Below are 57,671 nucleotides of genomic sequence, written 5' to 3'. Positions count from 1 at the left end.
ACTCTTCGAAGATCACATCAAGTTTATCATTGGGGATTCCAATTCCTGTATCGGAAACGGCGAATTGGAGTGTCACCATTTGGTTGATACGACTCACATGATCGACCGATAGAGTTACGCCTCCCTGCGCCGTGAACTTGATTGCGTTGCCGATCAGGTTGACCAGAATTTGACGGAGCCGAACAAAGTCTGCGACGACAAAATCCGGAGTCGCTAGGTTGACTCGTGCCTCGAGTTTGATTGACTTTTCGTTGGCTTGGACCTTCATCAGCCGGATTGCGCCTTGCACACAATTAGACAAATCGCCTGGCACGGGATCGAGTTCGACGCGTCCCGATTCGATTCGCGAGAAATCGAGGATGTCATTGAGCAAACGGAGCAGACATTCCCCTGACTCCAAAATGGTTCTAGCCTGTTCCGTTCGTTGTTCGTCGAGGCCGCTATTCGCCAGCAGTTCTGCCATGCCGATGATTGCGTTCATGGGAGTGCGTATTTCGTGGCTCAAGTTGGCGACGAACTCACTCTTTGCTCTACTCGCAGCCTCGGCAACCTGCTTTGCACGTTCGAGTGCCTCGGCGGCGGCCTTGAGTTCCGAGATATCGCGCGAGATGCCGAACGTGCCGACGGTCTTGCCGCCTTCATCGCGAAGCGGTAGCTTGCTGGTTGCAACCCATGTTTCGCTTCCATCTGGCCAACACGCATGCTCCTCACGTCCAAGCACGTTCTGGCCCGATCGGATCAGTTGCAGCTCATCCATCCGAGCCGCGTCCGCGTACGGTTTGGTAAAGTAGTCACTGTCTTTCGAGCCAATCGCATCCGCAGGATTGGACAGGCCGAGTCGTGACGCGTGCGCACGGCTCACACGAAGGAAACGACTCTCAAGATCTTTGAAGTAGATAAAGTCGGGTAAGTGGTTCAAGAGTGATTGAAGCAGGAAACGCTCTTGCTCCAGATTCGCTTCGGCTTCCTGATGTGCGGTCACGTCCCAAAAGAGTACTTCGATCCCGATGATCTTGCCATCTCGGCAACGCAGAGGCGTCTTGCGGACTTTGACGATTCGGCTAGCCGGAACCGTGACGTTCTTCTCAATCTGCTCGATCGCCTGTCCGGACTGGATCACCATCCGGTCATCATCCCAGTACTTTTGGGCCAATTCATTAGGATACAGGTCGAAGTCTGTTTTGCCGACAATGGCTTCGGCAGGCAAACCAAACAGACGAGCCGTCTGCTTGTTGACGTACGTGAATTTCCCGTCCAAGTCTTTCAGGATCACGCAGAGCGGAAGCTCTTCGACAAATGAAACACGCAGCCATTCTGGAAATCCAGGTTGCAAAGGGACTTGCGATTCGTTCGATTGGTTTGGGCTTTTCATATCATGAACCATCTTGGCCTCTGGCTCTTATTTGGAATGAGAGAAAACACGGTTTGACTGGGCATTGCCTTATAGCCGTACACTTGTTTACCCAACGATTCGCTCGTTTGTTAGCTGAAGATGATTGTGTTGCGGTTCGTCGATCGAGGCAGGAGGGTTGTCGGTTGACCCCAACGCCTCCGATCGGAGTCGTAATGGGGCTGCCAAAAATCGCTGCTATGTATACTCTGTTTTCATCTTAGCCCATCGTCGTCCAATTCATAGTCGTCAGCAAAATTCTCGTTGAGAACGAGGCTGCCGGAAGGTAGCACGCTGGCTGGCACCGTGCACGCTGGCTGGCACCGTGTACGCTGGCTGGCACCGTGTACGCTGGCTGGCACCGTGTACGAGAACCATTTTTTCAATGGCGACTGCCGAGCGATGATGTGCCACTGGGGCAAAATTCCCCACCGGGTTATTTTGACTCACTGTATTTACCCACTCCCTTGCAACTTGTGCTGGGAATCCTCGCGTTTTACGGATTCCCAGGGCTTTGGCACAGCGAGTGCATTCGAAACCTACGCCGCCTGTGGTACGCGGCGACGAGAAGACATCCAAACAGAAGGCCCAAGCCATGCAGAACCACTCCGCCACTCGAGATCGTGTCAGCGAGCTGACTCATGAAATTCGTAACCAAAGCGAACCGTTTCGGCGGATCGTTGAGCAAGTCAACCACGTCCTAGTGGGCCAGGAAAAGCTCGTTCATCGGATGCTCATTGGGCTGCTTGCCAATGGTCACCTGCTGATAGAAGGCGTGCCAGGCCTAGCGAAAACGACTGCGGTGGCGAGTTTAGCCAAGGCGATCAACACAGGATTCCAGCGGTTGCAATTCACGCCCGACCTGTTGCCAGCCGATTTGATCGGTACACAGGTCTATCGTCCGCAAGATCAAACCTTTGTTGTTCAGAAAGGACCAATCTTTTCGAATCTGATTTTGGCAGACGAAATCAACCGTGCTCCGGCGAAGGTGCAAAGTGCATTGCTCGAAGCGATGCAAGAACGGCAGGTGACGATCGGTGGCGAGACCTTCACGTTGGACGATCCGTTCCTCGTGATGGCGACTCAAAACCCGGTCGAGCAAGAAGGCACTTACCAATTGCCGGAAGCACAAACGGACCGTTTTATGTTGAAGGTGATCGTTGACTATCCAAACCGTGATGAAGAACTCAGGATTTTGCAGCGGATGAGCAAGACGGCGGCGAAATTCGATATCCAAGCGGTGACTTCGCCTGCGGAGATTTTGTCCGCTCGCGAGTTGGTCGATGAGATCTACGTCGACTCGAAGGTGCAAAACTACGTTGTGGATTTAGTCATGGCGACTCGCCAACCGGAAGCTTACGGACTAAATTTGGGCGAATTGATCATGTTCGGTGGTTCGCCGCGTGCAACGATCAACTTGACGCTGGCTGCCAAAGCAAATGCATTCTTGGCGAGCCGTGGTTACGTGACGCCAGCGGACGTGAAAGAGATTGCGATGGATGTGCTCCGTCACCGCGTCATGGTGACCTATGAAGCGGAAGCCGAAAATCGCACCAGCGAATCGATCGTGTCAGAAATTTTGAATCACATTGCAACACCGTAATGAATTTGAATACTAATCGATGTGGCCAAAGTCGCCAGACTTTGGATTGACCGATATCAATTCCTTCCCGTCTCTGGCCAGATCGGCTACGAGGAGAACCCTATGATCCCGCGTGAAATGATCAAGAAGATCCGGCGAATTCAAATTCGTACGTCGCACAAGGTTGATGAGTTGCTAGCAGGCAACTGGCACTCGGCCTTCAAAGGTCGCGGGATCGAATTTGAAGAAGTGCGACCGTACCAGATCGGCGACGATGTTCGCACGATCGACTGGAACGTGACCGCTCGTAGCGATCAACCCTATGTCAAACTGTTCCGTGAAGAACGAGAACTATCCGTGCAATTACTGGTCGACCTCAGTGGTTCACAGAACCTCGGCACGACGTCCCAAACCAAACGCGAACTCGTCGCAGAGCTCGGGGCTTTGTTGGCCATGTCGGCAATCAAGAACAATGACAAAGTTGGACTGACGCTGTTCACCGACGGGATCGAAATCGCAATCCCCGCTCGCAAGGGTTCGAGACATGTCCTGAGGTTGATCCGTGAGCTGCTATATTGCCAACCGATTGGAACGGGGACGAATGTGAAACACGCTCTGGAACATCTCAATCGAGTTTGCAAGCGGCGCACGGTCGTGTTTTTGATCAGTGACTTTCAAGACAGTCAATACGAATCGGCATTGAAGGTGGCTCGTCGCAAACATGACATTATCCCGGTCGTGATCTATGACCAGCGTGAACAAAGGATGCCCAACGTGGGCTTGGTTCGGCTGCAAGACGAAGAGACGGGCGAGGTGGTGACGCTGGATACGGCTAGTCGCAAGAATCGCCAGCAGTACGCGGAGCTGTACCGCAAGCATTCCGAAGCGCGAGACAACCTGTTTCGACGGTTGCGGTTGACGCCGATTCATTTGGAAACGGGTTGCGACATTGTCGAACCGCTACACCGATACTTTCACCAGCGGGAGAGCCGAATATGAGTCATCCAAACGGTCACTTGCCGATTCCATCTCTGACACGATTGGCTACACCCCACGTAGCCGAAGTCGCCAGAACTTGGACGGAAACCATTCAAACTCGAAGCGGTTCCGGATACGAAAGAGGCGGTTCCCGCAAACTTTGGCGAGTTCGGCTTTTGGCGGTCGCTTGTATTCTGCTTGCCGGCCGAGCCTCGGCTGCGGAAGTGACAACGAAAACCTCCACCGAATCGGTTCAAGTGGCCGAACCGTTCGCGTTGGAGATTTCGGTGATAGCGTCCCCGGATGCGAAAGTTACCTTTCCCTCCGTCGCCGAGAAGCTCGGCGAGTTTGACATTCGAGGCTCGCAAGATGTATTTGACGTTCCGACCCCCGATGCAAGTGGCAGGCGTGTTTGGATGCGTCGAATGACGCTCGAAAGTATCGCGACGGGTAAGCTGACCATTCCGCCAATTGAGATCCGAGTGAATGAGAACGGAAACGACACACTTGTTCAATCGAGACCTATCGCTGTTCGTGTTGCCAGCGTGCTCGAAGATCGTAGCGACCCGACCGAATTCCGTGACATTCAGCCGGTGGTTGACGTCGATGTCCCCGTCGTTTCCTCCAACGAATGGGTAGGGTGGACAATCGGCGGTGTGGCGGTACTGACGCTCTGTGCGATCGTTGGACTTGTGTTGTCGCGGCGTGGCCGTTGGTTGACCCCGAATGCATGGGCGATGACGGAATTTGATGAACTCGAAGCGTCGATCGATGCGAATGCCATTGATAGTGAAATCGCCGCACAGCGGTTATCCGACATCGTCCTCAGCTATCTGTTGCTGCAATTTGGAATCGCCGACGCAGGGCGTACGCCGCACGAGTTGCTGAATGAACTGGCATTTAGCAAACGTGTTGCGGTTGCCCAATCCGACCAGCTGGAAAGTTTATTCACGCTGGCTGACAAAGCGAAGTTTGCTGGTTTGCAACTATCGACCATGGGACTCAAAAGTGCAATTGCCGACTCACGCGAACTGGTCCAACGGATTGCCGACGAATTTGAAAGTGGCCGAAGTCGCCAAACTTTGCATGACGCCGAAAAAGAGGGTCCTATCCATGGCGAGATCAGCTATGGGAAAGATTCAACCTCTGGCGAGTTCGGTGATGAGAAAACAAAGGACAATAACTAATGTTCTATTCCCCCTGGTACCTCCTCCTCTTGCTACTGCTACCCCTGTTGGCGTGGCGATTGTTTGCTCCGCAGCGACGTGGCGCCATCCGTTTCAGCAGTCTAAAACTCGCTCAGCAGATGCCGCGCACGCTACGTCAGCGTCTGCTGTGGCTTCCGGCCGCTCTGACAATCGCCGCCATGACGCTAATCATCATCGCTATCGCTCGGCCTCGCGAAGGACGCGAGCAAACAGTCGCTGAGAGCGAAGGGATCGCCATCGAAATGGTCGTCGACCGAAGTGGCAGTATGCAGGCGATGGATTTCCAAATCAACGGCGAGCATGTTGACCGACTCACCGCAATCAAAAAGGTCGCGGGCGAATTTGTGATAGGGGACGAGGAAAACAACCTCGAAGGCCGTTTTAGCGATCTCGTCGGCTTGATCACTTTCGCTGGATATGCCGATGGTGAAACACCACCAACGCTCGACCATGCGTTCCTCGTATCACAGCTAAACAACTCCCGCATCGTCACCAATCGTCGTGAAGACGGAACGGCGATCGGCGATGCGATTTCGCTGGCGGTAGAGAAACTAAACGCACTCGATGCTCGACAAAAACAAAAGGTACAAAGTAAAGTCGTCATCTTGCTGACCGATGGCGAGAACAATGCAGGTGAACTAGAACCGGTTCAAGCCGCTGAACTGGCTGCGACAATGGGGGTCAAAGTTTACACGATCGGCGTTGGAACCAAGGGCGAAGCCCCTATCCCAGTGACCGATCCGTTCGGCCGACGAACCCTTCGGTTGATGCCTGTGAATATTGACGAAGAGACACTGACGAAAGTGGCAGAACTGACAGGCGGAAAGTATTTCCGTGCGACCGACACCGATTCGCTAGCAAAGATCTATGCCGAGATCGACCAACTCGAAAAGACGAAAGTCGAAGCCAAGCATTTTGTGGATTACCGCGAATTGGCGATCCAGTCATACGCAGGCTACGTGACACTGCCGCCCCTTTTGCTAATCGCGTTCGTGCTGCTAGCAACACGATTGGTGCTGCAGGAAACTTGGCTACGAGAATTGACATAGTCAATAATGAACAAGACCATCGAAACTCTTGGCGAGTTTCGGTAACCAAGGAAACCCAACAATGGATATTCAATACGGAAACCCATCCGCATTCTATCTGCTGGCGATTGTCGCGGTCGGAATCGGTGTGACGGCTTGGGGGACGGTTGCGCGGCGCCGTGCTGCGATGCAGTTTGCGACCGACCGACAACGACGACGCTTGCTTCCCACCGAAAGATCCGCACGCCGCTGGACATCCGCAATCTTGGTCACGACGAGTCTCGCCTTGCTGGCCATTGCATTGAGTGACATTCGCTGGGGCAAGACGTGGCGTGAAGTACCTCAAAAGGGAATCGAAGTGATGTTTGTTCTCGACGTCTCACGATCGATGCTTGCTGAAGATGCATCGCCCAATCGTTTGGCACGGGCAAAGCAACAGATCAAAGACATGGTTGACGAGATGGCTGGTGACCGTGTGGGCTTGATCTCCTTCGCGGGTGAATCACGACAATCCGTGCCGCTGACCAGTCATTACGAGGATTTCAAACAAACGCTTGATTCGGTTGGCCCGCACACCGTCCGCAGCGGCGGTTCAAAACTGGGGAATGCAATCGCAGCAGCAGCCAATGGGTTCTTGAGCAAGACGAACCAGCACAAAGCGATCGTGATCTTCACGGACGGCGAAGACCAAGAGAGCGACCCGGTCGCGGTGGCCGAGAACTTGTACGCTGATCAAGGAATCCGCATCTTTACTGTCGGACTTGGCGACATGGATCAAGGTGCTCGTGTGCCGGAGTCCGAAGACGGCCGCGGCGGTTATGTTCAATACAAAGGTCAGCAGGTTTGGTCGAAGATGAACGGACAAGTTTTGCAGCAGATCGCAGAGAAAACAAACGGCGCCTACATCCCCGCTGGAACACGCCGGGTCAACATGGCCGACGTCTATCACGGCTATGTCGCTAACGTCGAACAAGGTGAGTTCGAGACTGCAAAGATCAATGCGTACATTGTCAGGTACCAATGGTTCGCCGTCCCAGCTTTGGCACTGTTGGTGCTCGAAGTACTGGTCTCGACGCAAGGTAGCGGAACTCGCCAAAGATTTGGTAAACGCCCCGTCGTTGAACGCGTCAAAAACTTGAACCCCGTACCCGAACACGCCAAAAGCTTGGACGAATCTAATCATGCAGCGTAGCAGAAAACGATCGCCAATGTCTGTCAACTTCGGCTGCGAATTCAACGAGAACCAACCATGAAATCCATCACTTCAAAACGACTCTTGATCGCCTTGCTCGCTTGGGCGATGACTTCACAACTGTTCGCGGATTCAGCAACCGAAATCAATGCGGCCAACGCACTGGTCCGACAAGGGAAAATCGACGAAGCGTTGGACAATTACCGCAGCATCGTACCCACAGCGGAAGTGAAAGAGGAACTAGACTACAACGTGGCGGTTGCCCAATACCGCAAGGGCGACATTGAATCAGCCAAGTCAATGTTTTCAAAAGCATCAACGTCTTCCAACGCCAAGCTCGCTGCGGCCGCAAGATACAATCTGGGCAACTGCTTCTATAACGATGCCGTCGCAGCGGCAGAGAGCGACAAGACTGCAGCGATCGAATCACTGAACCAAGCCATTGAACACTACCGCGGTTCCTTGGCTGGTAATCCCAATCAGGTTGACGCTCGCGCCAACATCGAACTGGCGGCTGAATTGATAAAAAGATTGAAGCAAGAGCAGAAGCAGCAAGAGAAGGAGCAGCAAGAGCAAGAGCAGCAAGAGCAAGAGCAACAAGAGCAGGAGCAGCAAGAGCAGGAGCAACAACAGCAGGAGCAACAACAGCAGGAGCAACAACAGCAGGAGCAACAAGAGCAGGAGCAGCAGGAGCAGGAGCAAGAGCAGCAAGATCAGCAAGATCAGCAATCGCAGTCGAACGACAAAGAGCCGAGCCAGCAAGATCAGCAGAGCCAAGGTTCTGAGTCAAAGGACAACAACTCGCAAGAAGAACAGTCCGAGCAGCAGCCATCATCTTCCGAAGAGCAGCAGACCAAAGAAGAGCATTCAAATGAACAAGATCGAAAAGATCCACAACGGGAGAATCAAGCTGCCAAAGACGAACAAACCAAATCGAATTCGTTGGACCAGCAAGACTCGCCGCACTCGCAAGATCAACAGCAGCAGTCTGGCGAGCCGAGCGAAAATCAGCAAGACGAAATGGACGATCAGCCCGTTCCCCGTGGCGAATTGAAAGCGGCAAGCGAGCAAGATGCTGATGACAAATCGAACGAGAATGCCGCCGTTGCTGATTCCACGGTCAAAGAGGGACTCCTGTCGAAAGAAGAGGCACTCAAGATGCTGCAAGCCGTTCGCGACCGCGACATGTTGCGTCGACTTCGCAAAGAACAACTCGAACGAAGCATGCGTGTTCCCACCGACCGCGACTGGTAGACGAAGTCGCCAAACTTTGGAATTCTCTACCTCTGTCCGTCCAATCTCTGGTGAGATCGGCTACGACGAATATGGAAATTGAACCTATGAAACAGCTAATCACAACCATTGCCTTCACCGCACTTTTGGTGACCGCCGCCTCAGCCGCCAACATTGAAACTCGGCTATCCACACGCGAAACCTACGTCGGATCGCCTATCGTATTGCAACTTTCCATCACCGACGCTGGCGATTACGACCAACCTGCGCCGCCGGTGATTGAAGGATGCGAAGTCCGATCCAATGGTGCACCGTCCCAAAGCACCAGGATTGCCTTTATCAATGGACGCCGCAGTGAGAGTCGAAGTGTCACGCTACAGTATTTGATCACGCCCCGACGCGAAGGCACTTTCACGATCCCAGCGATGACTTTCGAAGTCGACGGCAAAACCGTAGCGACGGAGCCACAAAGGTTTGTTGCGACCAAGAGCGAAACGGGCGACTTGATGTTTGTTGAAATCGAAGGTGGTAAAGACAAGGTCTTCGTTGGCGAACCGCTCGATCTCACATTGAAAGTCTGGATCAAACCATTCCGCGATCCCGAGACAGGTCAAACGCTCAGCGAAGGCAGTATGTGGAATCGGATTTCCGATTCCACTTCGTGGGGCGGTTTCGCAAATCGCATGAAAGAAATGTATGAAAATAACCAACGACCTGGTGGCCAGGAGGTGTTGCGTGACGACGGTCGCGGCAACGAGCGAGCCTACTACCAGTACGAAATCAATGCCACGGTCTATCCCAAGCGCGCCGGCAAGATCGATGCGGATGATGTGCAGATCGTCGTCAACTATCCCACCGCTCTGGGGAGGTCTCGGTCGCCTCTCGCCCGTTTTTTCGATGACGACATGTTCGGTGGCAGTTCGCCCTTTGGAAGCCGCATGGTCGTGACAAGTTCGCGTCCAATCGTCGGCGATGTCCGAGTGGATGCAACCGAGGTCCTGCCCGTTCCAACTGCCGGGCGTCCGGCGGACTATCGCGGCGCCGTGGGACGTTATCAAATCGCCACCCAAGCCTCACCAACGACGGTCGACGCAGGCGACCCGATCACGCTGAACATCGGAATTGCCGGCACGGGGCCGATGGAGTTGGTGCAGGCTCCACCACTTGACGAATTGTCGGAATTGACAGCCGATTTTAAGGTTGCGGATGAACCGTTGGCTGGTTTTGTCAGAGCCGATACGAAACTGTTTTCGACAACGATTCGACCGCGACGCGAAGGAATCAAACAGATTCCAGCGATTCGCTTTAGTTTTTTCGATCCCGAAACGGAATCGTTCCAAACCGTGAAAAGTGAGCCGATTAAGATTACTGTTAGCAAGTCCGAATCATTGGCATTGGACGCGATCGTCGGTCATGGACGGAGAGACGATTCCGATTCGGCAACGGAGGCCGTCGATCGCAGCCTACCCGACCTGACGAACCACTCCGACGCCAGTGTGCTGGTGTCGCAATCACCCCGTGGGCCGTCGAATTGGTGGTGGGCGTTTGTGATCGTACCGCCGATCGTTTGGTTGGCGACGGCCGCTGCGAAATACCGTGATGCGCTGATCCATTGGCTGCCCAGTTTGAAATCACCCAAGTCGAGATGCCTCGCAGCGATCGAACGAGCGAAGGATCAGGAAGCAATGAACGAAGCGGTTGTAGATTTCGTCCTTGCCCGTAACCGAACTCGCCAAAGTTTGGTTCATCCCCGTTCCAAAACCCCTGGGGGACTCACCTCCGAATCCAATCCCTCGGCTACACGCAGGGTGAGCAGGAGTGTTGAGGCGGTTGGATCGTTGCGAGTCGCTGGAATGTACCAAGTCGCAAACGAAGTCGAGTCGTTCCTAGCGAAATCGGCAACCGAGCAAGTCCAAATTCTGGCGAACTCCGCTGCGGAGCTTGTTGAAAGAATCGACGCCGAAATACGCGCCAATCGAAAGACACGAGTGAAAACGATGAAGCAAAAAGATCGTGCGATCAACTTGACGCGGCCGCTTGCGTTGTTGTTTGTTGCTCTCACCGTTTCTGCGTTCGGTACAAAACCAGCTGTCGCGGAAGGCGTTAAGACGCTCGATTCCACCGCGACGGTCGTCCAATTATCTCCCACTCAACAACAGACGTTGCTCTCGGAAGCAACGGATGCCTACACGAACGGAATTACCAAATCGCACGCTGACGCTGCGTCAGCGAAAGAACTCTTGGAAACCGCGACGGAGAAATACCAATTGCTGGTCGATAGTGGAATCCAGAATGCGGACCTATTCATTAATTTGGGGAATGCATATCTGCAAACCGGAAGGCTCGGGTATGCGATCGCCAACTACGAGAGAGCGTTGCAGTTGGATCCCGGCAATCCCCAAGCAATCAAGAACGTTGCCTATGCGGACAAAAAGACGGGTAGCCAAAGGCGCCAAGACATTGGACGCGAAATGGGAAACATCCCAACACTGGCGAGTTCGGTTCTACGTGTTCGATCTTGGAACAACGCTTTCACGAGTTTCGTCGGAGCACGGCCCGTCACCTGGCTATTGGCACTATCGTCGATCACCTTTTGGGGACTGCTGATATTGAGAATCGTATTCCGACCGTTTCCGCTATGGAAATACGCCGCAGTACCCTTGATGCTTTTACTCCTCTCACTCGGCTCCGTTTCGCTAACGCAAACCAACCCGCAGCCGACCTGGAATGCGGTGATCGTAGCAGATGACGTCAGCCTGCGTGCAGGCGATGGCGACCAATTCGATTCGGTCCTCAGCGCTGCGTCGTCGCAAGGTCAACGGGTAGAGATGCTAGCGACACGCGGTGATTGGACACAAATCAGAACGGACGATGGGCACGTTGGATGGGTTCATGTTGGCGATCTTGAAGTGGTAAAAAGTCAAAAAACATAGCTCGGTATGCGGAATCCAAAATGGCTGTCACACAATCGATAAGCAGGCTCGATCCGGTTTCGATCGGGCAAAGCATTTCATTCCGAGCAGCGCCGGTTCAGCGAGATTCTTCGTCGTAGGGGCGTCTAGCCCGGATTATTCATGGGCTAAGGCTTTGACACAACGAAGAGTGGGGGTAAGAATCTTTTGTGGCTGTGGCTGTGGCTTGCAGCTGCAGCTTCCGGGGGAGCAAGATGCCCCAGCCACGATTTTGCCAAGCCTAAAATCAAGCGATGACAAAGCACTCGACTGAAAAAGAAACGGGTGAAACCCTACGGTAAGGGTTCATCAGCAGGTACAATTTTACTTGAATGTCTCCAATGATCATTAGCTTACTTTGGATCGTCGGCGGGCTTGCCTTGCTGGTTATTGGTGGTGAGGCATTGGTACGAGGCGCTTCCTCGTTGGCCCGGATCGCTCACATCAGTCCATTGGTCATCGGATTAACCGTCGTTGCATTTGGAACGAGTGCCCCGGAACTGGCGACCAGCGTGGGGGCAGCGTTCTCGGGCAAAGGCGACATGGCGATCGGAAATGTGATCGGCAGCAATATCGCCAATGTTTTATTGATCCTCGGCATCGCCTCACTCATCAAGCCCCTGAAGGTTCAAAGTCAATTGGTGCGTTTGGATGTGCCGTTGATGGTGTTCGTTAGTGTCGGCCTGCTAATATTTGCTTGGAACGGAACGATCAGCCGAATCGAGGGGTGTGGCTTGTTCGCCGCCATCGTGATCTACACGATTTGGTTGCTTCTCCGCAGTCGGCGTGAGTCGGCGACGGTCCAACAGGAATTTGATGAAGCGATTCCGACGCAGCCGATCGGGAAGTACTCCGTCCTGATCCAATGCATTTTGGTTGTCGCTGCGCTGGCGATGCTGATCCTAGGCGCAAACATGCTTGTTGGCGGAGCGAGCGATTTGGCGCGGGTATTGGAAATTAGCGAGCTGGTGATCGGGTTGACCATCGTTGCGGTAGGAACGTCGCTTCCTGAATTGATTACTTCAGTGATGGCTGCGTTTCGAGGCGAGAGTGACATTGCGGTGGGAAACGTTGTAGGCAGCAACCTGTTCAATATTCTCTCGGTGCTCGGTGCGGCGGCAGCGGTTTCACCAAACGGGCTGCAAGTTCCCACATCCGCCCTTCGATTTGATATCCCCATGATGATCCTTGTCTCCATCGTTTGCTTGCCAATCTTTTTTACTGGCTACCGTATTTCCCGGTGGGAAGGAATGTTTTTCCTAAGCAGCTACATCGCGTTTGTGGCGTACCAGTTGATCTAGCCCGGATGATTCATGTGATGGCTCGTCATTTGAGTAACTCGTTTGAGCGAAAGAGTTTGTGTGAATCCTTAGAGAAACACTCTGCGAATTAGCCGGTTTGGCGTTAGCCGGCTGCTGATTTCGTCGCGATACCCATTGCCACTCTTACTCGACTCCCTCGATGCCTCGGAGCAAGAAGCGACGCAGATCGAGTATCACCTTGATGACCGCGAACGGTGTTTCGCCGAAATGACGGCGGCGACTGGACGTGATATTGGACTCCTCCTCCTTCTGCCTCTTTGCTCGGTGCCGACGACGGGCCGATTCGTGAACATCATCCATCACTTCTCGACCGCCGTCGCATTGTTTTCAGGCCAGTGGCCAACATATCGTTGCCGGTAGCGTAACGGGCTGTCGATTTAATCGTTTAACGCTTAGCCGAAGGCGTCAGCTTTTCTATAAGCGGTCGCCTATGGCTTGGCGTTAAACAATCAGTCGAGTCAAACCGATTAAATCGACAGGCCGGTAAGTCCAATGCCATCTTTTTTACCATTTTGGGGGAGACGCGTTACGAAAAACAGTCGCTTTGGTACGACGTTTACGACCCTTGGCTTCATGAATATTTGGCCGCACAAAGCAGGCGGGAAATCTGTGCAAAACTCGGAATAGGAGCCGATTAATGGGAACCCTACGATTGATTTGGTGTTAGAATTGAGTGGATAGCGCATCAACAAACACACTGTGAGAACGAGATGTTGAGATTATTCGCCTGTTGGCTCATCCTGAGCCTTTCGTTTTGTTCCGCTAGCTCCACAGCGCTCGCCGCCGACGGCCCGACTTCGCCGCAGCTCAATCAAAGACGGATTGGACAACCGGAGCGATTGAGGACAAAGGTGGCCAAGCGAAACATGAACAATCCGATTGCGCTGACCAACCGCAACGCCACTCCTGATGTCGAGGTTCGGATCGCTGCCGTGAATTCGAGCGCGGTCGACGAAGTGGTCGAATCCGCAGCGCAGGTCGATGCCCTCATCGAGATGGGATTGAAAAGTCACGGTGTCCAGCCAAACCCGGTGGCGAGCGACGAGCAATTTGTCCGCCGCGTCTACCTCGATATCTCGGGAACCATCCCTACGGCACAAGAAACAAAAACGTTCTTAACATCGGAAGATCCCAATAAACGCGCTCAGCTGATTGATGATCTTCTCAACAAGCCGGGATACGCCAGTCATCTGTTCAATTATTGGGCTGGCGTCTTGCGACTGAATGATCGTGGTCGGAACCTTTTGTATCTACGTCCCTTCGGTGACTGGTTGAAGCAGAGTTTTCAGGAGAACACTCCGTTCGACAAGATGGTTTACGAAATGCTGACGGCCGAGGGTAAGTCGTGGGAGAATCCCGCGGTCGGCTACAAGCTTCGCGATCGAGGGATGCCTCTCGATAACCTAAGCAACACGGTCCAGATTTTTTTGGGGACACGGATCGGTTGTGCCCAGTGTCATGATTCCCCATTTGACCAATGGACCCAAAAAGAATTCTACGAACTGGCTGCGTTTGAAAGCGGTGTCGAAACCCGCAGCCCTCGCAATGCCGCCAATGTGCCCGATTTGAAATTTGCTAGATCTCTCAAGGACGAAGTGGATGCGAAAGATGCACAGAGACTGAATCAGTATCTTCGGGCGAACTCGCACCAAGTTTACGAGAAGGAGCGAAGTTCGCTGAAGTACCCCGACGATTATGCCTACAGCAATGCCGAGCCAGGCGAAGTGGCCAAGTTAAACGTTTTGTTCGGCGACATGCCTGAAATCCTACCTGGACAATCGCGACGACAAGCCTATGCCCAGTGGATGACTTCGAAAGACAATCCCCGCTTCACGCTGACGATTGCCAATCGAATGTGGAAGCGAGCGATGGGGGTTGGTTTCGTTGAGCCCGTGGATGACGTGGCCGAAGAGGGCGAGCATATGAACCCCGAATTGGAGCAATACTTGGTTTCCGAAATGAAACGGCTCGACTTCAACTTGAAGGAATTCATGCGGATCATTTACAACACGCAGGCATACCAGAGGCAAGTCAGTTACACGGGGTACGAGCCAGGCAAACCGTATCTTTTTGAAGGTCCTGTGTTGCGGCGGATGACGGCCGAGCAAGTCTGGGATTCGCTGCTGACGCTCAGTATCAAATCGCCCGATTCGTATCTTCGTCCTGATGATTCGCAGTTCATTGAGGCGATCAACTTGGAGCGTGACGCGACCAAGGCAGAGATGATGGAGCTGATCGAGACGGTTCCGGAAGCCATGAATGCCATTCGACGCGAAGAGCGGGCGCCGCGATACAAGAATGTTACGCTTCGCCGAGCGGCTGAGTTGCCGCAGCCGTTACCGGACAACCATTTCCTGCGCCAATTCGGACAAAGTGATCGCGAGATCATTTCGTCGGGATCAAGCGAAGGGACGGTTCCTCAATTGTTGACATTGTTCAATGGTCCGGTCACTCACATGATGCTCGAAAGTGGCTCCGTGATCCGTATGGAAATCGAAGAGGCAGACAGTGCTGAGGAACGCATCGACATAATCTTCCTGAGCATTCTCGGCCGAATGCCAACGCTCGAGCAAAAGCGTTTGGCTTTAAACGAAGCCCGACAATCGGCTTTAGTGGGTTACGGAAACGTTGTTTGGTCTCTACTAAACACGCGTGAATTTTTGTTTGTTCAATAAGCGAAGCGACCATTTAGGAAAACCAAATGAATGAAGACTTTTCTCGCCGCTCGTTCGTGCAAGCGGTTGCAAAATCTTGCCTCGGAGTAAGTTTGTTGCCGGGTTTGGCCAGTATCGCTGCGGCAGCAAATCCTTCGGGGGGCAAAAAAAATAAGCGAATGATCTATTTGTTCATGTCGGGTGCGATGAGCCAAATCGATACATTTGACCCGAAACCGGGCCGCGATGGCCAGGGTCCGACGGGTGTCATCCGAACGAAACTGCCCGGTGTCCAATTTGGTGAGCATTTTCCGAAGTTAGCTGCGATGGCGGATAAGCTTGCGATCATTCGATCAATGAATTCGACCACCGGCGCCCATGGTCCAGGCCAATATCTGATGCGGACGAACTATACCGAGATCGCCTCGATCGTTCATCCCGGCTGGGGATCTTGGTTGCAGAAGACGCAAGGTCGCAGCCACCCGTCGCTTCCCGCCAGCGTCCAGGTCGGTGGTGGACAGGGCCCGGGATGGCTCGGAACCGCCTATGCGCCGGTTCCCGTAGGCGATCCTGATAAGGGACTTGAAAACACAAAGCCGCCCGCCTACATGACCGATCAATTATTCGATCATCGCATGGATTTGGCAGCTGAATTTGACAAACCGTTTCGCAAACGAACGATTGGAAATCTCGAAGTCGACGGCTATGACGAATTGTACCGCGACGCGATTGGCTTGCTCCGTAGCAAGGATTTGGCTGCGTTTGATATCCAGGCGGAACCGCAATCGATTCAAGAGAAGTACGGGCAATCGAAATTGGGCAGAGGCTGTCTGTTAGCACGCCGCTTGATTGAACATGGTGTGCAATTCGTTGAAGTCAATTACGGTGGCTGGGATCATCACAATGAGTTGGCCGAGAGTATGCCCGAACATGGCAGCACACTCGATCAAGCTTTAAGCACGCTGTTAGGCGACCTGGAAGATCGAGGGCTGCTCGAAGAAACACTTGTCGTTGTCGGAACCGAGTTCGGTCGAAAACCAAGCATCAATGCACGTGGTGGCCGCGATCATCACCCGGCCGCCTACTCCTGTTTGATGGCTGGTGGCGGGATCAACGTCGGGCAGGTTTACGGCTCAACCGACAAAGACGCCTTCTATGCTGACGATAATCCCGTTAGCGTCGAGGATTTTAATGCGACGATCGGTGCGGCATTGGGGCTGCCGATCGAACAAGAGTTTTTCTCGCCTCAAGGCCGCCCGTTCACAATTGCCCACGACGGAATTCCGATCGACGCGATCGTCTCTTAAGACCTTAACGCGGCGGTCGCCTTAATGCGGCGAACGCCGCAGGCGTCGCTCGGCTCTTGAAGCCGCGGCGGCCCGCTGATTGGCTTTGGGCAACTTGGCTTTGGGCAACGTTTGCACCCCATGCAAAGACGCTTTTCGGTCGGAGAGAGGAGCGGCAATCACCGCAACCGATCAACCCATCTCGTGTTCAATTTGCTCAAGCGAGCGCCCTTTGGTTTCAGGGACCATGATGACAACCCAAATCAGCTGCAGGACCATCATGAAACAGAAGAAACCAAACACGTAACTGGCCGGAAATCTGGTAACCACCGATGGAAAAAACGTCGTCAGCAAAGCTGCAAAGATCCAGTGAGTGAAACAGCCCAGGGATTGTCCTTGAGCCCGGTGCCGATTTGGAAAGATCTCGGAGATAAAGACCCAAATCACGGTGCCTTGGCCAACCGCGTGGGCGGCAATGAAGGCAAAAATGCACGTCGGTACGATCCAAAACGTTTCGGTCGCGAACGCCCAGGCACACAATCCAAGCGATGCGATATAGCCAAACGAGCCGATCGTCAATAACGTTCGGCGACCGAGTCGATCAATCAACCAAAGCCCAACGAAGGTAAAGACGAGATTGGTCAGTCCGATGCCGATCGATTGCAAACGAGCCGATTGTTCGCCCATGTTTGTTAGTTCAAAAATGCGCGGCGCGAAGTACAAAATCGCATTGATGCCAGACAGCTGATTGAAGAAAGCGATGAGAAAGGCCAGTGAAATCGGCGTCGCTAAGCGACGAGTCCAAAACGGTCCAGAGCTTGAACTTTCGTTTGCACTCTCCCTGATCGCTTTCATTTCCGACTCGATCTCATCCGTTGAAGCTTCGGGAGTTATCATGCGTAACACCGCGGCTCCACCCTCCGGATCCTGTTTTCGCCCGATCAACCAGCGTGGACTTTCGGGGAGCCGAAGGCAAAGGGCACTAAAAACCAATGCCGGAATCGCCTCGACCCCTAGCATCCACCGCCATGCATTGTCGCCAATACCGCCGAGCAGCGAATTGGAAACGAAGGCAACCAAAATCCCGAAAACAATGTTGAATTGGAACATCCCGGCCAACAGACCTCGATGTTTTGGGGGAGCGATCTCCGAAATGTAAAGCGGTGCGGCGACCGTCGAGATCCCGACGCCGAGGCCTCCTATAAATCGAGCGATCATAAACGAATAGACATCGGTCGCGAGTCCCGACCAAACGGCGGACACGAGATAGAATATGCCGATCCACAACAGCGTTCGCCTGCGTCCAAAGCGGTCGGTCGGAATACTGCCTAGCATCGAACCGATTACGGTTCCCCACAATGCCATCCCCATTGCCAAGCCGTGCAATCCATCACCGAGTCCCCATAGCGATTGAATTGCTTTTTCAGCACCCGATATGACAACGGTGTCGAAGCCGAAGAGAAAACCGGCGAGAGCGGCGGTCAAAGACCAGAAAAATAGGCGTAGATTCACGTTTGGATCATCCAAAGACGACAGTTTCGCAGGCAAGTCTCGGCGAGACTCGTATGTTCAGTAGGCGAGTCTCTTCGAGACTCGTAAATTTTAGCGTCTCGGAGAGACGCTGCTACTTTTTGTACGGTGTTCAGTAGGCGAGTCTCTCCGAGACTCGTAAATTTTAGCGTCTCGGAGAGACGCTGCTACTTTTTGCACGGTGTTCAGTAGGCGAGTCTCTCCGAGACTCGTAAATTTTAGCGTCTCGGAGAGACGCTGCTACTTTTTTCACGGTGTTCAGTAGGCGAGTCTCTCCGAGACTCGTAAATTTTAGCGTCTCGGAGAGACGCTGCTACTTTTTGCACGGTGTTCAGTAGGCGAGTCTCTCCGAGACTCGTAAATTTTAGCGTCTCGGAGAGACGCTGCTACTTTTTTCACGGTGTTCAGTAGGCGAGTCTCTCCGAGACTCGTAATTTTTAGCGTCTCGGAGAGACGCTGCTACTTTTTTCACGGTGTTCAGTAGGCGAGTCTCTCCGAGACTCGTAAATTTTAGCGTCTCGGAGAAACGCTGCTACTTTTTGTACGGTGTTCAGTAGGCGAGTCTCTTCGAGACTCGTAAATTTTAGCGTCTCGGAGAGACGCTGCTACTTTTGTATATTTTTTAGCTACTCTAGTCGGTAGAAGAGCTTAGCCGTTTTGCCAAAACAATGCAACGAAATGACCAAAGTGCGTTGTTTATCGCAAAAACGAAATTATGTAAAATTTTCGTAGGGGGCGTTCCTTCACGTTATTGACCTTACAGGACGCCCAACGGCAACGCAAGCCAAGTCTTGAGCATCATAATCGTAACATCCTCCCTTACCGCTGAGTTGCGGGAAAGACGGTGTTTTTTTACATTCAAGGGGTGAACTGACCGGATGCACGTCTTGCATTCGGCCCCCCTCTCCTACAAAGCTTCCCATGACTCATCCGGCGAACAGCCCCTCTAGCTCGAACGACGACAGCGACACCAATCCAAATTCAACGGAAAATGTTTGCAAGGACACTCCGTTGACCTTTCGCGATCTTGCACTCAGTGAGTCCGTTCAACAAGCCGTATCGAAATCAGGCTATGAGTCGCCTTCGTCGATCCAAGCTGCGGTGATTCCGTTTTTGCTCGATGGTCGCGACGTGATCGGGCAAGCGCAAACCGGGACGGGAAAGACAGCTGCTTTCGCTTTGCCAGCCCTATCACGCATCGATCCTAGTAAGTCAGCAGTTCAAGTTCTGGTTCTTGCCCCGACCCGTGAATTGGCCCTTCAGGTTTCTAAGTCATTCTCGACTTACGGATCGTGTATGAAAGGTCTTTCCGTTTTGCCGATTTATGGTGGTCAAGATTACGAACCTCAACTGCGCCAACTTCGTCGCGGTGTGCAGGTCGTCGTGGGAACTCCCGGACGAGTGATCGATCATATCAAGCGGGGAACGCTATCGGTCAAGTCACTCGATTGCTTGGTGCTCGACGAGGCGGACGAGATGCTCAATATGGGCTTCTTGGAAGATGTACAATTTGTGCTCGACCAAACGCCATCGGAGACACAGATTGCCTTGTTTTCGGCAACATTGCCCGAACCAATTCGGCGCATTGCCAAGAAGCACTTGAAGAATCCTGAGACGATTCAAATCAAGCAAAGGACGATGACGGCGGCTAGCATTCGCCAACGAGCACTGTATGTGACGCCGCGACAAAAACCAGAACTATTGATGCGATTGCTCGAAGCGGAACAAACCGACGGCGTCATCGTGTTTGCGAAAACAAAGGAATCGACGACCACACTGGCCGATGAGTTGACTCGATCTGGCTACGCTGCGGCAGCACTCAATGGCGACATGCCTCAAGGACTTCGCGAACGAACCGTCCAAAAGCTGAAGTCGGGTGACCTCAATATCTTGGTCGCAACGGACGTGGCTGCTCGCGGGTTGGATGTCTCTCGCATTAGCCATGTGATCAACTACGACGCTCCCCATGATAACGAATCTTACGTCCACCGAATTGGCCGAACGGGTCGTGCTGGCCGCAGCGGAGAAGCGATTCTGCTTCTGTCCAAAGGTCAAACCGGACGCTTGAAAGCAATCGAACGATTGACTCGACAATCGATTGAGATCGTGCATCCGCCTTCGACCGCTGAGATCAATAAAAAACGTGTCGATGGATTCAAGGAGCGGATTCGCGAAACCATTGCCGAGAAAGATGTGACGTTTTTCAAGCAAATGATCAACGAGTACGCTGAGACGTCGGGGCACAGCGTCGAGATGGTTGCTGCGGCATTGGCCGATATGGCACAAAATGGCCGTCCTCTGTTGCTGAAGGATGTGCCGAAGGCAAAGCGAGTGAAGGAGCGATCCGCGAAGCGTGATTTTGACAACTCCTACGAATCCGATCGACCGTCAAACCGTCGATCGTCGCGTGGTGCACCCGTTCGCGAGGGGATGCAACGTTTCCGGGTCGAGGTTGGTCATGTCGACGGGCTGAAGCCAGGGAACTTGGTCGGTGCGATTGCGAACGAAGCGGGGATCGAGGGGCGATGCATTGGCCCGATCAATATCGAGACGCACTACAGCACCGTCGATTTACCAGAAGGAATGCCGAACGATATTTTCCAAACCTTACGTCGTACTTGGGTGGTAGGAAAACAACTAGAAATTCGCGGTTTTGACGACCGGAAATCACACGACGGTGGATCAAGTCATAAAGGAAAGCGAAAACCATTTTCCAAGAATGGTGGCGCTAAACGCTTTGCCAAAGGAGCCGCAGGTGAAGCTGGTGCCAAATTCCGCAAGAAAAAGAAGAACAAAAAGAAGGCTGAAAAAGCGTTCGCAAAGTAGTTCAAACTCGCAGCGGAAATCGTCAAGGCTTTCGAGGATGAACGGCGAATATCGAAATTCATCACGCTTTCCCGCTTCTGCAATGTCGATTTATCGCGAGCACTTTGTCCCGATTTAACTTTTAGGGTGCGGTGTAACGTGTTTGGGGCTCCAGCCCCCGTTCTGCGGCTGGAAGTCTCAGCTACAAAAGAACGCAACCCTAAGGCTATGTTTTGCCGAAACGCTAGCGGACTTTGACATAGCCGGAAATGATGACGATGATCGCTGCCAAAAAAACCACCCAACCGAGCCACTTGGCTCGGTTTTTTCGTATTCCTTCAAACGCAGCACTATTGCCAACCAACGCGGACGCCAAAAAGAATATGCCCAGGGCAAGTAGCATTTTGGTCCCAATGAGAGCATGGTAGAGCCCGTCGCCATCATGTTTCGCAATGGCCCGATAGTAGTTATAGAATCCACTCAGCAAGAATAGTAAGATGCCGGCATGCACAAACCGTTTCCAACGCCCCATGACCAGCTTGGAAAGTTGTTGATGAGGTGCTTCTTCGAGTTGCTTTGCTGCGGGCATCAGCACAAACAACAGAAACGCCGATCCCCCCACGAGCGTGATGGCGGTTGCTACATGGACGATTCGTGAAACAACATCGAGGGTGAACATTCAATTCTGCTTGTGCGAAAGGGTGGGTTCGTTGGTATGCGAGCCGAATATGATGCTTCGTCTCTTTACGATTGAGTGAATGGAACCACATTGAGAAACGGGGCGGAATCGCGGCCCAGACGTTCAAAAATACCGAGTGTCTCGTTGAAGTCAACGTTGCTTGGAATGACGCAGTCAGCGTTTACCAACATCACCGACCCGATCCAAGTATCGGGAGCACCGGGTAGGTAGACGACGACCATACCGTTTTTGAGTCGATCGGCTTCGAAAGCCAAGCGATAACCATCGACACTTTTAACCATAATCGGTTTGAGCGACGGTCCAATACTTTCGTGCTTCAAATTGCCTGCCAGCAAGTCTTTGTAGATTGCATATTTGGGGAAAACCATCGTCAATTGCTTTTCGATTGTTTTCGAGAATCTCCGTCCGATCGCTCTTCGAGCTGCGATTCCAGCAGCAAAACAAAGCAAAACTAAGATTGCGACGGCTAATGAAAACAGAAATGCAATACCGCCGGGACTGTTCAAGTTGACCGGAAGCCACTTTGGCAATGCTTCGTGCAGCGGCACAATGACAGCAACAACGATATTGTAGACGTACCCAAGCAAGCCGACCAAAACCGCCAATGGCAGCAGGAAAAAAAGCCCACCAATCCCCGTGGCCCGCAAAAAGCTTGCCGTTTTTGTTAAGCTATCTCGCATCGAGTGATCCTGGTTTTAGTTCGGCGCAAAATGAAAAATTCATTTCGATGTTTTAGCAATTAGTTGTTTCGCGTACACTACCATAGCTTATTAGACTTTCCACCTGCTCAAGGATCGAGGGCGACATGTCACGCACTTTTATTTGGTTTCCCAACAGGCTTGCTACTGGGTTGGCCTCGCTGGCCATTTTAATTCCTGTCGCCTTATCGCCTGAATCCGTATCGGCTCAGCTCAATACGGTTATTGAACCTAACGTATTGTCTGTATCCGTTGAAGAGCAACTTGTGCAGGCATCGGCGTTGGTCCTCAGCGAGACGATGAATCGTCCGCTCAATCGGATTCCCGAATCGATGCTCTCCAACGCATCGGGTGTAGCGATCATTCCCAACGTCATGAAGGGCAGCTTCATCGTGGGGGCGCGTTATGGGCGTGGTTTGCTGTTCGTTCGTGAAGCGGACGGCATTTGGCACGCTCCGGTTTTCATCACGCTGACCGGCGGCAATATCGGTTGGCAAGTTGGGGTTCAATCATCCGATGTTGTTTTGGTTTTCAAAACGCCTCGTAGCGTTCAAGGGGTGCTCTCCGGAAAGCTAACCATCGGTGGTGATGCCGCCGCAGCCGCTGGGCCTGTCGGGCGACAAGCTGCCATCGCGACGGACGGTAATATGCAGGCCGAAATATACTCTTACTCGAGAAGCCGAGGCTTGTTCGCAGGTGTATCGATCGATGGATCCGTCGTCCAAGTCGACCCGCTTGCGACAGCGGCTTATTACCAAAGCCCGGCGCTAGGTCAACCCGTTGTCGTCCCCCCATCAGCATTGAATTTGACCTCGGCGATCGCAACGTATGCAAATAGCACGGTCGCTCCTCCAACCGCACAACAAAACAGTGGACAACCAGTCCCCTCCTATCATTACGAACTCGCCCAAGCGAATCGAGTTTCCGAGGCGGATGTTATTCGCAACCAGATCATACAACTCGCTCCGCAACTCTACAATCAATTGGATGACCAGTGGAAAAATTACTTGGCGTTGCCTGGAAAGATTCTAGCGGAACCGCAGCATCCGGATCCACAAGAAATCCAAAGTGTGATTACGAGGTTTGATACGGTTGCAGCCAATCCCGCCTATCAAGCTTTGGCATCGCGACCCGACTTTCAATCGCTCGTCGGTTTGCTCAAACATTACCACCAAACCTTGGTCGCCCAATTGACCGCAGGATCAAAAACAGAAATTCAATTGCCACCGCCTCCCATGTAGGTTTATCCCCTAAATGCTGTCCAAAGTCTGGCTACTTGGACGACGACCAACTCTACGTCTGATCGATGACAACCCACCAGACAGCGAACACCTGAGAAAGCAAAATGGCATCTTTATTTGTGGTCCGAGGACGCGACCAGGGTAAACATTTTTCGATCGGCGATAGCGTCGTTCGAATCGGACGAGATAAGTCGAATACCATCCAATTGCTTGACACCGAAGCTTCGCGGGTTCATGCCGAAATACAGCATGACTCCAATGGACGCTTTGAATTGATCGATCTCGATAGCAGTAACGGGACGCTTGTCAATGGCCGATCGATCGAACGACGACGTTTGGCGAGCGGTGACCGCATCGAGATCGGCAGCACGCTGTTGATCTTCACCGATACAGGCAAACCCAGTACGCTCGACTCCGCTCATGGAGTCGATATCGTTTTGCAAAGTCACTCTCATGACGCCAGTCGGATCGTGTCTTCGTTGGGCTCGTCCATCGAACCGTCCTCTGAATCGATACCGCTGGCCTCTCGTGCGGCATCCCAGCAGGGTAAGCAGACGGTAACAACTCGAACGAGAGCGTCGCAGACCGAAGCCGATCGCTCATTGGAAGTGATGTACCGAACCGCGATCGCCGTAGGCCGAACCGACGATTTGGAGGAACTGCTAAATCGCATCTTGCGGCTGGTTTTCGATTGGGTGGAAGCGGACCGCGGCTGTGTGATGCTTCGAGACCATCAATCGGGACATTTTCAACCAGCCGCCCGCTGTGATCGTGATAGCGAAAATGATCTGAAAACTGGCATTGATTTGGAACAAAAGAAACGTATTTCGATTAGTCGAACGATTCTCGATTTTGTCCTGGAAAAGAAAGAAGGGGTGCGAACCACGGACGCGGGCGATGATATTCGCTTCGATTCCGCAGCATCGATCGTCACTGCCGGTGTCCGAGAAGCGATTTGCGTACCGCTGCAGGGACGTTACGATATCGTTGGTGCGCTGTATGTCGACACCTACACCAACCCGAAACAAATGATCGCGCGTGACTATGCGCCGCGGTTTACGGACGATCAGTTGCGGTTGATGACGGCAATTGGACATCAAGCCGCATTGGCAATTGAAGATACGTTCTACTATTCTGCACTCCTGCAAGGGGAACGACTCGCGGCAATGGGCCAAACGATTGCAACGCTTTCTCACCACATCAAGAATATCTTGCAAGGTATTCGAGGGGGCGGCTATTTGATCGAAGCAGGACTTGACCGCGAAGATACCGACGCGGTGAGACGTGGGTGGCGGATGGTGGACCGGAACCAGGAACGGATTTCGAACCTCGTACTCGACATGTTAACCTTCTCTAAAGAGAGAACACCAGAGTGCGTGGATGCGGATCTGAACGAAACCGTTCGCGATATTCTCGAACTGATGCAAGCGCGTGCATCCGAGTTGCAGGTAACAATGCGGGCTGAATTATCGGACAAAATGCCCGATGCCTCGTTTGATCCCGATGCCATGCACCGTGCAATCTTGAATTTGATTACCAACGCGATCGATGCAGCGAGTGAACATGCGAGGCAATCGGAGCAGATCGCTACCGTCGAAGTGGTCACTCGGTTTGATGAGGTCGATGGTTGGATCATCGACGTGATCGATAATGGGCCCGGTGTTGCGGAGCAAGATCGCCAGAAGATCTTCTCGCTCTTCGAATCGGGAAAAGGATCGCGAGGTACAGGTTTAGGATTACCCGTCAGCGCAAAGATCATGCATGAACACGGCGGTGAAATCGCGGTGCTACTACCAAAGAATGGTATCGGAAGCTGCTTCCGATTGCGATTGCCAACCGATGCAAAAGGTACCGATGCAGGTCAAAACGAAACGATTGCGTATGAGCATGATACGCTGCGTGATTTCGACGAAAAGTAGCGCCTTTTTTAAACCAAGACAATCATCTTGTTTTGAGTTTGATGTAGGATTGGCAGTGGTGGATCTTTAACAAGAACCACCACGTGATGATTTCATGGTTGCAAGTCTTTAGGATTGCAGCTGAAGCACTACTTTCACACGCTTTCCGCCTGGTAGGCCTAAACTTACTTGTCGGCGGCTTCCGGTCGTGCTCAACTCCACACTTCCCTCAGTGCAACTTGCCGTCGACTCCACAATCGCCGCTGGTACGCTCAAGACAATCGTTTGTGCCTGTTTCGAGGTCAGCGTAAGCTCGACTTTGTTTGGTGCCCACTTCAACGTTTCGATTTCGATTGCGCCACGACAGAGCACTCCGTCGATTTGTCCTGTTGGCCACTGCTTCGGCAGCGCCGGCAGGAGTTGGATTTTGCCCGGCTCCGAAGCAACCAGCATCTTGATGATCACGGCAGGCATGCCACCACTAATGTCCATATTGAACAGCGAGCGGTGATTGTGCATCGACGCGAGATTGCTAAGCCAAAATCGATTCACCAAGTGTGTCAAACAATGGTAGGCCAATTCACTCTCACCAAGACTCGTCGACGCTTGGCCCAATTGGACCAGCCCAAACGACATGAATCCGGTCTGATTGTTTTTCCAATGTTTATCGAGTTTGTACTCAATGCTCTTTTTGAAGGCGGCCTGCAGTTCTGGGCTCTCAGCGATCTCTGGTGTCATGCCATCGTACAGCGGGTACAACTGAGACGAATGACGATGACTATCGTTGTTCTCCAAACGCGGCGTTAGCCATTCTTTGATGATTCCCTCATCGTTGATCATGTAAGCTGGCATTTTGTCAAGCATCGCCTGCCAAACGGGGATCTTCCCGGCGTTCTTATCAAGTGCCTTCGACGCCGCGATTAGATTGGTCAACAATTCCTTTGCAGCAGCGACATCCATCGTCGCATTAAAAGTGCCCTGTGAGTTGCTATTGCCGGGTGTGTTTTCAGGCGATTGGGTGGGCGAAAATACCAACTTCCCATCGTCTCCTTCGTACAAATAGTCTTCAAAGAAGAGTGCCGACTTTTCCATGAAGGGCAATGCATGGTTAGCCAGGAATTCTCGATCGCCCGTATAAAGGTAGTAGTCGTAGAAGAAGTGGGATGCCCAAGCGGCGCCAGCGACCCAAAAGCCACCTGCAAACGTGTCGACCAAGGCATTATTGAATCCATGGGTCGTTGACCTCGATGGCAGCACGACGCCGCGAGCACCAAACATATGTTTGGCATTGATTTCAAGCCAAGGTTCGATTGATTCGATGTACGACGTATAGGCGAGCATCAATTCAGGCATATTTCCCATCATGTTGGACGCGATCGCGGATGGTACGTTGCCGTTGTGCGTGAAATCACTTGCCCAACCCGGTGCGTAGGTCCCCCCCCACACGCCCTGCAACACCGGTGGTAGTTCTCCGGTGCAAGAAATGATGTTGTAGCGGCCCGCGTCAAATACCTTTTCAATCAACGCGCGGTTTAACTTTTCGTAGCTGGAATCGACCAGCAAGTCTTCCGTCGTCCTGCGATGATCCGCTTCCCCGCCAATGTCCAACCGCATCCGGTTAAATAGCTCGCCATGGATCTTTGCATGGCGACCCAATAGTTGTTGATAATCCTTAGGCAGACCGGCAAGCATCGCTTTTGTCTTGTCGATCGTGGAAGCATCGGGGTCGTAAAGCGGCTTCAGGTCAACCAAGACCAATACTTGGTCGGCGTCTTTGATTTCGAGACTCCCGTCTTCGTTAGGCGTTCGTGTTCCACCAATCGACTCGACGCGAGCGACTGCTTCGAGCGAATGGATGCTGCCAGGGTACGCTTTCGAAAATTGGTTGGTGAACGTCAATCCGGACTCGTCGGCCCCCGTGACGATATCCTTTACGCACTCGTTGAAAACGGTCTGCGACCGCTGCAGTGTTTTCGCGTCAAGTTTATCACTCGGCTTTCGCGGTTCGAGTGCCAATCGGCAATGGATCGATCCAGGCGCGGACGCATTGATTGCCAGAACAGCAACACCATCTTTTCGCGAGACAAACAAGCGGCGTTCGAAACGCCCACGATCATCTTGCCAATGCACGGTTGCTTCACCCGTTTGGAAGTCAACGGAACGAGCATAGCGGGATATCTCTCCAGCTTGTTCGGATACAATCGTTAAGTCAAAGGCAGGCACGAACGGATCGGGATACAAAAAGTCGGGTTGCCCCGACAAATCGAACGCCAACTGAGTTGCTTGACGATACAGCCCCCGATCGATCAAGCGGCGAATTTCGAACAATCGAGCCGACGTGTCGGGCGGCATCGTGGGTGGACCCTGCGGCAAAAACAATCGCTCGTGAGTGAAGATGATCCGTTCTTCGAGCGGACGGCTGAGCATATTGGCGCCGATGGTGCCATTGCCTGTGATCAAACCCGACTCCCAAGTTTCCGCTGGTTCGCGGCTAACAAAGCCACGTAGAGGAACAGGCAACGTTTCTGGAATTTGCGGAGCTGTCGCTGCTTGAGATATCGCTGCAAACAACAAGAGTGAAACGAACGGCAAGATTTTTCGGGGCATTACAATCTCGGAGTCGGGGCAATGATGGACGACAGGCATTCCGCCTGTCGGGAAACGAAGTCGCCGTTACAGCGGGCCGAAATTAGCGGGCCTATTTTCGCGTCTGGCCGTTAAGGCCTTAGCAAACCTCTACAACCGCAGGTCCAATCACATCCATCTTTGGCGTAATGCCTAGGCCTGCGGATTCACTCGCTTTCATGAAGCCATCCTCACGTACCGGGGCACCATCCGCATTGCTTACCGTAACGTAACTGTTGAAGTCGGTACTGGTGAAGCGAAACGGTTCCGGCGTACTGTGAGCTAAATGAGCAATTGCTGCCGTGGTTATATCGCCACCCCAACTATCCTCGAGTGTCATTGCAATGCCCATTGAGACGCATAGATCGCGTGCTTGCTTAGCCTTTGTCAATCCGCCAAGCTTGCTAATCTTCAAGTTAACAACGTCCATTGCCAAATCAGCCTTGGCACGTAGAAGTCGATCGAGCCCATCAATGTTCTCGTCCAATATAAACGGCGCTGTCGTGTTTCGGCGGACGGCCAAGCATTCCTCGTAAGTGACGCAAGGTTGTTCGATATAGACGTCCAAATCACTGACCGCTCGAACCACCCGCATCGCTTCATGCTGAGTCCAGCCCGTATTTGCATCGGCGACCAATCGATCGGTCGGTTTTAGCACCGCACGAGCGGCGCGGATACGTTCGATATCCGTATCGGGATCTCCGCCCACTTTCAATTGAAACCGCGTGTAACCTTGCTCGCTATACATGGCGACATTTGCCGCCATTTGATCCGGTTCGATCTGCGAAATCGCACGATACAAACGCACGCTTTCGCCGAACCGACCACCCATCAATACGCACACTGGTAAACCGGTCGACTTGCCTAGCAAATCCCAGCAAGCGATATCGATTCCTGTTTTTACATAAGGATGACCAAGTAGAGCAGCGTCCATGTGCTGATTCACAACATTCAATTCACGCGGATCCAACCCGATGAGATGGGGGCCAAGTTCCTTGATCCCCGCGCGAACGCCATCGGCATAGGCGGGCAAATAGAATGGCCCGAGCGGGCAGACTTCGCCATAACCAACGAGCCCTTCGTCGGTCTCAACGCCTATGATTGTGCTGTCGAAAACAGTCACTGATTTTCCGCCCGACCATCGGTAACTACCTTCAATGAGAGGCAATTTGACGCAGTGGGCTGTGATTCGTTTGATCTTCATATTTTTTTGCTCGCTCTTTTGTGTGAGTGAATATTCTCGCTTTGAATGGCTCGAGTCATTTGATCAATGGATAGGTGGGATTCCGTGGCGGAGTCAACGCCGAGACGATGCCCGCGAAGTCAAGTCGTGGGTCCCGTGTCTGTAAATGCGTTTCACCCAAAAGCAAACTTCGAGAGTACGGTTGTGAATTCGACATTCCAATCATGCTCAGCCAAGAACCACTTTGGATGGTCGTCCTGCAAGCGTCAAACATTCGCTGATGTCGACGTAGCAAAATCATCAACGGCTCTTTCGAGATGATTGTATTTTTATGCCTTGTGAATGCTGCGAGTCTACACCACTTTGGCGAGCGTTGCTACAACGGAATGCTCGAAAATGGAGCTTCCGAAGTGAACGGACAATAGCGTTCGATGATGCCATGCCGTGGTAGATATCGGTAACAACCTTGTAAACGCCACGACTTGTGCACAAACGATTGCGAAGGCGATTACTTCGGCACAAAAGCCTCGGAATAGTCACGCAAATGATCTCGGAATTCACGCAGCAAACGGCTTTGAAAACGATAAGGATTCCACACGGCTGCAATCGTCCGAGTCGGTACCGTGCCATGTAGCGACCGATAGACACGTCGCCGAGTGCGATCGAGTTGCTTCGCCATCTCGGGAATAAACGAGACACCATGCCCGAGCGAAACCAACTCTTGCACCATTACCAATTGGCTCGTCCGTTCCACGGCGACAGGTTGTATGGAGCGTTGTCGGCAATAAGACGTAATGCTGTCGGACAAGCAATGCGCTTCATCGAGCAGCACAAACGGATAATCCTCCACATCACCAATGCGTATTTGTTTTTTCTTTGCCAGTGGATGATTTCGCGGTAGCACAAGACTTAGCTCTTCTTCAAACAACTCCTCCACTTCCACGTATCGCGATGGAACGGGTAGGGCAACGATCGCGACGTCGAGTTCTCCTTGTTTGCATCGCCGCATTAAATTGTCCGTGGTGTGTTCCTGAACCATTAGATTGGCTTTCGGAAAAGCATCGGAAAACGTTCGTAGCAGATTGGGCAAAAAGAACGGAGCAATCGTTGGGATCGCCGCGATACGGATTCGCCCACTCTGTCCATCATCGCAAATTTCGGCCTTGCAGTCTTCCAGAATCAATAGGATTTGTTCGGCACGCGACTGAAATAGCCGGCCCGCATCGGTTAGGTCGACCGAGCGAGGCTTACGTTCAAACAGCGGCTGCCCCACTTCCTCCTCAAGCCGCTGGATCGAACGGCTTAAGGCTGGCTGTGAGATCGATAATCGATCAGCAGCATGTGTGAAATTCTTAAGATCCGCGACGCATTGGAAATGCGCTAATTGATCCATGTCCATAGGATAAAAACTCTCGCTTGCGTAATCGTTCCAATTCTTTCCGCCTGGAAACGGCGAAAATCCAACCATGCGTCATACGCATTGCTGTTATTCTAGTTATGCATTGGACGGTCGTGTTGATCATGCCAATAATTGTCTTCGTTGCGGTGGCTATCAGAAGAAGCCATTGAACATCTCGTTCAGGATTGCGCCACGAGGCCACACGAGCCTCATTCCCTCAAACCCAGGAAAGATCATGTCCTCGACCCTTTACTTCGCTCGCTTGATGTCGTGTATGGCACTAGGGTGCGCTACCGGCCACGCCATCGCCGAGGCCCCACAAACCACTTCTATCGATGCGGAAAATGCGTCCGAACCAAGCCAATGCCCGGTCATGGGGACCGTCCCCATGACCGGACGGCACACATCAGCCGGTTCCTACACGAATGGAGATTGGTGGCCAAACCAATTGAACCTTCAGATTTTGCATCAAAACTCAACCAAGAGTAATCCCATGGGCGTGGACTTTGATTACGCCACGGAGTTCAGTAAGCTCGATCTCCATGCATTGAAGAATGACATTACGGAGCTACTCACCACTTCACAAGACTGGTGGCCAGCCGACTATGGCAACTATGGTCCGTTGTTCATTCGAATGGCTTGGCACAGTGCGGGGACATATCGCGTTTCGGACGGACGCGGTGGCGCGGGCTACGGTACTCAACGCTTTGCCCCGTTGAACAGTTGGCCCGACAACGCAAACCTTGATAAAGCTCGGCGATTGCTTTGGCCAATCAAGCAGAAGTATGGCCAACGGATCTCATGGGCCGATCTGATGGTATTGACCGGCAACTGTGCACTCGAATCGATGGGGCTAGAAACCATTGGGTTCGCTGGAGGCCGCGAAGACGTCTGGGAACCACAGCTAGATGTCAACTGGGGCCCCGAAACGAAGTGGCTTGGTGAGATGCGTTATCGAGGCGATCGTGAACTCGACAATCCGCTTGCAGCTGTCCAGATGGGTTTGATCTACGTCAATCCCGAAGGCCCCGGCGGTGAGCCCGACCCCGTCGCGGCTGCCAAGGATATCCGTGAGACGTTTGCTCGTATGGCAATGAACGACGAAGAAACCGTTGCCCTCATTGCGGGGGGACACACTTTCGGAAAAGCCCACGGGGCTGCCGATCCTAGCAAGTATGTCGGTGCGGAACCTGAAGGAGCCCGCATCGAAGAACAAGGACTTGGGTGGAAGAATTCGTACGGCAAAGGCAATGCCGACGATACCATCACCAGCGGGCTCGAGGGAGCCTGGACGACGACTCCCGCGCAGTGGTCGACCGACTATTTCGATCATCTATTCGGATACGAATGGAAGTTGGTCAAGAGCCCAGCGGGCGCATGGCAATGGATTCCCTCCGACCCGGCTGCGGCCGATACCGTCCCCGATGCACATGACCCCGAAAATTTTCACGCACCGATCATGTTTACGACCGACCTCGCACTTCGGATGGATCCGATCTATGGTCCAATATCGAAACGTTTCCATGAAGATCCAAAAGCATTTGAAGTTGCCTTTGCAAAGGCATGGTACAAGTTAACGCATCGCGATATGGGGCCCGTTTCTCGCTGCCTCGGACCTGAAGTTGCTGCTCCCCAATTGTGGCAAGATCCCGTTCCAGTGGTCGACCATGAATTGATTCAAGATCAGGACATCGCGACACTCAAATCCAAGTTGCTCTCGTCCGGCTTATCGATCTCTCAGCTAGTGGAAACGGCATGGGCATCCGCATCGACGTTCCGAGGTAGCGACAAACGCGGTGGAGCCAACGGTGCACGCATTCGATTAGCACCACAAAAGGATTGGGTCGTCAATCAACCCGCGGAACTCGCTAGCACATTGCGGACGCTGGAGGAAATTCAACATTCGTTTAATGCTTCGCAAACAGATGGCAAACAGGTCTCACTCGCGGACCTCATCGTACTTGGCGGATGCGCAGCGATTGAGCAGGCAGCTAAGAACGGGGGACACGATTTGCAGGTGCCGTTCTCGCCAGGACGTAGTGATGCTTCACAGCAGCAGACCGATGTTGAGTCATTCGCGGTACTGGAGCCGTCCGCAGACGGATTTCGCAACTATGTGGGTCCCGTTGTCGATCGGCCAGCGGAAGAACTGTTAATCGATCGAGCACAACTACTTACGCTCACAGCACCGGAGATGACTGCGTTGATCGGTGGCCTGCGAGTCCTTAATGTCAATGCTGGCGATATGCAACTAGGTGTGCTCACCGAGCAACCCGAGGTGTTGACCAACGACTTTTTCGTGAACCTGCTCGATATGAATACCGAATGGCAACAGTCGGCGGTATGCGAACACTTCTATGAAGGACGTGATCGTAAGACCGGTGCGGTGAAGTGGAAGGCGACTTCCGTTGACCTCGTATTCGGTTCCAATTCACAGCTTCGCGCGATCGCAGAGGTCTACGCTAGCGAAGATTCACAGCAAAAATTTGCCCGTGACTTCATCGCAGCTTGGAACAAGGTGATGAATGCCGATCGCTTCGATCTTGATCCGACTTTTCGAAACGAGCGATACCGAAGCTAGGGATCGGGGTTAGATCACTTGCAAGCCAATCCTACCGATCGTTGAATGGAGTTTCGTGCGATATGAATCAAGCAGATTACATACCTGTTGCCTGCGTCAATGGTCATTCATTGCGAGCTCCCGAGCGGTCGGTTGGCCGAACCTTGCCTTGTCCCGTTTGCGGCGAACCCGTCGTGGTGGCGAGGCCCAGGGCGTCGGTTTCCGATACGGGCGTCATGCGGATATTGGGCGAATTTGTGCCAGCGACCGCCTCCTCTGTACCCGCCGAATTCAGAATGCCGGCGGACCAACCCGAGTCAAGACCCTGTCCCGTCTGCTCGTGCGCGGTGAGCGAGTCCGCTTCAGTTTGCCAAGCTTGCCATTGCTACGTCGGAAAATCACCTGACTATTTGCGGTCGTTGATGAGGGCAAGCAGCTCCCCTGTGCGAAAAGAATGATGGCAAGCGGTTAGGAGACGGGAACCAGAGGAAGCGTGCTTTGGAGCGTGCGATGATGACACATTTCCGAGTGCCAGTGCCCGTTGCCGCACATCGCCGTTGCCACGGCGTTGCCGTTGGGTTGTTTTAGGAGGTAACGGATGTGTTGGCATGTTGGTTGCTTCCACTGGGTAGCTTCAGCAGAGTACTTTGTCCAGATTTAACTTTAGGTTGCGGCATAATGTGACGGTGGCTTCCAACCCCAGTTCTGCGGCTGGAACCACAGCCACGAAAAAAGCAGCCCTAAAGTATATTTTGACGAAGCAAATAGGGGAGTCTTCCCCTTCGTGAGACCGTTTTCTTGCGGCGGGAGCTATCACAATTCTTTTTCGGGAGCTTGTCAGATGAGTAGTCAAGATAAGTTGGTTGCAGAGTTGGTTCGTGGCCTGAAACATGAACGAGACGAATTGCAACTGCAAATTCATCTCGCTAGCAAGGAGTTGCGGGACAAGTGGGATGCGCTGGACCGCAAACTTGACTCACTTGACGAGCGGTACACACCATTGAAGGGAGCGACCCGAGAAACTGCCGACGATGTCTACGATTCTCTAAAGTTGTTGGCGAGCGAAATCAGCGCTGGCTTTGATCGCATCCGGAAATCTCTAAAGCCATAACGTTAGCGAGAAGCACCTTCGCCATCGGAATGAGTTTTTGCTCTTCGGATCGGGTAGCAGACGCCCCGTTTACCTGATTGCGAATTCTAAACATTCGCAAGAGTACGGATATTGCCACTGGCCGGGTCCTGACATATTCTACGAGATTGCACTGCTGCGATCGTCTTGAAATGTACGCGTGAAGAGTGTTCTGGGAACCTGAGTTCTTTGAAGTTCACTGGCGGTGTTCTCTCTTTAACAACTTGGTGAATGATGAAAAGTTCGGTGTTCGCTTGCCGACGGTGGTTTGTCCCCGTATTGGCTGTTTTCCTCTGCAACGGCGTTTATGCGCAGCGCCCCAGTGGTATTCCTCAACTCGAGAGTCGTCCCGGTGCGGATTACACTATCTACTTGAACGTTGGTGGGTTTGAATACGATGGTACTTGGTCAGGGATTGAACCTGGCTACACGGCACCTCTGAATGACATCCCCGACACAGGCACTTTCTCTACCGTCGAACAGACCCAAATCAGCGTTCTTTGGGCCCAGGTCGCATCATCCTTTGTTGGGTTCAACGTGAACGTGACGACAATCGATCCGTATGACTCGGTTGGCAACTCCAACGCCACCGATGCCGATCGTCAAGCTTTCTATGATGCGACCCCCAATATGCTACATACCGTCATCGGCTCGCAGGTTCGCAACGAGGGTAGTGGTCCGGTGAAGTGGTACAGCAATGACGCCGACGGCGTCTCCGGCCTTGGCATCGCAGCAGGCATCGCGGCGAATCCTGGCGACCACACCAATTGGATGTTCAGCGAAGCCCAAGCGGGCGACGGTACCGGCGGTGTGATCAATGGCGCTTACATCGGTGCGGTAACGGCGCATGAAAACGCTCACGCGTTTGGGCTGTACCATCAAAGTGATTATAGCGACACAACCTCAACGTTGGTGAACGAGTACTCGCTTGGTGACGATGCTCCAGAAGATGGCGCCTACGTGCCCATCATCGGTCAAGCGGACGGACGGCAACGAGTCGCTTTTCGTGTTGGTGACGCCGACGTAGAAGGGGCTCGTACCGTTCAAAATGATGTCGCTAAAATGCTGAGCACTTCATCCATCGCCGGTAGTGGTAACCGCACGGGAGCAGCCGACCTAATGCTCATCGATGATGGCATCGGAGGAACAAGGGACGACGCTACGACGCTCGCTCTTACGGGTGACATTATCGACGTATCGTCCCGTCAGAATAAGGGTGTAATCGTGCCGCTCAATTCTAGCGACCTGGATCCCCTGGGTGTCGAAAAATACACCGAGAACTGGCATTCCTTCTATACCGATGGAATGGATGCAATCAGCCTAATGGTGAATAACGGAACGGATTTCCTTTCCGCGGGTGTGGCGGACCTACTAACCATCGACTCCATGGCAGGCTTGCTGCGTAGCAAGCTTACTATTTTTGACGCAACCGGTTCGGTAGTGGGAACGGGTGTCGAAAGTGACGACACCTTAACGGTCTCCTTCAGTGACCTTCTTGCCCAGGGCAATTATTTTGCCCAAGTCCAAAGTTTTGGTGGTCATGTACAGGATGCGCCGGCCTACAGCGATGCGTCTTACTTTGATATGGGAGCCTACTTTCTGACGGGATCCGGATTTGACGTTTCTGCCGTTCCCGAGCCGAGTTCGATCGCGTTCTGCATGATCGGATTCGTTGCCGTTGTCGGGTCACGTCGCCGTCGCCGTTGATCGGTTTTGGCAATCCCCTTCTTAGCAGACTTCTAACGCCTTGCTCATGCAAAATGGGTAAGGCGTTTTTTAGAAACCGGGCTAAATCCTTCTACCATAGCGAAAGTCGCCAGGACTTTCGGCTTTCGGACGTCGCCGAAACTCTTGGCGAGTTTCGCTACAAAAACCACGGCCTCTCCGCTAGGAAATAAGAACATCTGCTAGTTTTATGTTCTTTCCCTCGGCGTTTTCTCAAAACGCCGTATCCCTGAGTTCCAGATTACTCTTCGAGTCGAAGCGTGATCGATTCACGAGGTGGATAATAGGAAGTGATCCAGGCGTGGGGTTTGATATTGGTTTCACCGCCTGTTAGCCCCAGCACGACGATTTCTATTTTCTTGCCACGCATCGCGTCCGTGACGGGAAAATAATGAGTATCGTTGCTCGCCTGGCTCCTGGCCGGATACTCCCAGGCAACGCAAGGAAACGATGGTGCTCTTTGTGACGCGCCAATCCATTCTCCATCGACTCGCAAGGCGGCAAACGCCTTGTTGATCCCGTGCTTGCCATCAAGAGCGACACACAGATAGCTTCCTTCGGCGGTATTGTCTTCTATCTCCGCTGCGGCCTGCCAAGCAGCGACTGGACGGGCAGCATCGAACGGTGCAAACAAATTCGTAGCGTGCCAGTCGGATGCATCCAATTGTTTGTTATTTGCCCAAGCGGCAAATTCGGCAACGCGCTGTGGTGCATCGAAGATTCGTAGATAACGGAAAGGCTGGGCCCGATCTGACTGCAGTTCCCATGTGTAGACATCGGCGTCGAAAAGCGAGGAAGATCCTCCATTCTTTTGAATGTCGGCAACCTTGATGTTGCCTTCCTGGACCGCCGTCCGCTTGAACGTGACCGGTTTCCAGGAGGTCAAATCCTTCGACACCTCCGCCGACACTTCTAGCGGCGGCTGGCGCGGATCGCTAGAGGGCCAGAGCGCCCGAAACGAGAGTTGATCGATGGTTTCAGGCTTGCCTAAGTCGATGCGCAAAGCCCCCTGGTCGATCCGTTTATCGTTCCCATAGTGCAGAACACTGAAGAAGGTTTCTAGCTTTCCGTCGAACATGTACTTGTCCCAGATTCCTCGGCGCCAGAACAGCTCTTGGTCGAAAAATGCATCGCGTGCATTCTGGACCTGGGGGATCGAGGTCGGGCCAGAGCGGTGAAGGGACTGAACTTCTAATGCATTATTTTCCGCTTGGAAGCAGGTCGCTTCGTAAAGCTGCTCTGCATCCGCAGGAACCTCAACGGGCGTTAACTCCGCGAGCTGCTTGTGCCAGGGCAGTGAGACTGGTTGTCCTGGAAAGCGGATCGTTTGGCTACCGTCGAGAATCTTGTTTGCTGGCTCGTTGCCAAGATAGGCTTTGCTGAAAGATCGGGATCCGGGATGGAGAGAAACCGTTGCGTTGGTTCCCGGTAGCCCGAGGAGTTTGACCAGTACGGGTTGATTCGTCGTATCACGAACCACTTCATAGTCACAGCCGAGAACCCCGATTTCGCTACAGGGTTTCGTTGTGGCCATCAGCAAATAGGACCGGAAAGGCGGCACCTCAATGGGAAGACTCTGGCCGTGGTCGAACGTTCCGAGCATGCGTTCGGAGGGATGATATCGCCTGACCTCGACGTCTCCTTTATCGGTCAGCCCGATCTCTTCGTCTAGCGAGACGTCGTACGTCACGGGTTGCCAGCTGAGATTTCGCAAAGTGATAAACCGCGTTGAGCCATCACCTCTGGAAACAGCATTGCTTCCGTATCTTTCCGGCAGCTCCATGCCTTTGACCAAGATTTCCCGGTGTCGGAAATGTAGATTGAAAATGCGGCTCAGTTTGGCGAATTCGTCATCCCGCAGTAGCCATGGGTTTCCATAGATTTCGGGAGCAAGGATTAGGCAGCGGTTGAAGGCTTGAAGGACGAGGTCGTCCTCCCAATAGTCCAAACAGGACGAGATGCAGACACCGTGGTCTTCCGTCAAGCGTTTCAGATCGGGTGGCAATCCACGCGACAAGGCCCCGGCACGGTTATGGGGGGCCGTCGTGCGATTTCTCATGTGCACATCGATGTAGGTCTCCGCCCCGCCCCACAGAAAGGTGGTCGCGTGTGGTTTTGCCACGCCAAGGTTGAGCCGATGATTGAGGACAATCAAATCGGGGGCGTATTTGCGACATTCGGTCATCGCTTTGGCAAAGCTTGCCTGTTTTTCTTCTCGCAACTGCGTGCAGACGGCATCGAACTTAAAGAGTTGGAGTTCATAATCACGGCAAAGACTCACCAACAGATCGATACGAGCCTGTTCGGCTTCGGGCGTATCGCCGAATCCGTCCGGACCACCCCAAAGCCCGAGTCGGCAGGAAAACGATTTGGCCAATGCCGCAATATCGCCCCATCCGTTTGGATACTGTTGTTTGAACTTTTCGCTCTGCATGTTGCCGTAGTATTTTTCACTGTCAATATTGCCAGCGTCCCACGCATAAATGCCCAACCGCATTCCATACTCGTCATGAAGCCACTTAAAAAACTCAAGATTCGTGATGGTTTGAGCTTCGGTGGATCCTTCGTTCGTATTGTTGATCCAAGAGAAATACTGGGGGATCGACGGCGTTTCTTCCGTGATCGTTCCGAAATTCGAGTTCTCGCTGTCAACGGCAGTTCCCGGCCCCTCGGCTGACACAACCGTGGCAAACCCCACCAATAAAAACAGGAGACCGGTCGGCAAACCAATCGGCAGCCGGTTGAACGGGCGTTGTGCGAATCTCATTTTTGAATTCATCGGTTTCCTGTTATTCATTTGGTTTCTATGTTAGACACGGTTGGTTCGGCGATTCACGGTACTGTAGCGTGAGGGCCTGTTGATTGAATCAGCAGTCCACAAACGCCAAAGCGGCAATTGAATCGTTGCCTTCATTATTCTATTTCAAATCAACGTTCCTGTAGAGCCGTAGCGAAAGTCGCCAAGACTTTCGCCTTTCGGGCCTCTTGTTGCCATTGCCGAAACGCATGGCGAGTTTCGCTACGAAGCTCTCAACCCCGATGCGTTACCGAGCGACAAACGTGGTCTTCCCCCCTCTCCGATCCCTCTCCCCATTCGGCGATTGTTGAGCACGCCCAATGCAACTAGAAGACACACACTCATTGAAGTGTTAAACTCTCGGAAAAATCCGCTCCGGTATTACCACAATGCGGGCAACCAAGGTTTGCGTTCCCCCATAACTGTTTAGAGAAAGCTAGGCGCATGAGCAACTTCGATCCCTCTCAACTCGATCACGTGACGTACGACGACGTATCCACGATCACCGGCGGTGCGATCACCGATCTTTTGGAAGCCGATCGAGCCCACGCAAAACGCGGCGCCCGGCTCCTGGCCGAAGCCCTTGTCGCCGAAGGTGTCGACGTCATTTTTGGTTATCCAGGGGGTGCCAACCTCGAGATCTTTGACGTCTTGCCTGAAGTCGGAATCAAGATCATCCGCGTCGAGCATGAGCAGGGAGCCGCACACGCTGCTCAGGGCTACGCCCGCGCCACGGGAAAAGTCGGCGTTTGTTTGGCCACCTCGGGTCCTGGCGCCACCAACTTGGTCACCGGCATCGCAGACGCCAACTCCGACTCCGTACCAATCGTCGCCATCACCGGTAATGTACCAACACACTTGTTGGGCAAGAATGCATTTCAAGAGGTAAACATCGTTGAGATTTGTCGTCCGATCACCAAGAAAGCCTATCTCGTAAAACGTGTCGCGGAAATTCCGGAAACGGTGCGCGAAGCATTTGAACTGGCGGGCGGGCAGAGACCGGGGCCCGTACTCATCGATATCCCCAAAGACATCCAGCAGCACTATCCACGCAACCCCGAAGGCCGCTACATGCCGCCTCGTATCCCGGCCGTCATCGCGGCTCCTGAATCCAAAGCGGGATCGATTAACCCTGGCCAGTTGGAGCAATGCTGCCGCATGATTCGCGAAGCGGTGAAGCCCATTCTCTATATCGGTGGTGGCGTCGTTAGCTCCGACACCGCCCCGCAACTGCTCGCTCTTGCCGAGAAGCTGGGGATCCCCGTCACGTCCACGATCATGGGCCTTGGCGCGTTTCCCCCCGAACATGATCTGGCCCTTGGCGTTCTTGGCATGCATGGTTCGAAGTATGCCAACGTAGCGATCAACGAAGCCGACCTGGTTCTGGCGTTCGGTGTGCGTTTTGACGACCGTGTGACTGGCAAGTTGGACGCATTCATCGAGCATGGGAAAATCGTTCACATCGACATCGACCGCCGCGAACTCAACAAAAACAAGCCGGTGACTCTACCGATCTGTGCCGACCTCAAGCAAGCTTTGACGCAGCTGCTCGAAACCGCTACACCAGGGGACTACAACGATTGGCGAGCCGAGGTATCTGCTAACCGCACACTCTATCCTTTTACCGTTCCCGATGGCGAAGCCCTTAGCCCCCAGCTCGTAATTCGCTCCATTTCGGACATCACCAATGGCCAAGCTATCGTCGCTCTCGGTGTCGGCCAGCACCAGATGTGGGCCATGCAGCATTACAAGGTCGCCCAGACACGTTCCTTCCTAAGCTCCAGCGGATTCGGCACCATGGGATATGGCTTGCCAGCGGCGATTGGAGCGAAAGTAGGATGCCCCGAACGCACCGTCATCGATATCGATGGCGACGGCTCACTAAACATGACAGTCCACGAACTGAGTACCTGCCACCGCTATGGTATCGGCGTCAAAGTTGTCGTCATCAACAACCAATGGCTCGGCATGGTACGCCAGTGGCAGGACATGATCTATGACGGGCACCGCAGCGGAACGGCGCTTGGCGATCCGATGGCCGTCAAGCGTCCAGGGGTGGAAGACATCTATCCCGATTTTCTCTCGATCTCCAAAGGCTACCGCGTCAAGGCCGAGCGGGTAACACAGTCCGCCGATCTAGCGGCCGCCATCGAACGCCTGCTCGCTGATCCGAACGAACCCTATCTATTGGACGTCATCGTAACCTTCGAAGAAAATGTGTATCCCATGATCCCGGCCGGAGGAACCTATCACGACATCATCATGAGCGCCGCCGACCTAGCCCGCCGCGAAAGCAAAACCGCCCAAGGAAGCAATATCTAATTGACGAAAAAGCGGAACGTAGTGAAGGCGAAGTCGGCATGATTTCAATGTGCGGTTACGCTTCGCTGGAGTCAGCGACGGTCTTACTTTTGGTCAATACCGATTCGAAAAAAGATTTCCGAATCCCTTGGTGAAGAGCCCAGCGTGATTGGCTGCCTGACCCCAAACCCCCGAGATTATTCAAGGCATGGCGAGTGATGTTCGATGGGAAGACTTCGTCGGGCGAAGACTTCGTCGGGGTCAGTCTTGATCTTCGGTTTTCACTGAACGCAAACCGAAGATCAAGTCTGACCCTCGCGAAGCGTTCCAAAATCGACGGCCAAGGCGATGAAAGTCAGGGAGTCCCCCCTGCGAGTGTGCGGTCGAGCGACGCGGCGATGGCACCCGCTATCACGTCACCCGTTGAAAGGATGTGGCGGTGCATCGTTGTCTTGTACAATCGGTCGCTGACCGTTAGGTTTGCGCACCGATTTTAGATGGTCTTGCGATGTGAAATTCCATCTTGTCGAAACATGTACTTTGAAACACGCAGCTGGGAATTGACCGAGTCAATTGGACTTATGGGAACAACGATGAATTCAAGAGGTTTGATTGGGATACTTCTCGTTCCATTGACGATGTGTCAGGTCGCCTGTTGGGCAGCAATGCCGGAGCAGTTGGTCGTGGGCGAGGGATTCGTTGAGCCGCTGGGTTTCCACGACCCGACGCCGACGTTTTCTTGGAAACTGCCGGTTGGTACCGAACGTCAGACGAGTTACCAACTTGAAGTTCGTGATGTTCTTGCTGAGGAAAGCGTTTGGGACAGCGGTTGGGTCGATTCCGATCAATCGGTCTTCGTTCCTTACGGTGGCACCCCTTTGACGTCGCGTCAACAGCTCCGTTGGCGCGTTCGTTTTCGCGACCAAGATGGCTTGGCTTCTGACTGGAGCACTCCAGCTCACTTCGAGATGGGGTTGCTGTCTTCAGAGGATTGGAAATCGCAATGGATCTTCCAATCGACGGAAGTGGATTCAAACGCTGATTCAGAAGATGAACGCGTCGCTTACCTACGGCGTGAGTTTCCGGTTGCGAACAAGATCGCACGAGCGCGTCTTTACGTGACCGCTCGCGGACTTTACGAGGTTTACCTGAATGGGCAAAAGGTCGGTATCGATGCCTTCACTCCCGGTTGGACTTCTTACGCCAACCGGATCGATACACAAACGTATGATGTGACCAGACAAGTTAAACAAGGCGAAAATGCGCTGGGGGCGATGTTGGGATACGGGTGGTACGCCGGGCGGCTCGGTTGGTCAAAGAAATGGAATTTTTACGGCAACGTTCCTGAATTGCTTCTGCAACTAGAAATCACCTTTGCCGATGGCGAAGTACAAACCATTGCCTCAGATGACGCCTGGAAATCGACGCTGGATGGGCCGATTCGAATCTCGAGTATCTACGACGGTGAGACCTATGATGCGCGGAAAGCGATGCCGGGCTGGAGCGATCCTGCCTTCGACGATTCAAGTTGGAACGACGTCGCGACGAGTGCGAAGTTGGAAACGCCTATGTTGACGCCCAAACCGTTTGCACCTGTGCGAGTTACCGAGACACTGTCTACGCAAAGGATCACAGAACCCGAGTCAGGGCGGTTCGTTTTCGATCTGGGACAAAACATGGTGGGTTGGCCCGAAATCAATATTCCTGTCGAAAAAGACCAAATGGTAACCATTCGGTTCGCGGAAATGCTGAACCCCGATGGGACGATGTACACAGCCAATTATCGATCCGCCAAGTCGATCGACTTCTATACTGCGGCAAGTACAGGGACGATTTCCTGGAAGCCGACATTCACCTTTCATGGATTTCGATATGTGGAACTCTCGGGTTTGCCCGTAGGTTCGACGCCCAGCGCGGACTGGGTCAAGGGCCTCGTCCTCCATTCCGATTTAAAGCCAGTCGGAAGCTTTGTATCGTCACACGAAAAACTCAATCAACTACAAAGGAACATCCGCTGGGGACAGCGAGGCAACTTTTTGGATATCCCAACCGACTGTCCACAGCGAGATGAGCGTTGTGGATGGACCGGTGACGCCCAAGCGTTCTGCCCAACCGCGATGTTCAATTACGATTGCCATGCGTTTTGGAAAAGCTGGCTGCGTTCGATGCGTGACGACCAGTCCAGCGATGGTCGCATCCCTCACGTCATCCCAGACATCTTGAAGAATCGGGGTGGCAGTCCAGGGTGGATGGACGCGGCCACCATCGTTCCTTGGCAAGTCTATCTTCGTACCGGCGACAAGGAGATCCTGCTTGAAAATTATGACATGATGGCGAAACTAGTCGGTTGGTATCGCGACCACTACGCCGATGGCGTTGTCACAAACGTAGCCGGCTTCGGGGACTGGCTGCAGCCATATGCTTCCAACAATATCGGCGATACGCCTCATGCCGTTCTCGCCACGCTGTTCTACGCGAATAGCGTCCAAATCCTTGCGAACTCGGCGCGAGTGCTCGGTAAAAATGTCGATGCTGAGAAATATGGCAAGGAGGCTGACGCAGTAAAGCAAGAACTAACCAATCACTTTTTCGATTCCGATGGAAAGCTGCAAAATGCACCGGAAACTCAAACGGCCTATATCCTTGCGATTGCGTTTGATTTGATCCCCGCACGACGGCAAGCTCAGGCGGCCAACCATTTGGTTCGACTGATTGATGAAGCGGATGGGCACTTGCGCACTGGGTTTCTTGGTACCCCGTTCATCAATCAAGTACTCGATCAAACGGGACACGAGGAGGTTGCGTTTTCTGTTCTGTTCAAAGAAACCTATCCTTCGTGGTTCTACTCGATCAATCAAGGTGCGACCACGATGTGGGAACGTTGGAACAGCTACAGCCACGAAGATGGTTTTGGCAACGTGGCGATGAACTCCTTCAATCACTACGCCTATGGGGCCGTCGGACAATGGATGTACGAACGAATCGCGGGTCTTTCACCTGATCCAGCGGAGCCCGGCTACAAGCACTTTTTCGTTCGACCGATCTTCGGCGGCCCACTCACATCCGCTGGTGCCGAACTAGAAACCGCCTATGGTAAAGCAGCAAGTGAATGGAGAAACACGGGCGACAAAGTGGAAATGACGGTTACGGTTCCTTCGAATACAACTGCGACCGTTGTGTTTCCAACAACGAACATAACGGCCATTCGAGTGGATGGCATCGTCTTGAACGAAAGTGAGTTCGCGGATGCGATGAAGACGAGTGATGCAGGCCAGGTGACGGTAGAATTGGCTTGCGGTGTGTATCGATTCGACTTGCTGGCTCTTGCCGAAAACGATTTGCAGTAGCGACTGCTGCTACGGAGCGAATTGCATGTCGTGCTCCATTGGCCGGTGGTTTTCGCTTCACTCAAGCACGGGCCACGGACTTAAACACCTTCATCATGGTTTGACGGGTGCATCATGGCTTGACGGGTGCATCATGGCTTGACGGGTGCATCATGGCTTGACGGGTGGCCAATGGTTCGCAATGTAGGATCCGTCCAGGCATCGTATCGAACCCTCATGCTCGGGCTCGGGATGGCTTGCGTTCAAGAGAGCGTCTTCATCGTCCGGCGCAAAAAAGAAGGGCCATGTTGAAGCCCTCCCTGCCTCAACATGGCCCATCAATGCTGGAACGATGACACTGATCGTTCCACCCTCCCAATCCATGGTACTAATACTATCGGCAGCCAAATACTGAAACCTAAGATAGTTTTTTATAGAAGCTGTATTTTTCTTTGACTCAATGAAAAGCCGCAGTTTCCTTGCTCAGAAAACTGCGGCGATGGTTAACTTGTTTCGGTTAGGTTAGTAGCGACAGCTATCACATCCTGAATCGCAGCAACCTGCCCCCTGTGCGCCCTTACAGAAGAACCCGCCATTTTGATAATTCTCCAACGTCTTTTGAGCGCAGTCACAGGTTCCATGAATATGTTTATGGTATGTGGCGCACTGTTGTGCCCGTTCCTGTGCGTAACCGTCCCACAATCCTGTATGGCACGCACTACTGTTAAAGTACTCTCGCAAGGTCGAAGAAGGCAAATTCGGGGTGCGGTGAGCAATATACAGCTCTTCCTTTTGGGGCGGAGCTGCGTAGTGATTGCAACCGGCGGAATCGCAACCGGAACGACAGCCGCAGCCTCCGTATTGACCCACCGCCGGTTGATAGATCGGGGAGAACGGTCCATTGGCAACGGCGCCCGAGTACCGTCCTGCGTTATTCGCATAGCCGTTGTTCTGCGGTGCGTAGCCTGAAGCGGGCGGCATTCGATTCGGAATCGCAGCATGAGGACCACCCGTTAGCTGCTGTGATGCAGCGTCGCTTTGAGCCCGCGAATCTCGTTGATCGGGTGGCTGCGGAAGCTGGCTCGGTTCGATGTACGAAAATCCGTCTTGTTCAAGTATTGGCGATGGATCGAGTTTGGAGTCGTCCGTTAGCGTATCGGCCTGGCCACTTAGTGGGGAGGCTACATCGTCTGGTGCAGCTTCTAAATTCCCAACAACTTGTGGCTTGTTAAAGCTCAACTCATTGAGAAGCGTATCAAGGTCTCCGTTGGCGTCGACTTGGGAAACCAGCGTAGCCGCAATTGCGAGGCCTGCGAAACCGAGGGCAGTGATCGTGCGAATGGTTAACATGAGAGGGTACTTCCATGTAAGAGCTAGTGGGCGTTGAAATGTAACTGCCCAACTCTGCCAGCGCGTCAAGCCGAAATCAAACGAAACACCCTCATTGTGTTCCTTCTTTTTGAACCGTTGCTCGCTTTTCCACTAATAGCAAACAACCTTTCCCGATCCTTCTTGGCAACCCAACCGGAAAAGCTTTGCCTTTCGTTCCTGCGGGGATCGACGCCCTTCGTTTATTCTTCCTGTGCCGATTCTTTCGCTCCGGGGATCATTCGCAAGATCCACACCTAATGCCGAGTCCACTGAGTGTAATTGTCTCGGTATCCATGATGCTTGGTCCAGATCGGCTTCGGGTTGGCCCCGAAATATCCGTAAGAGTATGGCGTTTTCCATCGCGGCTGTTCAATCGCCTCGGGGATCGTTGCGGGCGCAGGCAACTTCCGGCGACGAATTGACGTACGAGGCGGATGGGTTTCAGCGTACTGTTCTACTAGCTGCCTTCCCAGATCCTTCTTGCCAGGATTAATCAGAGTATTCGGAGATCGAATAACAGGGTGTACTGGAACCGCCTGTACTGGAACCGCCCACGGAGATCCCTGCGGTACAACGCCTCCTCGATGTGGACTCCACTCGGGTGTTTGCGCTTGAATCGCAACGGGAACCGCGACCAAGAGAGTCATTAGTAGGCTTCGAACGAATCGCATGTTGATTCCGGTGGGGTGGAAGTAATTTTTTGAGGCAATGGATCTTGTTTTCGATCCTGGCACGCGGGATCGATCACCGTTAACCATGCTGGCGTTTGCCACGGTTCCGTTGGGAAAACCGGGGGTAATGCCCAAACAGCGAACGTTTCCAACCCTAAAGTGAAATTGTGTTGAAACGCTGGAACGAAAATTTGGCGGTCCCGTAGACCTATCGAAACGTAAACCAGGGGATTTAGGGAAACATTGCGGATTGGCGTCTTAATACTCATCGGCAATTTTTGGTTGTTTCATCAGAAAACTCAAAAAAAGTCTCAGAGACATCGGATTGTCCTAGTAAAACCGAATGAGTTTTTTGTATGGTCAAGATTGTTACGTTCTTCCCAGGTTAAGGTAGCACGAAGATGGGGGTTGGTTGGATTATCCGGAAACCATCGATTGCGGTACCCTTATCACCTCGGCACCGTTGCGGTCATGGGTCGAGTCGTTTTCGGCGATGAAAGTAGGCAGAGGACCGCCCACGCCAATGAGAGAACCTTTTGATGACTATTCCACGCCGAAATTTCTTTGCTCTAATCGGAACGCTCGCTGCGACGCAGGCCGCACCTCGCTTATTTGCCGAGGAAGCTGAACTGGTGGAGCCGGTACACCGTGTCGCCAATGCTGCCAATGCTGAACCGCCACCGATGACCCACCCACTCGACCGGGCGATGGAAATGGCTCGCTACGGACTCGAGAAAAGTCGCAAGCAGATTGATGACTACACCGCCATTTTGGTGAAACGGGAAAGGGTTGGCGATTCGCTCGGTGGCCACGAGTATATTTTTGCCAAAGTACGAAACCGGAAAACGAGTGGTGGGCAGATCACGCAGCCATTGAGTGTCTACCTTAATTTCCTAAAACCTTCCTCCGTCCAAGGCCGCGAGGTGATCTACGTTGAAAACCAAAACGACGGAAACATTGTTGCTCATGAGGGCGGTTTCAAAGGCAAATTCCTACCGACCGTCACGGTACCTCCGACCGGCATGTTGGCGATGCGGGGCCAACGGTACCCGATGACCGAAATTGGTATCGAAAATTTGATGGTGAAGTTACTTGAACGGGGTGAGCAGGCAAAGCATTGCCCAGGAGTCACTTGCGAGTTTCGCAAAAATGCGCGAGTCAAGGACCGTACTTGTACGGTGCTGCATGTCACGCAACCCGTCAAAACGCCTGGTGCCGAATTTCATCAAGCGCAGGTCTTTATGGACGACGCCCACAATATTCCGATTCGCTACGTGGCCTATGACTGGCCGAGTCGACCGGGTGGGGAATTGAATGTGATTGAAGAATACACCTACTTGGATGTAAAGGTGAACGTGGGCCTAACCGATGCTGACTTCGATCCGAAGAATTCCAAATACAACTTCTATTAGGCGTCGTGCTTTGTCACCGCTTGATTTTAGGCTTGGCAAAGCGAACTGCGACTGGAAGCCACAGCCACGAAAGATTCTTATCCTCATTCTTGGTTGTGGCAAAGCACGAGTGCTTCGACCCATTCAAACCGAGGGTTGGCAAGCTTAGCCATTTGGGCGTTCGTCCCGGTTTTTCAGCGAAACCGTGGCAAACGCCTCAACGGCTACGCTTGTAGAGCTTACGCCCCTATTGCCCAAAGTCGAAAGAACTCGACTGACAAGGTAAAACTGTTGAGCATAATGTGAACGATGACGGGGCCTGTAATGCGACCGGTTTGCCGATAAAGGAATCCCAGTCCCAGCGATAAAAAGAACAAGGGAATGGGCGCAGCACCCTGCCCCCAGTGCATCATCGCGAACACGAAGCTAGCCGCCACGATTGGCCAGAAGCTTGACGGCTTCCAGCCCGAGGGCGTTGACTGTAAAGAGATTTCCTCTGCGGGCTGATAAGGGTTGAGGGGATCGCTAGCATGCTCTTCCGGCAACGTTTTGTTTTGGATAAGCGTATCGTCGGTTCGCATGACAACAACATCGCTATCCGCCATCCGCTGAAGTCCTCCCTGTAGCATCACGCGAAACAGGAATTCTTCGACGACAGGAGTGACAATCGCGGTGCCAACAAACAACACAGCAAACAATAAAACGCTGTTAGCCCCCGCGAGCGATTCGAGTATTGGATGATGGTATGGCACAAGGAATGCGATCGCGCTACTGATCATTAGCACGACGGGGATGAGCATCAGCGACCATTTCAGTCCCAATTGAAAATCGCCCGCCTTCCAAGCAAAACCTAATTGCTGCAGGGCATCTTTACGTATCAGTCGCAGCCAACCAATCGTTGCGAAGACAGCCAGGGGCCCCGCAATCGATTGGGCTGCTAAACCGGCAATGATTGCCGAGGAATCAACCGGTTGATCTGGAGCAGGCCGAGAAATCCAACCAAGCGATAGAAAGGCAGCTTGCAGGAATATCGTGAAAACGAGACTCAACCCAATGGCAAGTAGAAAGTCAAAGACGGTCCAAAAAGGTCGCTCTCCGGTTTCGGTGGCCAGTATCGATTCGTACCAAGGTTTGTCCGAAGCCCCGATTCGAGACAGTGTGCGTGTCCATAAAACGACGGCACCGACAAGGCCGGCGATAACGATCGCCCCGATGATGGCTGCGAACTGTGTTTCCATCAATTAGCACCGAGGTCCATCAAGCATCGTCTTGTTTTCGCATCACGCGAGCGGCAGCCAGGACGTAGTCATAACCCGAATAGACCGTCAGCAAAACGGCTGACCAAATGATGACAGTCGTTGTCCTCTGTAGCCACATTTCTGCAGGTTGGTACCTCAAGCATAGCAGCACGGAGACCACAGCAGCACATTGCAGGACCATTTTCCATTTACCGAGTTGGCTTGCCGAAAAATCGCCACCACCGCCTTCAATAATCCCTCGCAAACTTGTTACCAATAGTTCTCGCGCCACGACGATGGTCGCCATCCACGACGCGATTCCTGATCCCGCAACTTCGACCAAAGCGATGAACGAACCGCAAATGATTATTTTATCAACAAAGGGATCAAAAATCCGCCCCACCTTGGTCACTTGCCCGTACTTTCGAGCCCAATAGCCGTCCATCCAATCGGTGGATGCTGCGATTAAAAACACCACCATGGCCGATCCGAAATAACCGAGCGGGATCAAAACCATGACAGCAATTGCCAAGGCAAACCGCGCGCTGGTAAGCGCGTTGGGGACGTTATAGATGGTTCGAGAGGACGCGTTATTCATGGATAGGTTTATCGAATTCATTGTTTCAACAACTAACTATGAGAGTAACAGATCGTTCTTTTTTTTGCGATGGCCCAGAAGCATTCACCGCGACAGCCCAAAGGAGCCTTGTGTAGGGCGAAAGATTCGGAAAAAATCGGAAAACACATCGAGAGTTCTTTTACACGCATAATTCTTTCCCACTTCCCCCCAAAAAAGGTATTTCGGTTATGGCTGATTGGTTAGAACCTGGGCGAAAAGCCCCTGCATTCACGCTTCAAGACGATTCAGGCAACAAAGTAAAACTGTCTGAGTTGAAAGGCAAGCCTGTTGTGATCTACTTCTACCCACGCGACAATACGCCTGGATGCACCAAAGAAGCATGTGCGTTTCGCGACCGCTATGATGAGTTAAAGGAGCTAGGTGCTCAATTATTTGGTGTCAGTACCGATAGTGCCGAGAGCCACACGAAGTTTAGAGACAAACACTCGCTCCCGTTTCCTCTCTTAGTCGACGCTGATCACGCTATGTCTGAAAAGTACGGAGCATGGCGGGAAAAAAACATGTACGGCAAAAAATCGATGGGGATTCAGCGGTCAACGTACCTCATCGATTCTTCCGGTAAGGTTGCCCACGTTTGGAAACGAGTGAAAGTGGACGGCCATGACCAACAGGTGATCGATTCAGTCAAAGCGTTGCCTTGAAGTGCTCCGCTCTCAATCCAGCTCGCTCCCTCAGATACCCAATTCCTGCTTCACAGCAGCAAAGCAATCGATGGCAAACTGCAAGTCGTCGGTTGAGTGAGCGGCGGAGACTTGTGTTCGAATACGCGCGAGCCCCTTGGGGACCACGGGGTGGGAAAACCCTACCACATAGACACCTTTTTCGAGTAGTCGTTGAGACATCTCGGTCGCCAGCCGCGCATCCCCAAGCATCACCGGAGTGATCGGATGTTCGCCTGGCAACAGGTCAAAGCCACAACGCGTCATCCCTTCGCGAAAGAAGGTAGCGTTGTTCATCAATCGATCTCGCAATTCCGTCGATTCCATCAACAAGTCGATCGCTTCGAGTCCGCCCGCAACCAGCGGTGGGGCAACGGAGTTAGAAAACAGGTAAGGTCGTGAACGCTGACGGAGAAGTTCGATAATCTCCTTGCGACCACTCGTGAAACCTCCGCTTGCGCCCCCGAGAGCTTTACCGAGCGTTCCCGTGATCACGTCGATCCGCCCCATTACGCCACAATGTTCATGAGTTCCGCGGCCGGTCTTTCCCAGGAACCCGGTTGCGTGGCACTCGTCAATCATAACCGAGGCATCATAGCGATCTGCCAACTCGCAAATTTGTTCAAGTCGGGCGATCGATCCGTCCATCGAGAAAACACCGTCGGTAGCAATCAACCGGACACGGTCGCCCGCAGCAGCCTTCAGTTGTGCCTCTAAGTCAGCCATGTCGCAATTGGCGTAGCGATAACGATTCGCCTTGCAAAGGCGAATGCCGTCGATGATGGAAGCATGGTTCAGTGAATCGGAAATGATCGCATCCTGGTCCGACAACAGTGTTTCGAACAATCCACCATTGGCGTCAAAGCAAGAGCCGTAAAGGATCGTATCCTCGGTTCCAAGAAACTCCGAAAGACGATTTTCCAGTTGTCGATGGATCGATTGTGTGCCGCAAATAAACCGAACCGAGGCAAGCCCATAACCCCATTGATCAAGCGACTCGCGGGCAGCCTGGACCACCCGCGGATGGTTAGCCAAACCTAAATAATTGTTGGCGCATAGGTTAAGAACGGGGTTGCCCGAATTTACCTCCACATGGCCACTTTGAGGTGTCGTGATGATGCGTTCGGATTTGTACAATCCGTCACCACGAATCTGGTCAAGCGTTTGTGATGTGACGTCGATCAGTTTATTGACATGTGACATTGCGTTTACCACTTTTACCACTTTAGAATCACTTTTCCGGATTCGCCGGACATCATTGTTTTGAAACCTGACTCAAAGTCATCGCAATCGTAGCGATGGGTGATCACTGAATTGACGTCGAGCCCACCTTGGACCATGACCGTCATTTTGTACCACGTTTCGTACATTTCGCGGCCATAGATCCCCTTGATGTTCAACATGTTGAACACGACCAAGTTCCAGTCGATCGCCATTCCCTTTGCTGGAATTCCCAGCATCGCCACCTTTCCGCCGTGGCACATGGTCTCGAGCATTGAACGAAATGCGTCAGCATTGCCCGACATCTCGAGTCCCACGTCAAAGCCCTCTTTCATGTCAAGTTCATCCATGACGCCCCGTAAGGATTCCGTGCGAACATCTACCACGCGAGTGGCTCCCATCTTTTTGGCAAGAGCTAACCTCCATGGATTCACGTCGGTTGTGACAACATAGCGGGCACCCGCATATTGTGCGACCGCCGTGGCCATGCAACCAATGGGACCGGCGCCAGTGATCAGCACGTCTTCACCGATTAACGGAAAGGATAGCGCAGTATGAACGGCATTTCCAAGTGGATCAAAAACCGAAGCAACATCGCGGTCAATGTTGGGATCGTGGACCCAAACGTTCGTCATTGGAAGGGCAACGTACTCTGCAAATGCCCCCTGACGGTTCACACCAACTCCCATGGTGTGAGCACATAAGTGTCTCCGCCCAGCCAAACAGTTTCGGCAGCGACCACAAACCACGTGCCCTTCACCGCTGACGAGATCCCCGATACGAAAATCGATCACATTCGATCCTACCTCGACAATCTCACCCACAAATTCGTGTCCAACAACCATTGGCACGGGGATGGTTTTTTGTGCCCATTCATCCCACGAATAGATATGAACGTCGGTTCCGCAGATTCCGGTTCGGTCAACACGAATGAGCACATCGTTAACACCGACGTCCGGCATTGGAACGTCTTCCATCCACAAACCCACTTGAGGGTGACGTTTGACAAGTGCTTTCATGTTGTTCGATACTTTTTTGTGCGCAGATTAATAAACTTGCAATCGAAATTCACAACAAGCTCCGCCACGTCTCAAGCAAATCGCGATTGATGGCCGCGGCTGAATTTTGACATTGCCAGATTCTACCGAGTCTTCATGACTGGCGAAAGCCGCAGTAGCCGCGTCAAAGATCTTTGCCAAGATACGGATCAACCGTTATCGCCGCGATTGTCGCTCAGCTTTCGGGACGCCGATTGTATTACAGAGCGAAACAACCTCCCTCAAACGAAGTTTGGGAGGAAGTCGAGCGACACCCTTAAGGCGTTCGCGAGGGAGGCGGCCCGTTGCGACCTCCCCCAAGCTTCGCTCGGTGGAGGTGGTTAATTCGCTCGGTGGAGGTGGTTAAGATGTTGATTCCGTTGGAGTTTAATGGTTCTTAACACAATCGACGTCCTCCGAGCGGATAGCGGCATCACGCTGCAGCCGTCGCTCTGCTCTCGGAGCGGAAAGCGGCTTCGGCTTGGGAGCGATCGTTGACCTGATCCAATCGGCGATCGCGGTTGGCTCGGATAGATGAACGGAATGGATGGATCACACTTTGACTAGAAACCGATGGTTCATGATTTCATGAACATCGATCGGTGTTCGTTCATCATCGTGCAGTTTCACCCACTGACGATAATACTCGTCCAATGATCGCAGCACGTCACTTCGACAAACGATCCCAACAAGAAATTGTCCTTCAATGACTGGCAAGTAATGATAGTTGTGGCTAACAAAGATCGAAGACAATGCGAAAACATCAGTGTCCGTCGTGACGCACAACGGATGCCGTTTCATAATCGTAGCCGCCGTTTGGATCGGCATGGGCGATCCGTAAAACAGTTCATTGCTAAGATGCTCTAAACAGTCACCTTCCGAGAGCAAGCCCAACAAGACTCGCTTGCCATTTTCCTCCCGGACCACTAACACGCTGGACACGCCGCAACGCGTCAGATAGTCGATCACGTCTGCCAAGCGAGTCTCGGGAGCGACCGTGTGAGTTACGACTTTCATTAGATCATTGGTATTCGGTACCGGTTGCAGTTTCATTTTACTCACCTTTTCAGCGTAGCACGGCGGTCCCCACCGTGCTGATGGATGACAATCATACGGCGGGGGACCACCGAGTTCTATCCGCTTCGCCGCCTTTTGATTTTCCGCCTTTTGATTTTCCGCCTTTTGATTTTCTATGCGCAATCAACACATGTGGTTGTGTAGGGCATTAGCTCTAACCGCGCCTGGGATATTGGCTTGTCGCACCTGGCACACCGTCCGTAGCTGCCCTCATCAATACGACTGATCGCGCGCCGAATTTGTTCGATCTCTTCGTGAGCTTGAACACTCAGCGATTGCAGCACTTCATCATTGGACCGCTGCGTAGCTTGTTCCTCCCAATCCTCGTCCCCTGGTTGCCGCAAGCGATTTTCGAAGTTCTCGACCCGCTGGATCTGTTCTCGAAGATCGTGCTGCAGACGCTGTCGAATCGCGGATAAATCCTGCATTGCTTGATTCCCTCCCGAGAATGAATTGGAAGCGTCATCGAATTCTACTTCGAACGCATCGACACCGTGAACGGTTCGCTAGACTGGGGCCGAGTGTGACTTTTTGATTCTTTCCGAAACGAAACATGTGCGAAGTTGCACAGAGCTCATGAACAGCGATCCACCTTGCCTTCTTCTGCCCGCCTTTGGGGGAGGTCGAATATCAAGCAATTCGTGTGCCGCACGTGTTTGGATAGCTACCGTCGCCAGACGATGAACGATTGATTTCCCACGCTCTAGCCCGGCTAATACGCAGACTGTTTTTCGAGCAATGAACGTCAACGCTTGAAGGCGTTGACATTAGCAAAACAATTTGCAAGCCCATGAATCATCCGGGCTAGCTACTCAAAGCCCAATTCAGGACGCCAGAGTTTCAACCAGGCGTTGGCAGCTTCCGACTCGGCTTTGTTGGCGGATTTTCTGAGTTCCTCTAGCCAGGGGACGAATGCTTGGCGATGATCTTCGGGAACGAACTCCAGTTGCGGCAGGTAGTGACTCGCGCGCACGGACGCTCCATCATCGCTCTTGACGACGTCGAGTGCTGGATGCCTTAACAGCTCGATGACGAAATCAACATTTTCAGGATGGACTTCAAGCGATTGCAATATGTCCGTGAGCACAAGATTGCGAATGTTGGAGTATTCCTTGAATCGATCCAACACGATCGCTCGGGTGTCATCATCGGCAAGCCCGTTTTGAAAAAGAAAGCGTGCAATATGGGACCAAGAAATGGATTTAGTAGTGCGCATGAATTCATTGACTTGTTGCCGGTTCTCTTTGTTCTTATGCCACGACACGACCGTTTCGACGACAAATTGATCGTCGTTTGCGTATTGGACACCGAACAGGAGTGCACTGGCGATTGCACGAGTTTGCATTTTTCGATCCATCCGATCGAGCAGTTTAAGTGCAACATCGCAGGAAGTCGTTGACCCTGCTTCACAAGACTGAACAAGCTGCTCCAGTAGCGATTCGGGTTGGTCTTCCTGTTCACGAATCCACGTTTCTGCTGCTTCCTCGAAGACTTTGGCCGCATCAGAACGATTCGACTTAGCAGCCGTATTTTCCGTTTGACTTCTGCGGCTAATCCCTTCGGCGTGTCGCAACAAAGTCGCCAATGTTTCGCTGGCCTGTTGATACTTTGCCAACAGCAAGATCAACTCAACTTGCAACTTCGCTTGAGCAGCATCGGGGCGTGGGTCGACATGATTCGCATAACCGATCAAATCTTCTACTGGAACATCTTCCTCGACCGCTAGCAGTTTTTCGGCCCAAGTCGGGGAAACCGGGGAGGAAACGGTATGATTAAATGTAGCACGATAGATAAGGGTTAATGACACTCCTTCGATCGTCCAGTAGATCGTCCTTACCCGACTGACCACTTTAACCCTTGGTTTCATACCAGAAAGCGCTTCGATTGCTTTGGCGACCGATTCTGCGCTATGGGTACCGCGGCCGTCATTAGCCGAATCGAGTCGCGTTTTCCACTGGTCAAACAGAATGGGAAACGCATCCATGTTGCCGATTTTTGCCAACGCGCCGATAGAGGCATCTTTGATTGTGGTCATCGACTTCGGACCCGCGAAGAAAGAATGGACATCTACATCCAAATCGGCATCATCACTTTGCACGATACTGACTAACAATGGGTACGCCGACGCAGCTTTGGGTCCAAGATCGCCAAGACTCCATGCAGCTTTTAATCGGTATGCTGACTGCTTGTCACGTGCTAAAATCTCGCTCAGCGTCGCAACGACCGCGTCAGCGTGTACGTCTCGCTTAATCAACTCATCCGCAGCCATCAGACGAATAAAAGCTTCTTTGTTATCAAGGGCATTTACTAGCCTTGGAAGGAGTGTGTCGGCCGGTGCATAGTTGATCAGAGCAAACAACAATTCCTCTCGACCCGTGAATGAATCGTCGTCCCATAGGCTCGCTAACAATGGCAAATAGGAATCGCGGACCTTGCCTTTTATTCGAGCGGTGTATCCATTGAGATACTTCAGAATGAATTGTTTTTCGCGGTCACTGCCGTCACCGAGTTTCCTTGTCAACATGTCAGCAACGGTTTGCTGATCCTGTTTAGCCAAGTACTCCTGCACCGCATAGACGACGTTCGTGTCCGTCCCACCGCTCGTGTATGTATCATCGTCATCTTGATACGACACGACCTGGACCAATGCCGCAACGGCATCGCCAACGCGTGCTGGTTCAGCCAGTCGCTCGAACGCCTTCGTTGCGTGAACCAATTGTTCGGGACTGCGTTCACGTCCCAAAAGATCGATCCACTCGTCAATTGTTTTGTCTTGATAAGTCGGCTGGTTCGGGTCAACCTTCGTAGTGTCGGCGTGCTCTCCGAGCTCGCTGCGTTTATCCTTCGGACCAACTTTTGCCAGCCACGTTTCTCCCCTCCGCAACGTGTAGTGACCATTTTCGACCACCAAACCGTCCGCATCACTGACAATCTCGATCTCGTACTCACCCGCACCGAGCCGGAATGTTTGTGCATGATCCGTCAACGTCATGTTCTGATGCGGGTGTCCCGACTTCAACAGACGTACTTCCACATCGGGCGAAGCGGTTTCGATCACCAATTGCCCCGAACTCGTTTGCAAAATAATCACAGCACCCAAGACAAACGCGGCCATTGAACCTGCCGCTGCAATGATCCACGGCAATGTCCGACGAGGTGGCTTGCCATTGGCTTCGGATACAACCGGAAGCACCTTCGGAGTCGATCTTTCGCTCGGCAACGGACCCACCGACGCTTCGCGTTCCTGACCAACGGATTGCTCGATCTTCTCCGCTTCGCTGACTAACGATCCTAAATCGCTATCCTGAGCCAATCCCTCGATCCGCTCGACCACTTCATTCATCGACTTGGGGCGATCCACAGGCGAAGCGGAAAGCATCGAATCAACGAGCAGGACCAATTCGCCCGGCAAGTCACCACGACGCAAAGCGATCGAAACCGCTGGCTCCGATGAGATACGTCGAATTTTTGTCAGCACGCTTTCACGCGGTGCACCAGCCCGAGGAGCTACGCCGGTCAGCAGTTTGAAGAGCGTCGCGCCGAGTGAGTAGATATCGGACCGCTGATCCGCAACGTGCGAGTCTTCCAATTGTTCCGGAGCCATGTAGTCAAGAGTCCCCATTAG

At 52.8% G+C, this 57,671-nt stretch carries 38 protein-coding genes (2 of these 38 running past the window's edge); 20 read left to right on the top strand and 18 right to left on the bottom strand.

Translation table 11 applies throughout. From position 1 onward, the window contains the following. On the bottom strand, positions 1 to 1,372 hold the 5' portion of the coding sequence (locus tag Q31b_RS15555) for a PAS domain-containing sensor histidine kinase (RefSeq protein WP_197171611.1). 623 nt of this gene lie to the left of the window's left edge; the window shows 1,372 of its 1,995 coding nt (coding positions 1-1,372); it begins with the start codon at positions 1,370 to 1,372; the stop codon falls past the left edge of the window. A gap of 613 nt (positions 1,373 to 1,985) precedes the next feature. On the opposite strand from Q31b_RS15555, the gene Q31b_RS15550 reads away from it, so the two are divergent. The 8 genes from Q31b_RS15550 (at position 1,986) to Q31b_RS15510 (ending at position 12,863) form a co-directional block, all read left to right on the top strand. Beyond that, positions 1,986 to 2,993: an AAA family ATPase gene (locus tag Q31b_RS15550; RefSeq protein WP_146600970.1), complete on the top strand. Its 1,008-nt coding sequence runs from the start codon at positions 1,986 to 1,988 to the stop codon at positions 2,991 to 2,993. A gap of 102 nt (positions 2,994 to 3,095) precedes the next feature. Then, positions 3,096 to 3,971: a DUF58 domain-containing protein gene (locus tag Q31b_RS15545; RefSeq protein ID WP_146600608.1), complete on the top strand. Its 876-nt coding sequence runs from the start codon at positions 3,096 to 3,098 to the stop codon at positions 3,969 to 3,971. Beyond that, positions 3,968 to 5,137, top strand: a complete 1,170-nt coding sequence (locus Q31b_RS15540) for a protein BatD (protein ID WP_146600607.1) — start codon at positions 3,968 to 3,970, stop codon at positions 5,135 to 5,137. The genes Q31b_RS15545 and Q31b_RS15540 overlap by 4 nt, the downstream gene beginning before the upstream one ends. Continuing rightward, on the top strand, positions 5,137 to 6,207 hold the full coding sequence (locus Q31b_RS15535; protein ID WP_146600606.1) for a vWA domain-containing protein: 1,071 nt from the start codon (positions 5,137 to 5,139) through the stop codon (positions 6,205 to 6,207). Before Q31b_RS15540 ends, Q31b_RS15535 begins: the two co-directional genes overlap by 1 nt. Before the next feature lie 61 nt (positions 6,208 to 6,268). Then, complete coding sequence (locus tag Q31b_RS15530; protein WP_231617610.1) at positions 6,269 to 7,378, top strand: vWA domain-containing protein; 1,110 nt, start codon at positions 6,269 to 6,271, stop codon at positions 7,376 to 7,378. 57 nt (positions 7,379 to 7,435) lie between these two features. Next, positions 7,436 to 8,632 carry a tetratricopeptide repeat protein gene (locus Q31b_RS28295; protein ID WP_197171609.1) on the top strand — a complete coding sequence of 399 codons (1,197 nt, stop codon included), beginning with the start codon at positions 7,436 to 7,438 and terminating at the stop codon, positions 8,630 to 8,632. Positions 8,633 to 8,718: 86 nt separating this feature from the next. After that, positions 8,719 to 11,544, top strand: a complete 2,826-nt coding sequence (locus Q31b_RS15515) for a BatD family protein (RefSeq protein WP_197171607.1) — start codon at positions 8,719 to 8,721, stop codon at positions 11,542 to 11,544. A 359-nt stretch (positions 11,545 to 11,903) separates the two neighbouring features. After that, complete coding sequence (locus Q31b_RS15510; RefSeq protein WP_231617609.1) at positions 11,904 to 12,863, top strand: calcium/sodium antiporter; 960 nt, start codon at positions 11,904 to 11,906, stop codon at positions 12,861 to 12,863. Positions 12,864 to 13,007: 144 nt separating this feature from the next. Here Q31b_RS15510 and Q31b_RS28290 read toward each other — a convergent pair whose 3' ends face one another. Further along, the gene (locus tag Q31b_RS28290) at positions 13,008 to 13,184 is read right to left on the bottom strand and encodes a hypothetical protein (protein ID WP_197171605.1); all 177 of its coding nucleotides are present in this window, start codon (positions 13,182 to 13,184) and stop codon (positions 13,008 to 13,010) included. Positions 13,185 to 13,750: 566 nt separating this feature from the next. Here Q31b_RS28290 and Q31b_RS15505 point away from each other — a divergent pair. After that, the gene (locus tag Q31b_RS15505; protein ID WP_231617608.1) at positions 13,751 to 15,559 is read left to right on the top strand and encodes a DUF1549 domain-containing protein; all 1,809 of its coding nucleotides are present in this window, start codon (positions 13,751 to 13,753) and stop codon (positions 15,557 to 15,559) included. Between the two features lie 26 nt (positions 15,560 to 15,585). Beyond that, the gene (locus Q31b_RS15500) at positions 15,586 to 16,845 is read left to right on the top strand and encodes a DUF1501 domain-containing protein (protein ID WP_146600601.1); all 1,260 of its coding nucleotides are present in this window, start codon (positions 15,586 to 15,588) and stop codon (positions 16,843 to 16,845) included. A 171-nt stretch (positions 16,846 to 17,016) separates the two neighbouring features. Here the strand turns inward: Q31b_RS15500 and Q31b_RS15495 are convergent, their stop codons facing one another. Next, entirely contained in the window at positions 17,017 to 18,336 is a 1,320-nt protein-coding gene (locus Q31b_RS15495; protein WP_146600600.1) for a sugar porter family MFS transporter, read from the bottom strand. A gap of 939 nt (positions 18,337 to 19,275) precedes the next feature. On the opposite strand from Q31b_RS15495, the gene Q31b_RS15490 reads away from it, so the two are divergent. After that, complete coding sequence (locus Q31b_RS15490) at positions 19,276 to 21,180, top strand: DEAD/DEAH box helicase (RefSeq protein WP_146600599.1); 1,905 nt, start codon at positions 19,276 to 19,278, stop codon at positions 21,178 to 21,180. 223 nt (positions 21,181 to 21,403) lie between these two features. On the opposite strand, the gene Q31b_RS15485 is transcribed toward Q31b_RS15490, so the two are convergent. Beyond that, the gene (locus Q31b_RS15485) at positions 21,404 to 21,838 is read right to left on the bottom strand and encodes a hypothetical protein (protein WP_146600598.1); all 435 of its coding nucleotides are present in this window, start codon (positions 21,836 to 21,838) and stop codon (positions 21,404 to 21,406) included. 65 nt (positions 21,839 to 21,903) lie between these two features. Further along, positions 21,904 to 22,539 (bottom strand): hypothetical protein, encoded by a 636-nt coding sequence (locus Q31b_RS15480; protein WP_146600597.1) that lies wholly within the window; start codon positions 22,537 to 22,539, stop codon positions 21,904 to 21,906. 125 nt (positions 22,540 to 22,664) lie between these two features. On the opposite strand from Q31b_RS15480, the gene Q31b_RS15475 reads away from it, so the two are divergent. Both Q31b_RS15475 and Q31b_RS15470 read left to right on the top strand, forming a co-directional pair. Further along, entirely contained in the window at positions 22,665 to 23,798 is a 1,134-nt protein-coding gene (locus tag Q31b_RS15475; RefSeq protein ID WP_146600596.1) for a lipid-binding SYLF domain-containing protein, read from the top strand. 104 nt (positions 23,799 to 23,902) lie between these two features. Then, positions 23,903 to 25,717 (top strand): ATP-binding protein, encoded by a 1,815-nt coding sequence (locus Q31b_RS15470; RefSeq protein ID WP_146600595.1) that lies wholly within the window; start codon positions 23,903 to 23,905, stop codon positions 25,715 to 25,717. 108 nt (positions 25,718 to 25,825) lie between these two features. On the opposite strand, the gene Q31b_RS15465 is transcribed toward Q31b_RS15470, so the two are convergent. The 3 genes from Q31b_RS15465 to Q31b_RS15455 all read right to left on the bottom strand — a co-directional run bounded on the left by Q31b_RS15465 (position 25,826) and on the right by Q31b_RS15455 (position 30,903). Beyond that, the gene (locus tag Q31b_RS15465; protein WP_197171602.1) at positions 25,826 to 28,303 is read right to left on the bottom strand and encodes a glycosyl hydrolase family 95 catalytic domain-containing protein; all 2,478 of its coding nucleotides are present in this window, start codon (positions 28,301 to 28,303) and stop codon (positions 25,826 to 25,828) included. Between the two features lie 118 nt (positions 28,304 to 28,421). Next, complete coding sequence (locus Q31b_RS15460; protein WP_146600593.1) at positions 28,422 to 29,525, bottom strand: cis-3-hydroxy-L-proline dehydratase; 1,104 nt, start codon at positions 29,523 to 29,525, stop codon at positions 28,422 to 28,424. A 487-nt stretch (positions 29,526 to 30,012) separates the two neighbouring features. Continuing rightward, positions 30,013 to 30,903: a LysR family transcriptional regulator gene (locus tag Q31b_RS15455; protein ID WP_146600968.1), complete on the bottom strand. Its 891-nt coding sequence runs from the start codon at positions 30,901 to 30,903 to the stop codon at positions 30,013 to 30,015. A gap of 235 nt (positions 30,904 to 31,138) precedes the next feature. Between Q31b_RS15455 and katG the strand changes: the two genes are divergently transcribed. The 3 genes from katG (at position 31,139) to Q31b_RS15435 (ending at position 36,299) form a co-directional block, all read left to right on the top strand. After that, the gene (gene katG, locus Q31b_RS15450; RefSeq protein ID WP_146600592.1) at positions 31,139 to 33,484 is read left to right on the top strand and encodes a catalase/peroxidase HPI; all 2,346 of its coding nucleotides are present in this window, start codon (positions 31,139 to 31,141) and stop codon (positions 33,482 to 33,484) included. Positions 33,485 to 34,304: 820 nt separating this feature from the next. Beyond that, positions 34,305 to 34,574, top strand: coding sequence for a hypothetical protein (locus tag Q31b_RS15440; RefSeq protein ID WP_146600590.1), 270 nt, complete (start codon positions 34,305 to 34,307; stop codon positions 34,572 to 34,574). A 249-nt stretch (positions 34,575 to 34,823) separates the two neighbouring features. Next, entirely contained in the window at positions 34,824 to 36,299 is a 1,476-nt protein-coding gene (locus Q31b_RS15435) for a hypothetical protein (RefSeq protein ID WP_146600589.1), read from the top strand. Between the two features lie 259 nt (positions 36,300 to 36,558). On the opposite strand, the gene Q31b_RS15430 is transcribed toward Q31b_RS15435, so the two are convergent. Further along, positions 36,559 to 39,084, bottom strand: coding sequence for a discoidin domain-containing protein (locus Q31b_RS15430; protein WP_146600588.1), 2,526 nt, complete (start codon positions 39,082 to 39,084; stop codon positions 36,559 to 36,561). Positions 39,085 to 39,558: 474 nt separating this feature from the next. Here Q31b_RS15430 and ilvB point away from each other — a divergent pair, with 474 nt between their 5' ends. Beyond that, complete coding sequence (ilvB, locus tag Q31b_RS15425; RefSeq protein WP_146600587.1) at positions 39,559 to 41,436, top strand: biosynthetic-type acetolactate synthase large subunit; 1,878 nt, start codon at positions 39,559 to 39,561, stop codon at positions 41,434 to 41,436. Between the two features lie 572 nt (positions 41,437 to 42,008). Then, entirely contained in the window at positions 42,009 to 44,762 is a 2,754-nt protein-coding gene (locus Q31b_RS15420; protein ID WP_231617607.1) for a glycoside hydrolase family 78 protein, read from the top strand. A gap of 501 nt (positions 44,763 to 45,263) precedes the next feature. Here the strand turns inward: Q31b_RS15420 and Q31b_RS15415 are convergent. Together Q31b_RS15415 and Q31b_RS15410 are read right to left on the bottom strand one after the other, a co-directional pair. Further along, entirely contained in the window at positions 45,264 to 46,091 is an 828-nt protein-coding gene (locus tag Q31b_RS15415; protein ID WP_146600586.1) for a hypothetical protein, read from the bottom strand. A 275-nt stretch (positions 46,092 to 46,366) separates the two neighbouring features. Continuing rightward, a complete protein-coding gene (locus tag Q31b_RS15410) occupies positions 46,367 to 46,783 on the bottom strand; it encodes a hypothetical protein (protein ID WP_231617606.1) in 417 nt (138 codons plus the stop codon). 539 nt (positions 46,784 to 47,322) lie between these two features. Between Q31b_RS15410 and Q31b_RS15405 the strand changes: the two genes are divergently transcribed. Then, positions 47,323 to 48,195, top strand: coding sequence for a DUF1571 domain-containing protein (locus tag Q31b_RS15405; protein ID WP_146600584.1), 873 nt, complete (start codon positions 47,323 to 47,325; stop codon positions 48,193 to 48,195). A gap of 218 nt (positions 48,196 to 48,413) precedes the next feature. Here the strand turns inward: Q31b_RS15405 and Q31b_RS15400 are convergent, their stop codons facing one another. Next, entirely contained in the window at positions 48,414 to 49,412 is a 999-nt protein-coding gene (locus tag Q31b_RS15400) for a CPBP family intramembrane glutamic endopeptidase (RefSeq protein WP_146600583.1), read from the bottom strand. Positions 49,413 to 49,431: 19 nt separating this feature from the next. Continuing rightward, positions 49,432 to 50,010 (bottom strand): CDP-diacylglycerol--glycerol-3-phosphate 3-phosphatidyltransferase, encoded by a 579-nt coding sequence (gene pgsA, locus Q31b_RS15395; protein ID WP_146600582.1) that lies wholly within the window; start codon positions 50,008 to 50,010, stop codon positions 49,432 to 49,434. 209 nt (positions 50,011 to 50,219) lie between these two features. Between pgsA and bcp the strand changes: the two genes are divergently transcribed. Then, positions 50,220 to 50,693 (top strand): thioredoxin-dependent thiol peroxidase, encoded by a 474-nt coding sequence (gene bcp, locus Q31b_RS15390; protein ID WP_146600581.1) that lies wholly within the window; start codon positions 50,220 to 50,222, stop codon positions 50,691 to 50,693. A gap of 30 nt (positions 50,694 to 50,723) precedes the next feature. Here bcp and kbl read toward each other — a convergent pair whose 3' ends face one another. The 5 genes from kbl to Q31b_RS15365 all read right to left on the bottom strand — a co-directional run. After that, complete coding sequence (gene kbl, locus Q31b_RS15385) at positions 50,724 to 51,914, bottom strand: glycine C-acetyltransferase (RefSeq protein WP_146600580.1); 1,191 nt, start codon at positions 51,912 to 51,914, stop codon at positions 50,724 to 50,726. 14 nt (positions 51,915 to 51,928) lie between these two features. Next, a complete protein-coding gene (gene tdh, locus Q31b_RS15380; protein WP_146600579.1) occupies positions 51,929 to 52,951 on the bottom strand; it encodes an L-threonine 3-dehydrogenase in 1,023 nt (340 codons plus the stop codon). Between the two features lie 570 nt (positions 52,952 to 53,521). Beyond that, positions 53,522 to 53,986 (bottom strand): CBS domain-containing protein, encoded by a 465-nt coding sequence (locus Q31b_RS15375; protein WP_197171599.1) that lies wholly within the window; start codon positions 53,984 to 53,986, stop codon positions 53,522 to 53,524. Between the two features lie 173 nt (positions 53,987 to 54,159). Further along, on the bottom strand, positions 54,160 to 54,474 hold the full coding sequence (locus Q31b_RS15370; RefSeq protein ID WP_146600577.1) for a TraR/DksA family transcriptional regulator: 315 nt from the start codon (positions 54,472 to 54,474) through the stop codon (positions 54,160 to 54,162). 380 nt (positions 54,475 to 54,854) lie between these two features. After that, positions 54,855 to 57,671: the 3' portion of a serine/threonine-protein kinase gene (locus tag Q31b_RS15365; protein WP_231617653.1), read on the bottom strand. 780 nt of this gene lie beyond the right edge of the window; the window shows 2,817 of its 3,597 coding nt (coding positions 781-3,597); its start codon lies beyond the right edge, outside the window; it ends in the stop codon at positions 54,855 to 54,857.

The organism is Novipirellula aureliae, assembly GCF_007860185.1.
Lineage (GTDB): Bacteria > Planctomycetota > Planctomycetia > Pirellulales > Pirellulaceae > Novipirellula_A > Novipirellula_A aureliae.
This window is presented reverse-complemented; position numbering and strand designations above follow the sequence as displayed.

Coding starts and splice junctions, on each gene's coding strand:
- Q31b_RS15550 (WP_146600970.1), top strand. CDS start 1,986: ATGCAGAACCACTCCGCCACTCGAGATCGTGTCAGCGAGCTGACTCAT.
- Q31b_RS15545 (WP_146600608.1), top strand. CDS start 3,096: ATGATCCCGCGTGAAATGATCAAGAAGATCCGGCGAATTCAAATTCGT.
- Q31b_RS15540 (WP_146600607.1), top strand. CDS start 3,968: ATGAGTCATCCAAACGGTCACTTGCCGATTCCATCTCTGACACGATTG.
- Q31b_RS15535 (WP_146600606.1), top strand. CDS start 5,137: ATGTTCTATTCCCCCTGGTACCTCCTCCTCTTGCTACTGCTACCCCTG.
- Q31b_RS15530 (WP_231617610.1), top strand. CDS start 6,269: ATGGATATTCAATACGGAAACCCATCCGCATTCTATCTGCTGGCGATT.
- Q31b_RS28295 (WP_197171609.1), top strand. CDS start 7,436: ATGAAATCCATCACTTCAAAACGACTCTTGATCGCCTTGCTCGCTTGG.
- Q31b_RS15515 (WP_197171607.1), top strand. CDS start 8,719: ATGAAACAGCTAATCACAACCATTGCCTTCACCGCACTTTTGGTGACC.
- Q31b_RS15510 (WP_231617609.1), top strand. CDS start 11,904: ATGATCATTAGCTTACTTTGGATCGTCGGCGGGCTTGCCTTGCTGGTT.
- Q31b_RS28290 (WP_197171605.1), bottom strand. CDS start 13,184: ATGGATGATGTTCACGAATCGGCCCGTCGTCGGCACCGAGCAAAGAGG.
- Q31b_RS15505 (WP_231617608.1), top strand. CDS start 13,751: ATGAACAATCCGATTGCGCTGACCAACCGCAACGCCACTCCTGATGTC.
- Q31b_RS15500 (WP_146600601.1), top strand. CDS start 15,586: ATGAATGAAGACTTTTCTCGCCGCTCGTTCGTGCAAGCGGTTGCAAAA.
- Q31b_RS15490 (WP_146600599.1), top strand. CDS start 19,276: ATGACTCATCCGGCGAACAGCCCCTCTAGCTCGAACGACGACAGCGAC.
- Q31b_RS15485 (WP_146600598.1), bottom strand. CDS start 21,838: ATGTTCACCCTCGATGTTGTTTCACGAATCGTCCATGTAGCAACCGCC.
- Q31b_RS15480 (WP_146600597.1), bottom strand. CDS start 22,539: ATGCGAGATAGCTTAACAAAAACGGCAAGCTTTTTGCGGGCCACGGGG.
- Q31b_RS15475 (WP_146600596.1), top strand. CDS start 22,665: ATGTCACGCACTTTTATTTGGTTTCCCAACAGGCTTGCTACTGGGTTG.
- Q31b_RS15470 (WP_146600595.1), top strand. CDS start 23,903: ATGGCATCTTTATTTGTGGTCCGAGGACGCGACCAGGGTAAACATTTT.
- Q31b_RS15465 (WP_197171602.1), bottom strand. CDS start 28,303: ATGCCCCGAAAAATCTTGCCGTTCGTTTCACTCTTGTTGTTTGCAGCG.
- Q31b_RS15460 (WP_146600593.1), bottom strand. CDS start 29,525: ATGAAGATCAAACGAATCACAGCCCACTGCGTCAAATTGCCTCTCATT.
- Q31b_RS15455 (WP_146600968.1), bottom strand. CDS start 30,903: ATGGACATGGATCAATTAGCGCATTTCCAATGCGTCGCGGATCTTAAG.
- katG (WP_146600592.1), top strand. CDS start 31,139: ATGTCCTCGACCCTTTACTTCGCTCGCTTGATGTCGTGTATGGCACTA.
- Q31b_RS15440 (WP_146600590.1), top strand. CDS start 34,305: ATGAGTAGTCAAGATAAGTTGGTTGCAGAGTTGGTTCGTGGCCTGAAA.
- Q31b_RS15435 (WP_146600589.1), top strand. CDS start 34,824: ATGATGAAAAGTTCGGTGTTCGCTTGCCGACGGTGGTTTGTCCCCGTA.
- Q31b_RS15430 (WP_146600588.1), bottom strand. CDS start 39,084: ATGAGATTCGCACAACGCCCGTTCAACCGGCTGCCGATTGGTTTGCCG.
- ilvB (WP_146600587.1), top strand. CDS start 39,559: ATGAGCAACTTCGATCCCTCTCAACTCGATCACGTGACGTACGACGAC.
- Q31b_RS15420 (WP_231617607.1), top strand. CDS start 42,009: ATGAATTCAAGAGGTTTGATTGGGATACTTCTCGTTCCATTGACGATG.
- Q31b_RS15415 (WP_146600586.1), bottom strand. CDS start 46,091: ATGTTAACCATTCGCACGATCACTGCCCTCGGTTTCGCAGGCCTCGCA.
- Q31b_RS15410 (WP_231617606.1), bottom strand. CDS start 46,783: ATGCGATTCGTTCGAAGCCTACTAATGACTCTCTTGGTCGCGGTTCCC.
- Q31b_RS15405 (WP_146600584.1), top strand. CDS start 47,323: ATGACTATTCCACGCCGAAATTTCTTTGCTCTAATCGGAACGCTCGCT.
- Q31b_RS15400 (WP_146600583.1), bottom strand. CDS start 49,412: ATGGAAACACAGTTCGCAGCCATCATCGGGGCGATCGTTATCGCCGGC.
- pgsA (WP_146600582.1), bottom strand. CDS start 50,010: ATGAATAACGCGTCCTCTCGAACCATCTATAACGTCCCCAACGCGCTT.
- bcp (WP_146600581.1), top strand. CDS start 50,220: ATGGCTGATTGGTTAGAACCTGGGCGAAAAGCCCCTGCATTCACGCTT.
- kbl (WP_146600580.1), bottom strand. CDS start 51,914: ATGTCACATGTCAATAAACTGATCGACGTCACATCACAAACGCTTGAC.
- tdh (WP_146600579.1), bottom strand. CDS start 52,951: ATGAAAGCACTTGTCAAACGTCACCCTCAAGTGGGTTTGTGGATGGAA.
- Q31b_RS15375 (WP_197171599.1), bottom strand. CDS start 53,986: ATGAAAGTCGTAACTCACACGGTCGCTCCCGAGACTCGCTTGGCAGAC.
- Q31b_RS15370 (WP_146600577.1), bottom strand. CDS start 54,474: ATGCAGGATTTATCCGCGATTCGACAGCGTCTGCAGCACGATCTTCGA.